The sequence below is a fragment of the Frigoribacterium sp. CFBP 13707 genome (assembly GCF_014842245.1).
In the GTDB taxonomy this organism is placed as follows: domain Bacteria; phylum Actinomycetota; class Actinomycetes; order Actinomycetales; family Microbacteriaceae; genus Frigoribacterium; species Frigoribacterium endophyticum.
The window spans coordinates 1-55,110 of record NZ_JACYVL010000011.1 but is presented as its reverse complement, the minus strand read 5'-3'; the positions used below and the strand labels follow the sequence as shown (position 1 = coordinate 55,110).

Sequence of the window (55,110 nt, the reverse complement as noted above, 5' to 3'; positions counted from 1 at the left end):
TCGCGCGCGACGCCGTCCGCCTCCTCGACGAGGTGGGGTTCGGCGGCGGTGACGACTCGCGCCTCCGGCGCTGCTCGAACCCCGAGTGCGGCCTCGTCTACCGCGACGAGTCGCGGGGGCGCAGCCGGCGGTGGTGCTCGATGCAGCGCTGCGGCAACCGCGCCAAGGTCCGGGCGCACCGGGCCCGCCTCGCCGCGGGCTGACGCCGCCGGGAGACAGCAGTGCGGCGGGTCACCGTCCTCCCGGGCGGGCCGTCGCCGACCCGCCGAGGAGGGCGGCGACCCGCCGCACCGTCAGACCGTCTACTCGACGACCTGCACGTCCTTCCAGAACGCGACGTAGCCCGAGTAGTCCTGTCCCACGCGCTCGAACGACGTGGGGATCGGGGTCGGATAGCTCCACGCGCGGTCCTGCAGCAGGGTGTCGCCCGACTTCACGCTGAAGTACTGGGTGTCGCCCTTCCACGGGCAGTGGTACTGCGTCGGGCTCTCGGTGAGCAGCTCGGCGTCCACGCTCGCGGGCGGGAAGTACCAGTTGCCCTCGATCGAGATCAGGTCGTCCTTCGGGGCCTCGGCCACCACGGTGCCGTCGCTCAGCACTGCCTTCATCGTTCCTCCTCTGGGGTCCGTCCGGGCCCGGCCGGCTCGGCCCGGCCCGTCGAGGTGAACGCTACGCCCGCGCGCGCTCTTCCCCGACGACGCGCAGCGGCTGCTCAGGGGCCCGGGCGGCCGCGACGGCCTCGGCCCGGCCGGCGCCGGCCAGCTCGGCCGCGGAGACGGAGGCACTGAGCAGGTGGGCGGACGCCCGCCGCAGCGAGACGGCCGCGGCGCAGACGAGCGCGGCCTCGGGCGACGAGAAGTCGACCCCGGCCGCGGCGAGCGCGTCGACGACGGCCCCGGCGGCCAGCTGGTCCTCCCCGGCGGGGCGGAACCCGTCGTCGTCGACCGACCCAGCCGCCACCACGGCGACGACCGCGCGGTCGCCCCGGCGGGACTGCCGGTCGAGCACGTGCCGGGCGACGTCGTCGGCGGCGGAGGCGGCGGTCACCGACAGCAGGTCGGCCCCGTCGTCGACGAGCTCCGCCACGCGGTCGAGCACCTCAGCCCGCGCGAGGAGGCCGTGCCCGTCGAGCACGTCGACGACGACCACGACGTGGGCGCCCGCCACGACGCGGGCCGCGCCCGGGACGCCGTGGTCGAACCGGACCTGGTACTTCTGCTGCTGGGGCTCGCTCACCCGTCGAGGCTACGTCGGGGGCGCGAGCGGGTCGCGGGTGTTGCGGCGCGTTACGCGAGCGGCGGCGGGGCGACGGGGGCGGGGCGGCTGCGGTCGCGGGGGTGGAGCGGCTGCGGGGCGGCGGGGGTGGAGCGGCTGCGGTCGCGGGGCGGGGCTCGCCCAGCACCGGGGGTGCACACTCGACCCATGCACGTGCAGCTCAAGATCCGCCTCGCCTGCCCCGTCGACGCCGCCGCCGACGCGCTGCGCGACCCCGCCGTCATGGTCGCGGTCACGAAGCCCCTCGTCGTCTACCGCTCGGAGGAGCCGGGCGGGTTCCCGCACCGCTGGGACGAGGAGGCGCACCCGGTCTCCGCGCGCATCCTCGGCCTGGTCTCGCTGGGGCACACGCACGTCGACCTCGACTGGCACGAGCGCGACGGGGCCTGGATCCAGCGCGACACCGGGCGCGGCACCTCGGGCCAGTTCGCCTCGATGCGCATCGACCACCGCATGGCGGTCTCCCCGCTCGGCGACGGCGAGACTCTGCTGCGCGACCGCCTCGTCTTCCACGCCGGGCCGGTCGGCGTGCTGCTCTGGCCCGGGCTGTGGGCCGTGTGGCAGTGGCGGGCGCTGCGCATGAAGCAGCTGGCGCCGACCTGGCGCACGCCGAGCGCGCACCCGCGCCACGCGGGCTGAGCGCCGGGCGCGCCGAGCTGAGGGCCGGGCGCGCGCCGGGCGCGCTCATCGCCGCGCGGGCGCCGTCCGGGCCGAGCGTCAGCCCTTCGGCTCGTCGTCGACGACGACCGACACCGTGTACTCGCCGTCGTCCTGCCCCTCGGTCGAGATGGTCGAGACCGAGTCGTAGAGCACGTCGTAGCCAGGAGTGTTGACGTCGCAGTGCACCTCGTCGCCGTCGACCACGGGCACGGCCTCGTCGCCGCAGTCGACGTCGGGGCGCGTGCCGACCTCCTGCTCGAGGGCGTCGGCGACCGCCGTGGCGAACGCGTCCGCCGACACCGTGGGCGACACGGAGGCCGAGGCGCTGCAGCCGACGACCCCCAGGGCGAGGGCGGCCGCGACGAGGGCGGTGCTGGTGACGGTGCGGACTGTGCTCATGGTTCCCCCTGTGCGGGGGCACGCCGGTGGTCCCCCCGGTGTCGAGCTTGCCACGGACGGTGGGAGGCGCGTTCCCGGTCGACGAGGAGGGCCCGGGTCTAGCGTCGAGCCGGTGACCGACCCGACCCGCGACTCCTCCGTGCCCTCCGCCTCCTCCGTGCCCTCCGCCTCCCCGGAGCTCGCCTCCCCCGTCTCGACCGTCGACTCGGGGCTCGACCTCGCGGCCTGGCGGCGGACCATCCACGGGCTCTACCGGCAGGTGCGCGAGGCCACCGACCTCGCGGCGGCCCACGACCTGTGGCGACGCACCCGCGACGAGCTGTTCGCGACGAACCCGGTGACCCCCCTGCTGCCCGAGGACCGCCCCGTCTTCACCGGGCTGCCGACGGCGCCGTACGACCCGGCCTGGCGGTTCGAGGTGCCGATCACGCCCGCCGAGCCGCACCGCATGACCGTGACGACCGGCACCGACGGCGACGTGCCCTTCGACCGCGTGGGCCTGGTCGACGTGCCCGGGGTCGGCAGCCTCGACGTCTGGCGACTGCGCTCGTACGGCGGCGGCCTCTTCGTGCCCGTCGGCGACGCCCTGGCCGGGAAGCCCGGCGGCACCTACGGCGGCGGCCGCTACCTCGTCGACACCGTCAAGGGCGCCGACCTCGGCCCCGGCTCGGAGCCGGGCTCGATCGTGCTCGACTTCAACTTCGCCTACAACCCGAGCTGCGCCTACGACCCGGCCTGGGCCTGCCCGCTCGCGCAGCCGGGCAACCGCGTCGCCGTCGAGATCCCGGTGGGCGAGCGGTACCACGGGGCGCACTGACGTCGGCGCGGAGGGCTGGGGTCACGCCCGCACGCCCGCACGCCCAGCCGGCTGGACGTGATCCGTCCAGCCGCCCCGGTCGGCCCACCGACCTGTCGGCTAGCGTGGCCGCCGTGACCTCGACGACGCCGCCCGCCTCCTCCGGCCCCGCTGGCCCCTCCTCGCCGGAGGCCGTGACCCAGGCCCTGCTCGACCTGGGCCGCGACCCGCAGCACCCGTTCACCGTCGCCGTCGAGGGAGAGCGCATCGTCGCCCGGTGGGTCTGGAAGGACGCGCACGACGCCGTCGGCAGCGCACGCAGCAGCTACGCGCTCCGCATCACGCTCCTGGCCGAGACGCACGAGTACAAGCGCTCAGAGATCAACACCGAGCGCAGCACCGGCACCGCCACCGGGACTGCCACCTTCACCTCGGCGAAGGTCGTCGGGCCGGTCAAGCGGACCCTCGAAGCCCACGGCTGGCAGCGCCGGAAGACGGCGCTCGGCAAGGCCATCCGCAGCCTGTTCTCCTGAGCCCCTCGGTGCCCCTGCCGTCCACCGGCGCTCGGGGCGGAACGACGACCGTCGCGCTTTGCCGACACAGCCGCTAGACTGGGGGCACTTGTGGATCGATCCGTTCGGTCCCCTGCGTCGTAGCACGCCCCTCCCCGCCTCCCGACCTGGCACACACCCAGGCATCCAGCAGGCGCGCGAAGCTCACTCTGCGGCGAAACGATCGTGCACACCTGCACCGTCGCCACACCTCGAGCCCGGCTACGACAGCCGCTCTCCGGCTCTGCACCGCCCTGCCGTCCGCGCCCCGCGCAGACGTCGCGGCCGTCCGCAGCCCGGCCCGGCTCGACACCCTGCCCCTGAAAGGCACGCATGTCCACCACGCTCCCCGTCACCGACGCCACCGACGTCGCCGACGCCCCCACCGCCTCCTTCGCCTCGCTCGGCGTCCCGGCCCCGATCGTCGCCGCCCTCGCGAAGGACGGCAAGGAGAACGCCTTCCCGATCCAGATCGACACGCTGCCCGACACCCTCGGCGGCCGTGACGTGCTCGGCCGCGGCAAGACCGGCTCGGGCAAGACCCTCGCCTTCTCCATCCCGATGGCGGCGCGCCTCGGCGGCGCGCTGGCCGGCGGCGCCCGTCGCGCCGGTCGCCCCCTGGGCCTCGTGCTCGCCCCGACCCGTGAGCTCGCCACCCAGATCGACGCCGTGCTGGCGCCGCTCGCCGCGGCCTACGGCATGCGCACCACCACGATCTTCGGCGGCGTCTCGCAGAACCGACAGGTGCAGGCCCTCAAGGCCGGTGTCGACATCGTCATCGCCTGCCCCGGCCGCCTCGAGGACCTCATGAAGCAGGGCTTCATCAAGCTCGACGCCGTCGAGGTCACTGTGCTCGACGAGGCCGACCACATGGCCGACCTCGGCTTCCTGCCCGGCGTCACCCGCATCATGAAGGCCACCCCGAACGACGGCCAGCGCCTGCTCTTCAGCGCGACCCTCGACAACGGCGTCGACAAGCTGGTCAAGCAGTTCCTGCACAACGAGGTGCTGCACTCGGTCGACGAGGCGAACTCGCCCGTCGCCAAGATGACCCACCACGTCTTCGAGACCGAGTCGCTCGACACCAAGAAGGCGCTCGTCGAGAAGCTCGCCTCGGGCAAGGGCCGCCGCATCCTCTTCATGCGCACCAAGCACCACGCGAAGAAGCTCGCCAAGCAGCTCACCGACTCGGGCATCCCCGCCGTCGACCTGCACGGCAACCTCTCGCAGCCGCAGCGCGACCGCAACCTCGCCGCCTTCCAGGACGGCTCGGCCCGCGTGCTCGTCGCCACCGACGTCGCCGCCCGCGGCGTGCACGTCGACGACATCGAGCTCGTGATCCACGTCGACCCGCCGACCGAGCACAAGGCGTACCTGCACCGCTCGGGCCGCACCGCCCGCGCCGGCGCCGAGGGCGACGTCGTCACCCTCGTCATCCCCAGCCAGAAGCGCGACGTCGCCCAGCTGATGAAGAAGGCCGACATCCGCCCGACCATCACGTCGGTCACCCCGTCGTCGCCCGAGGTCGCCGCGCTCGTCGGCGAGGTCGCCGCGTACGTGAAGCCGGCTCCCCGTGCCGCCGTGCAGCAGCAGGGCGGCGGTGGCGGCGGTCGCTCGCAGGGCGCCAACGCCCAGCGCAAGCGCGCCGCCCGTCAGGACAGCCAGGGCAACCCGATCGCCCGCGCCGACCGCTCGGGTCGCCCCGCGGCGGCCGGTGCCGGTGCCGGCGGCGGACGGTCCGGAGGCGCGGGTCGCGGCTCCGAGGCCGGTCGCGGCGGTGCCGGTGCGGGTCGCTCCGGCGGCTCGCGTCAGGGCTCCGGCCAGGGCTCGCGCGACGGCGGCTCGCGCCGCGACGCCGCGCCCCGGGGCGGCGCCTCGACCTTCTACTCGACCGAGTCGGGCCGCGGCGCCGTGACGCCCGTGCGCGAGGACTCGCGCGACGAGGCTCGCGGCACCCGCCAGACCGGGCGCCGTGCGCAGAGCGACGGCGGCCAGAGCCGCACCAACGCGGTGCGCAACGACCAGGCCGACTTCGCCGCCTCGCAGGGCCAGCGCTCCGGCGGCGGCGCCGGCGGCGGCTCGCGCCGTGCGTCCTCCGACGGCGGTCGCCCCGGCGGCCTCAAGGTCGGCGGCCTCGTCGGCGGCAAGCCGCGCAGCGGCGGCGGCCAGCGCGGCGGTCGCTGAGCCAGCAGCTCTCCCCGCTGACCCCGAGACACCCCGTTCTCGCATCGGAACCCTGCCGCGGCAGGGTTCCGGTGCGAGGGCGGGGTGTTTCATCGTCCACCGCGAGCGACACCGGCGTCAGCCAGCACCGCTGCCAGCCGGCTCGGGTCGTTCGCCGTGGCCCAGTCCCACCGAGCGAAGCCGCGCACCTCGGGCAGGGCGCGGATGCGGTCTTCCCGCTTCTTCTCGTCGATCTTCACCTGATCGAAACTGCGCCCGGACCGCCGGGCGAGCTCGAGGTACTTCGTCAGGCCGTCGAACTCGCCGACGACGCCGAGCTCCGGCCACCAGAAGTCCACGCGGCCGATGAGACCCCACCTGTCCCAGAACTCCCGCTGCAGCTCCGGCAGCGGGACACCGATCTCGACCATGACGACCCGGCTGAGCGACTCGCCGGGCGACTCGGCCAGGGCGTCGGCGAGGTCGAGGGCGATGAGCGCGCGTCGCCGACCGACGCGAGGCGCGCGCTCGACCGCGGCGCGGAGCGCGCCGCGGTCGAACGCCCCGAGTCGTAGACCGTGGTCGAGCGCCATCACGGAGGAGCGGAGGCTCTCGAGGCGGCTGACGTCCGACGCGGCCCGCACCGGGCTCACGACCCTCAGCCCGCCCAGCTCCGTGATCTCATGGTCGGCCAGTGCGGCACTGTGCCTGACCATCAGCCCCGTGGTCTTCGTCGCGCTCCTGGCCCTGTCGACGACGTGCACCCGGGACGGCATCGGGGACGCGAGGGGGAAGCCGTGCACCGCGAGGGCCGACCGGTGCGACACCACGATGTCGGACGTCGTCCGGGCGACGGTGGCGCGCACGACGACGGCGTGCCGCTCCTCGGGGGACGCCGCGACCCACGCGGGAGCGGAGACGTACGTGCCGGGGGCGACCCGCACCAGCTCGCCCCGCCCGGCTGCCCGCCGCAGCGCCCGGTCGTCGCGACCCGACCGCACGAGCGACGACCGGTGGATCATCGAGCCGACGAGCGGCTCAGGAGGAGGTCGGTGGGGCGGCTGAGGGGGTGGCGAGAGCAGGGGCATGACGACGATCCTGCGACCGTGATGCCGACGCGACGGGGCCACCCGTCTTGCCCTGTGCAGTCGCGACCCGCGCCTCCCCCTGTGGAGGAATCGGGTCGCACCATCGAGACGAACCCCGTCCTCGCTCACGAACCCTGCCGCGGCAGGGTTCCCGTGCGAGAACGGGGTTCCTCAGCGAGGAGGGCGCGCGGCGGGCGCTAGTGCAGGGCGCCGACGGAGGCGAGCGCCGAGCGGAGCAGCGCGCCGCGGCCGCCCTCCATCTCGTCGGCGACCTCGGGGCTCGCGGCCTGGTGCGGCGTCAGCCAGGTGAGCTCGAGCGCGTCCTGGCGCGGCTCGCAGGTGCCCGTGACGGGCACGACGTAGGCGAGCGACACCGCGTGCTGGCGGGCGTCGGTGTACACCGACGAACCCGGCAGCGGGAAGTACTCGGCGACCTGGAACGGCACCGGCGACGGCGGCAGCTGCGGGAACGCCATCGGCCCGAGGTCCTTCTCGAGGTGGCGGAACAGCGCGGTGCGCAGGCTCTCGCCGTACATCACGCGGCCCGACACGAGCATGCGCGACATCTCGCCCTCGGGCGACGCACGCAGCAGCACGCCGACCTCGGTGACGATGCCCATGCCGTCGACCCGCACCGGCACGGCCTCGACGTAGAGGATGGGCAGCCGCTGGCGGATCGAGTGCAGCTCCTCCTCGGACAGCCAGCCGGGATTGGGGTCGGGGGTCTGCACGGAGCTCATGGCCCATGTCTACAGGCAGCGCGCGGCGCCCGGGCGACGAAACGCTAGGGGCGAACACGCCGACGACCGCCGGTGGCCGGGCGGGCACGCCCCGACGTGGGCGCGCCCGCTCGGCGCGGAGCGAGCCCACGAGGCGGGGCGAGACAGGGCGAGGCACGACGAGCGGAGCACGAGGAGGCGCGCCCCGCGACGCCCCGCTGGCTAGGCTCGGCCCATGGTCACCATCGATGCCGCCCTCGTCCGCTGGTCCACCGACGAGGCCGAGCGTGCCGGCCGCCCGTTGCTCGTGCTGCTGCACGGCGTCGGGTCGCACGAGGGCGACCTGATCGGGCTGGCTCCGTACCTGCCCCGTGACCTGGCGATCGCCTCCCTCCGGGCTCCGCTGCCGCACGGCGACGGGCACTCCTGGTACCCGCTCGCGCTGCCCGGCTCGCCCGAGCCCGGCCCGGTCGACGAGGCCGCGGAGGCGGTGCTCGCGTGGGTCGACTCGCTCGGCGACGCGCACCCGTCGGTGGCCCTGCTCGGCTTCTCGCAGGGCGGTTCGCTGACGCTGCAGCTGCTGCGCCACGCCCCCGAGCGCTTCGCCTGGGCGGCGGTGCTCGCGGGCTTCGTCGTGCCCGACGACTCGGAGGCCACGTCGCGTCGCGACGCCGAGCTCGCGCGGGTCCGCCCCGACGTCTTCTGGGGCCGCGGCGACGTCGACGCGGTCATCCCGCTCGACGCCGTGCAGCGCACCGCCGACTGGCTCGCCGCGCACGCCGACGTCGAGGAGACCGTCTACCCCGGCCTCGCCCACGGCATCAGCCAGGAGGAGCTCGACGACCTCAACGCCTTCATCTCGCGCGTGACCAACCCGCTGGCCGGGCTCGACCCCGACACTCTCGACAGCGACAGCGACAGCGACAGCTACAGCTACAACGACAGCGACAGCGACGTCTCGGCGGCCGACCGCGACGCACCCGACCGTGCGGCCGCACCCGACGCACCCGTGACCACCGACGCCGACGCCCTCGCGGTCGACGCCGGCCAGCGCATCGGCACCGTCGACGACCCCGCCGTCCGCTAGGCGGGAGCGCCCCGTGGTCACGATCTCCGTCACCGGCACAGCGACGCACCGGCACCGGGCCGAGCGCGGCACCGTGCGCCTCGGCCTGGCCAAGGAGGGCACCGACCGCGAGCAGGTGCTCCGCGACAGCGTCGCCCTGCACGACCGGGTGACCGCCGAGGCCACCGTGCACCGCCGTCAGGGCGCCGCGACCTGGTGGAGCGCCGACGACGTGACCGTGGGCCCCGTGCCCGGTGCCTGGCAGGAAGACGGCACCCGCGCCTCCACCGGGCTGGTCCGCTCGCGGTCGACGGTCGCCGTGCGGTTCTCCGACGTCGCCGTGCTCGCCCGCTGGGTCGCGGGGATCGCCGCCCTCGAGGGGGTCGCCGTCGAGGGCGTCGAGTGGTCGCTGAGCCACGACCGGCGGCCCGAGGTCGACCGGGCGGCACGGGTCGCCGCGGTCGCGGACGCCGTCGTGCGCGCGGTCGACTACGCCGACGCCCTCGGGCTCGGCACGCCGACCCTGCGGTCGCTCTGGGAGCCGGGGCTGCGCCCGGGTGCCGGAGGCGCGGGCGCGGCGGGCGGACCGGCCCTGTTCGCGCGCGCCGCGTCCCCGTCCTCGGCCGACGACGGCTCGCTGGCGTTCGCGCTCGTGCCCGCCGACGTCGAGGTGCACGCCGAGGTCAGCGCGGACTTCGTCGCGGAGGGCTGAGGCCCCCGCCCGCTAGACGCTCCGCCAGCTGTCGTCCTGCAGGTGCGACCCCGCCTGCGGGCCCATCTGCAGCATGCCGCCGTCGATGGCCCAGGAGGCGCCCGTCACGTACCCGGCGGCGGGCGGCGCCAGGAAGGTGATCACCGACGCGAGCTCCCACGCGTCGCCGGGGCGCCCGAGCGGGATGCCCGGCCGGTCGACCCCCGTCGGGTCGACGTCGGTCTGGCCGGTCATCGGCGTCACGATCTCGCCCGGGGCGACGGCGTTGACCGTGATCCCCTCCCGACCGAGCTCGAGCGCCATCGTCTTGAGCAGCCCGCCGAGGCCGTGCTCGGCGGCGTCGTAGGCCGCCGACCCGACCCGCGGCTGGTGCTCGTGCACGCTCGTCACGCCGATCAGGCGGCCGCCCCGGCCCGCGGCGACCATGCGGCGCGCGGCCCGCTGCAGGCAGACGAAGGCGCCGTCGAGGTCGGCGGAGACGACCCGTCGCCACTCGGCCAGGGACATGTCGACGACGAGCTCGGAGGCGCCGGTGCCGGCGTTGGACACGAAGACGTCGAGGCCGCCGAGCCGGTCGGCCAGCTCGTCGACCACGTCGCCGCAGCGCTCGAGGTCGGTCGTGTCGAGCTGTGCGACGTGGGCGGTGCGCCCGCGCGAGCGGACCTCCTCGGCCGTGGCCTCGGCCCCGGCCTCGTCGTCGAGCCAGGTGACGCCGACGTCGAGCCCGGCGACGGCGAGGGCGACGGCGGTCGCCCGGCCGATGCCCGAGTCGGATCCGGTGACGATGGCGTGCTGAGGGGTGAAGGGGGGCACGGCGGTCCTCTCGACGTCGGTGGCGGTGAGGTGCCGGCGGGAGGCTGCCCCTCCCGCCGGCTCCTGCGACGCTAGGCCGGAGTCGCGGGTCGGGTCGGGCCTTGACAGCCGCCTCCCCGAGGTGGCAGCGCGGGCACCGAGCGGCTGGCGTGGCCCCGGGGCCCCACCGCGCCTCCCCGGGGCCCGCGGCGGTGCGCGCCGCCCGCACCGCGCCTCCTACCGGGCCGGCAGCTGCTTGCTCCAGACTCCCTCGTGCTCGAGCGGGACGAAGCCGACGGCCTCGTTCACGTCGAGCATCGGGCGGTTCTCCTCCGCGTTGAAGGTGATGACGGCGGGGTGCCCCGGGCGCTCGGCGGTGAGCAGGTCGGTGGTCGCGACCTTGAGCAGCCAGCCGAGCCGGTGCCCGCGGTGCTCGCGCAGCACCAGGGTGTCCTGCTGGAAGGCGGGCGACGCGAGGTCGGCCGGGGCCGCCAGCTGGCTGAAGCCGACCAGGTGCCCCGACGGCACGTGCTCGACGACGGCCGTGAAGCGGGTGCGGGGGCCGGCGAGCGCGAGCTCCTCCTCGTCGCGGAAGCGCTCGGCCGTCCAGACGTCCTCGGGCTCGGGCACGCCGCCCGCGGGGGCGTCGGTGCTCATGCGCGTCTCGAGCAGGGCCAGGTCGGCGAGCCAGCGCTCGGGCGAGCGCCCGACCCACGAGTGCAGCCGGTAGTCGTCACCGGCGGAGGCGCGGGCCCGGTCTCGGATCTCGCCCAGCGCCTCCTCGTCCGGCGGCAGCGCGAGGCGGCTGCAGCGCATCACCTGGCCGAGCTGCCACCCGCGGCCGCGCAGGAACCGCACCTCGACGTTCGTCGCGGGCACCGAGCCGGCGCCGGTCGGCGGGGTCAGCCGGGGCTCGCCGTCGCCCCGCGACCGCACGTAGGCGATCAGCTGGGTGCGCCCCTCGGCAGCGGCGAGCGCCTCGAGGTGGTCGGCGAGCACGGTGCCGAAGCCGCGACGGCCGACCTCAGGCAGCACGCAGACGTCCAGCCACGCGGTGCCGGCGGCGTCGCCGGAGCGCCGCGTCTCGTAGTCGCCGACCGCGACGACGACGCCGTTCTCGCGGAGGACGAACCGGCGGCGGTCGGACCACGTCGTGTCGAGGTAGCCGGTGAGCAGCTCGGCGGGGCTCCACGACAGCTCGTCGCTGCCGACGGCGGCGCGCCGGACGGCGTTCTCGACCTCGACCGACTCGACGAAGTCGGCGGCGTCGGGCGCGTCGATGCTCGCCGGGACGACGACCTGCTCGACGACGGCGCCGGTGTGGGGGTGCGTGGTTCGGACGGTCGCCGCGGCGGTGTCGGCGGTGCCGGCGGGGATGCTGGCGGGGGTGCCGCCGGGGCGGGGCCCGGTCGGCTCGGGGGTGCTGGTGCTGGGGGTCATGTCGGCCCTCGGCCGCAGGGGCGTGCGGCGGTGCGCGCCGCCCGGTGGGCAGCCGACCAGACTAACGCGTCCGGTGCGCGGAGTCGAGGGGGTGGTCGTGACCGTGGCCGGCGGGTCCGCGTCCTCCTGGGCCACCGCCTCCCCGAGGCCGGCGGGTCCGCGTCCTCCTGGGCCACCGCCTCCCCGTGGCCGGCGGGTCCGCGTCCTCCTGGGCGGGCCCGCGCCCACCCGCCGGGGAGGACAGCGACCCGCCGCAGGGGTAGACCGGAGCGATGACCGACCACTCCGAGCTCCTCGCCCGCCACGACCTCGAGCGCTTCGTCGAGGCCCAGGAGGCGGACGGCACCTTCGACCGCGCCCTCCGCGAGCTGCGGAACGGGAACAAGCGCACCCACTGGATGTGGTTCGTCTTCCCGCAGGCGGCCGGCCTGGGCACGAGCGAGACGTCGCGTCGCTACGCGATCGGCTCGATCGGGGAGGCCCGTGCCTACCTGGCGCACCCGCTGCTCGGCCCGCGCCTGCTCGACAGCGTCGACGCCCTGCTCGACCTGCCCGGCGACGACGCGGTGGCGGTGCTCGGCGACGTCGACGCGACGAAGCTCCGCTCGTCGCTCACCCTCTTCGCCCAGGCGGACCCGTCCGAGCGACGCTTCTCCGACGCGCTCGCGAAGTTCTTCGACGGGCAGCTCGACCCGGCCACGCTCGAGCACCTCTGAGCGCGGGCGCTCCGCCCGCCGCTGCCGCACGCGCGGCACGCGGCACGCCCAGCCGGCGCCGCTAGCCTCGCAGCATGAGCGTCTACATCGCCGGCTGCGGAGACCTGGGCACCGAGGCAGGGCTGCGGTTCGCCGCCGCCGGGCACCGGGTGGTGGGCCTGCGGCGCCGCGCCGAGCTCGTGCCCGCGCCCCTCGAGGGCCGTGCCGTCGACCTCCGCACGGAGACCCCCGTCATCGACGACGACGCCACGGTGGTCGTCGTCGCCCTGGCCGCGGGCAGCCGCGACCCGGACGAGTACCGGGCGACCTACGTCGACGGGCTGCGCCGGGTGCTCGACGCGATCGAGGCCTCGGCGGCCGACCCGCGACTCCTCGTGGTGTCGTCGACCGCCGTCTACGACGTCGACGACGGCAGCGTCGTGACCGAGGAGACCCCCGCGACGGGCGCGAGCCCGACGGCGGCGGTGCTGGTGGAGGCGGAGGCGCTGCTCCGGGAGCGCGCACCGCACGCGACCCTGCTGCGGCTCTCGGGCATCTACGGCCCCGGCCGGGAGCGCCTGATCGAGCAGGTGCGCGGGGGCGAGGCGACCCTCGCCGAGCAGCCGGGAACGTCGCCGCACACGAACCGCGTGCACCGTGACGACGCCGCGGCCGCCATCGTCCACCTGGCCGGGCTCGCCATGATCGGGCCGGTCTACCTCGTCACCGACGACGAGCCGGTGCGGCTCGACGACGTGCTGACCTTCCTCGCCGCGGAGCTGGCCGTCGAGGCCCCCGCACCCGCGCCTCCCCGGGGTCGTCAGGCCGGCGGCGACAAGCGCCTGTCGAACGCGCTGCTGCGCGCGACCGGGTTCTCGTTCACCTACCCGACCTACCGCGACGGCTACCGCGCTGTGCTGGCGGGCGCGGGCACCCGGCACGACTGACGGGCGGGCCGCCGGGCGGTCACGAGACGCGGCCGGCGGACCCGCCGACGAGGGCGCGGTGACCGCTCGGCAGCGCGGTCACCAGCGGGGGTGCACCTGATCGCGGAAGTACTGGTCGTAGATGCGGACGACCTCGGAGTCGAGGCCCTCCTCCAGCTCGACGTCGCCGGCGGCCGCGTTGGCCCGGGCCTGCTCGACGTTGCGGGCGCCGGGGATGACCGTGCTGACGCCGGGCTGGTCGACGATCCAGGCGAGGGCCGCCTGCGGCACCGTGACGCCCTCGGGCACCGACTCGGCGAACTCGCGCGCCGCGGCGACGCCCTGTTCGAAGTCGACGCCGCTGAAGGTCTCGCCCTGGTCGAAGGCCTCGCCGTGGCGGTTAAAGCTGCGGTGGTCGTTCGCGGCGAAGGTCGTCTCGGTCGTGTACTTGCCCGAGAGCAGGCCGCTGGCCAGGGGCACGCGGGCGATGATGCCGACCCCGGCGCGCTGGGCGGCGGGCAGCACCTCGTCGAGGGGCTTGAGCCGGAAGGCGTTGAGGATGATCTGGACGGTCGAGACTCCGGGGCGGGCGATGGCGGTCAGGGCCTGCGCGGTCTCTTCGACGCTGACGCCGTAGGCCGCGATCGCGCCGTTCGCCACGAGCTCGTCGAGGGCGTCGTAGACGGCGTCGTCGGAGTAGACGGCCGTCGGCGGGCAGTGCAGCTGGACGAGGTCGAGCGTGTCGACGCCGAGGTTGCGCCGCGAGCGGTCCGTCCACGCGATGAAGTTCTCGCGCACGTAGTTCGAGGGCACCTGGTCGGCGCGGCGGCCCATCTTCGTGGCCACGGTCAGCGGCACGTCGGGGTTCGCGGCGTGGAACGTGCCGATGATCTGCTCGCTGCGGCCGTCGCCGTAGACGTCGGCGGTGTCGAAGAAGGTGACGCCGGACTCGACGGAGGCGTCGAGCACCTCGAGAGCGTCGCTCTCGGAGACGTCGCCCCAGTCGGCGCCGAGCTGCCAGGTGCCGAGGCCGATGACGGAGACTTCGCGGCCGGTGCGGCCCAGGGTGCGACTGTGCATGGGGACGAGCGTAGGCGTCGCCGCCGACATCGGTCCGCCCGGCCGGTCGGGAGGGGCCGCCGAGGCCCTCCGGCCGGCCCTGCTCAGCGCCTCGTCGTCGCGCGCCCGTCCGCCGCCCGCCGCACGGCCGCCCGCACGATCGCCCAGGCGACGGCGACCAGCACGAAGGCGGCGAAGAGCAGCACGACCCCCACGCCGACGCTGCCCTTGGCGAGCGAGACGAGGCCGACCACCGCGGCGATCGCCGACAGGAAGCCGAGCACCCGGGCCGTCGCCGCCTGGGCGCGACGCGCGAGGCGCGACCGCGTGGGGCCCGCCACCTCAGCCGAGACGACGCGCGGCGTCGCCCGCTGCCGTGAGGGCGGAGGCGAGCTCCCGCTCCGACTTCTCGCGCGCCTCCGCCGGCATCGCGAGCAGCTCGCTGAGCGTGAGGTCGGTCGTGATGACCTCGACCGCCATGCCGAGCGCCCCGCCGAGCACCTGCTGAAGCACGGGCACGGCGTGGTCCCAGCCGGCGGTCGGCGTGCCCGCGTCGTAGGCGCCGCCGCGGCTCGTGACGACGACGGCCGGGCGGCCCGCCATCGGCTGCTGGTCGTCGCCGTCGAGCGGCGCCGTGACCGAGGGCAGGTGGACGTTGTCGATCCAGGCCTTGAGCGTCGACGGCACCGTGTAGTTGTAGAGGGGAGCGCCGACGAGCACCACGTCGCTGGCCACCAGCTCGGCGATGAGCTCCTGCTGCAGGGCCTCCGCGGCCGAGTCGGGCGACGCGCCCGCCGGGCGCAGGCGCGGCGGCCAGTGCAGCGCGGCGTCGGCGAGGTGCGGCAGCGGGTCGGCGTGCAGGTCGCGGCGGGTGACGGTGTGGTCGTCGCCGAGCGACCGCCACGCGGCGGCGAACGCCGCCGTGATCGCCCGCGAGCGCGAGGCCCCCAGGTCGGCGGACGAGTCGAGGTGCAGCAGGTTCGGCATGCGACCACCGTAGCCGCGGCCGCCCGGCCGGTTGTCGGGGGTGCAGGGCAGGATGGCCTGCACGATGACCGACGTGCTCGAGAAGTTCTCCCCCGCGACCCGCGAGTGGTTCCGCGGCGCCTTCCCGGCGCCCACGCTCGCCCAGGTCGGGGCCTGGGAGGCCATCAGCGCGGGCGACGACGCCCTCGTGATCGCGCCGACCGGGTCGGGCAAGACCCTCGCGTCGTTCCTCTGGTCGATCGACACGCTCGCCAGCGGGCCCGCCCCCGAGGCGCGCGAGCACCGCACGCGGGTGCTCTACATCTCGCCCCTCAAGGCCCTCGGCGTCGACGTCGAGCGCAACCTCCGCTCGCCCCTCGTCGGCATCACGCAGACCGCGCGACGCCTCGGCATCGAGGCGCCCGAGCTGACCGTGGGCGTGCGGTCGGGCGACACCTCGTCGGGCGACCGCCGCCTCCTGCAGCGCACCCCGCCCGACATCCTCATCACGACCCCCGAGTCGCTGTACCTGATGCTCACCTCCGCGGCCCGCGAGAACCTCAAGGGCGTGCACACCGTCATCGTCGACGAGGTGCACGCGGTCGCCGCCACCAAGCGCGGCGCCCACCTCGCGCTCTCGCTCGAGCGCCTCGACGGGCTGCTCGACAGGCCCGCCCAGCGCATCGGGCTCTCGGCGACGGTCCGCCCGCCGGAGGAGGTGGCGCGCTTCCTCTCCGGCCGCAAGCCCGTGACGATCGTGAACCCCCGGTCGGAGAAGAACTTCGACCTCAAGGTGGTCGTGCCGGTCGACGACATGACCGAGCTCGGCACGGCCGCGCCGCTCGAGGGCTCCGCCGCCGGGTCGGCCCCGCAGGGCTCGATCTGGCCGCACGTCGAGGAGGGCATCGTCGACCTGATCCTCGACCACCGGTCGACGATCGTCTTCTCGAACTCCCGCCGGTTGGCCGAGCGCCTCACGGCCCGCCTCAACGACATCTACCTCGAACGTACGGGCGGTGACGAGGCCGTCGCCGAGTCGAGGTCGACCACGGTCGGTCGCGAGCTGGTCGCCGTGGGCGCGGTCGCCGGGGCGGTCGGCGACGAGGCCGACGTGGCCGTCGACCCCTTCGCGCCGGCCGCACCGGCTGTCCTTAAGCGGAACCCCGCGGTCGGAGGCGGCGCTCCCGCCCAGCTGATCGGCGGCAGCGGGCAGACCCAGGGCTCCGAGCCGCTGCTCGCCCGCGCGCACCACGGCAGCGTGTCGAAAGACCAGCGCGCCATCATCGAGGACGACCTGAAGAGCGGGCGCCTGCGCTGCGTCGTCGCCACCAGCTCGCTCGAGCTCGGCATCGACATGGGCGCCGTCGACCTCGTCATCCAGGTCGAGTCGCCGCCGTCGGTCGCCAGCGGCCTGCAGCGCATCGGCCGGGCCGGGCACCAGGTCGGCGAGACCTCGCGGGGCGTGATGTTCCCGAAGCACCGCGCCGACCTCATCCACTCCGCGGTCGCGGCCGAGCGCATGGTCGCCGGCCTGATCGAGGAGCTCCGGGTGCCGACGAACCCGCTCGACGTGCTCGCCCAGCAGACCGTCGCCGCGGTCGCGCTCGACGAGATCGACGCCGACGAGTGGTTCGACACGGTGCGCCGCAGCGCCCCCTTCGCGACCCTGCCCCGGTCGGCCTACGACGCGACCCTCGACCTGCTCAGCGGCAAGTACCCCTCCGACGAGTTCGCCGAGCTGCGGCCCCGCATCGTCTGGGACCGCGTGCACGGCACGCTGACCGGCCGACCCGGTGCTCAGCGGCTCGCCGTGACGAGCGGCGGCACCATCCCCGACCGCGGCCTCTTCGGGGTCTTCATGGTCGGCGAGAAGGCCGCCCGCGTCGGCGAGCTCGACGAGGAGATGGTCTACGAGTCGCGCGTCGGCGACGTCTTCGCGCTCGGCGCGACGAGCTGGCGCATCGAGGACATCACGCACGACCGCGTGCTCGTCTCCCCCGCCTACGGCCAGCCCGGCCGCGTCCCGTTCTGGAAGGGCGACGGCATCGGCCGCCCCGCCGAGCTCGGCCGCGCGATCGGCGGGTACCTCCGCGAGCTCGCGGGCTCGTCGGCCGACGACGCCGCGGCGCGGGTCGCGGCCGGCGGCCTCGACGAGCGGGCCGCCAAGAACCTCATCGCCTTCATCGCCGAGCAGCGCGAGGTCGCGGGCCACGTGCCCACCGACACGACCCTCGTCGTCGAGCGCTTCCGCGACGAGCTCGGCGACTGGCGCCTCATCCTCCACTCCCCCTACGGCATGCAGGTCCACGCGCCCTGGGCCCTCGCGGTGTCGGCCCGCATCCGCGACCAGCTCGGCGTCGACGGCGGCGCCATGGCTGCCGACGACGGGATCGTCGTGCGCATCCCCGACACCGACGCCGAGCCTCCCGGGGCCGAGCTCTTCCGCTTCGAGCCCGACGAGCTCGACGACATCGTCACCGAGGAGGTCGGCGGCTCGGCGCTCTTCTCCTCGCGCTTCCGCGAGTGCGCGGCCCGTGCCCTGCTCCTGCCCCGGTACAACCCCGGCCGTCGGTCGCCGCTCTGGCAGCAGCGCCAGCGGGCCTCGCAGCTGCTCGACGTCGCGCGCAAGTACCCGCAGTTCCCGATCGTGCTGGAGGCGGTGCGCGAGGTCCTGCAAGACGTCTACGACCTGCCCGCCCTGATGAGCCTCACCCGCGAGCTCGAGACCCGCGCCGTGCGCGTCGTCGAGACCGAGACCGAGGTGCCGTCGCCCTTCGCGCGCTCGCTCCTCTTCGGCTACGTCGCGGCGTTCATGTACGAGGGCGACTCGCCCCTCGCCGAGCGCCGGGCGGCCGCGCTCTCGCTCGACTCCACCCTCCTGCAGGAGCTCCTCGGCCGCGCCGAGCTCCGCGAGCTGCTCGACGCCGACGTCATCGACCAGCACGAGCTCGAGCTGCAGCGGCTCGCGCCCGACCGTCGCGCCCGCGACGTCGAGGGCGTCGTCGACCTGCTCCGCCTGCTCGGGCCCCTCACCACCGCCGAGATCGTCGAGCGCAGCTGGCTGGCCGAGACCGCGGGGTCGGCGGCGGCGGAGCCCGACGACGAGGCTCGCGGCAAGCTCGAGGCCGCGCTGACCGACCTCGCGCGGTCGAACCGCGTGCTGCGGTTCACGCACGCCGGCGTCGAGCGCTGGGCCGGCATCGAGGACGCCTCGCGCCTCCGCGACGCCCTGGGGGTGGCCCTGCCCATCGGCGTGCCGACCGCGTTCGTCGAGCCCGTCGACGACCCGCTCGGCGACCTCGTCGGCCGGTTCGCCCGCACCCACGCTCCGTTCACGCCGCTCGCCGTCGCCGAGCGGCTCGGCCTCGGCACCGCCGTCGTGCTCGAGACCCTGCGCCGGCTCGGCGTGCAGCGACGCGTCGTCGAGGGCGAGTTCCGGCCGAAGCACCAGGGCAGCGAGTGGTGCGACGCCGAGGTGCTGCGCCGCCTGCGCAGCCGCTCGCTCGCGGCGCTCCGCCACGAGGTCGAGCCCGTCGCTCCCGACACGCTCGGGCGCTTCCTGCCCGCCTGGCAGCACGTCGCCACGGGCACCAAGGGCAGCGGCCTGCGGGGGCTCGACGGCGTCGTCCAGGTCATCGACCAGCTCAGCGGGGTGGCGTTGCCGGCCTCCGCGTGGGAGTCGCTCATCCTGCCCGCCCGCGTCACGGACTACTCCAGCGGCATGCTCGACGAGCTGACCGCGACGGGCGAGGTCATCTGGTCGGGCTCCGGCAGCCTGGCCGGCAACGACGGCTGGGTCAGCCTGCACCTCGCCGACGGCGCCCAGGTCACCCTGCCCGAGCCGCTCGGCACCGACACCGACGAGCTGCAGCGCGAGGTGCTCGCCGCGCTGGCGGGCGGCGGCGCCTACTTCTTCCGCCAGCTCTCCGACGCGGTGGGCAGCACCGACGACGACGCCCTGGTCACCGCCATCTGGGATCTCGTCTGGGCCGGGCAGATCACGAACGACACCTTCGCCCCGCTCCGCACCCAGGTCGGCGGCAAGGCGCCCCGGCCGCGCACGCCGACCCGCTCGCGCTCGTCGTACCGGAGCCGCGGGCGCGTCACGATGCCCCGGCAGGCGGGGCCGCCGACGGTCGGCGGGCGCTGGTCGCTGCTGCCGCTCGCCGAGCCCGACGCGACGGTGCGCGCCGCCGCGATGGCCGAGATCCTGCTCGAGCGGCACGGCGTGGTCACGCGCGGCGCGGTCGCCAACGAGGGCGTGCGCGGCGGGTTCTCGACGGTCTACAAGGTGCTGAGCGGCTTCGAGGAGTCAGGCCGGGCACGGCGCGGCTACTTCGTCGAGGGGCTCGGCGCGGCGCAGTTCGCCACCGGCCCGACCGTCGACCGGCTGCGCTCGTTCGTGCGCGACGAGACCGACCGCCGCGACGACGACGCCCTCGCCGCCGCGGGGCGCGGGCGCGAGATCCCCGTCGTGACGCTCGCGGCGACCGACCCCGCGAACCCGTACGGCGCCGCGCTGCCCTGGCCGGGGCAGGCGCCCGAGGGCGTGCTCGACCCGACCCCCGGCGGGAGGCCGTCGTCGACCGGTGGTGCGACCGCGGCCGGTGGCGGCACGGCCGACGCCACGGCGAGCTCGGCGACCGCGACGGGCGGTGCCGGTGCCGGCGCCGGCGCCGGCGCCGGTGCCGGCGGCGCGACCACCGCCTCCGCAGCGTCGGCCCCCGCCGGCAAGAAGAAGGCCGGCCACCGGCCCGGGCGCAAGGCCGGGTCGCTCGTCGTGCTGGTCGACGGCCGTCTCACGATCTACGTCGAGCGCGGGGGCAAGACGATCCTCACCTTCGGCGAGCCCGACGACCGAGAGCTGGCCCTCGCAGCGGGCTCGCTCGCCTCGGTCGTGCGCTCCAGGCTCGGCAAGCTCGCGGTCGAGCGCGTCGACGGCGAGTTCGTGCTCGGCACCCCGTTCGGCGACGCCCTGCGCGACGCGGGGTTCGCCCCGACGCCCAGCGGCGTCCGGCTCAGGTCGTAGGGAGCACCGATGCCCGAGGGAGACACCGTCTACCGCGCCGCGAAGAACCTCGACGCGGTGCTGCACGGCCAGACGCTCACGGCGAGCGACTTCCGGGTGCCCGCGTTCGCCACGGTCGACCTCAGCGGCGAGGTCGTCGACGACGTGATCAGCCGCGGCAAGCACCTGCTGCACCACATCGGCGGCCTGACCCTGCACACGCACCTCAAGATGGAGGGCTCCTGGCACATCTACCGCCGGGGCACCCGCTGGCGTCGCCCCGCGCACCAGGCGCGCGTCGTGCTCGAGACCGACGAGTGGGTGACCGTCGGGTTCGACCTCGGCGTCGTCGAGCTCGTCGAGCGCGACCCGGAGGACAGCGTCACGGCGTACCTCGGCCCCGACCTGCTCGGCCCCGACTGGGACGCCGGGCGGGCCCTGGCGAACCTCGAGGCCGACCCGGCCCGCGAGGTGGGTCTCGCGCTGCTCGACCAGCGGGTGCTCGCCGGCGTCGGCAACGTGTACCGGGCCGAGATCTGCTTCCTCCGCGGGGTGCTGCCCACCCGGCCCGTGGGCGAGGTGGCGAACTGCGCGAAGATGATCGACCTGGCCCACCGCCTCATCGTCGCCAACAAGGACAGGGTCGAGCGCACCACGACCGGGACGCTCCGCGGCACGACCGACTGGGTCTACGGCCGGGCCGGCAAGCCCTGCCTCCGCTGCGGCACGAAGATCCTCCGCGGCGAGCTCGGCGAGTCCGAGCTCGAGCTGCGCGACACCTACTGGTGCCCGCGCTGCCAGACCTGAGCTGACGTGATCTGACCCGACCGGCCTGACCTGACCGGACGGGACCTGACCGGACCTGAACCGGCTCGATCCGGGCTGACTGCCCGACCGGGCCCGACCCGACCGGGCCGACCCGCGACTCCCCCCGCCTTCGTGACGAACCGTGACGCTCACGCGGGTCACGCCGAGGAGGCGACCGTACAGTCGGCAGCACCCGGTCCGCACCCGACGCGGACCCGCCAGGAGGTCGTCATGACGTCATCGTCCATCGCCGAGCAGGTCAGCACCTTCAACGAGGGCTTCACCGCGCAGATCGGCCCCGAGCTCTCGGCCGTCTTCGACGCCGAGCAGCAGGCCCTCACCGCCGCCGGCCGCCCGGACGACGCCGTCGGCGTCGGCGACCAGCTGGTCGACGCGACGCTGCTCACGCCCGAGGGCGCCGAGGTGTCGCTCGCGACCGTCGTCGGCGAGGGCCCCGCGGTGCTCGTCTTCTACCGCGGCGCCTGGTGCCCGTACTGCAACCTCACGCTCAAGACCTACCAGGAGCAGCTGCTGCCGACCCTCCGTGACCGCGGCGTCGGCCTCGTCGCGATCAGCCCGCAGACGCCCGAGGGCTCCGAGCTCGCGACGAGCAACGGCAGCCTCGACTTCCCCGTGCTCTCCGACCCGGGCAACGTTCTCAGCCGCGCCCTGGGCATCGTCACCGAGCCGACCGCCGAGGCCCGTGCCGCCCACACGCAGCTGGGCTTCGACGTCGCCGACAGCAACGCCGACGCGACGGGCGACATCCCCTTCCCCACGGTGCTCGTGGTCGACGGCGACGGCCGCGTCGTGTTCGCCGACGTGCACGTCGACTACACGACCCGCACCGAGGTCGACGAGGTCGTCGCCGCGCTCGACCTGCTGCCGTAGCGCGGGGGCGCCCCCGTCATCGCGGTGCCCCGTCCTGGGTCCTGCCTCCGCTCGGGGGCCCAGGACGGGGCACCTCCATGCCGAGTAGAGCTCAGGAGGCGCGCTGCGGCTCCCGGCGGAGCACCAGCTCCAGCCCGTCCACCTCGTCGACCTGCTCGCCCACCAGCACGAAGCCGTGCGACCGCGCCAGGGCCAGCGACGGCGCGTTGTCGGGGCTGACGCTCGCGCGCACCGACCGCACGGCGGGAGCGGCGTCGCAGAACGCGAGCACCGCCTCCAGCACCTGTGCCCCGACGCCCCGGCCGCGCAGCTCGGGCAGCACCGTGTACGACACCCCGACCTCCCCGTCGGCGTCGGGTCGGCCGTGGAAGCCGGTGTGGCCGACGACCTGCCCGTCACGGGTGGCGACCCAGGCGACCCAGGGCTCGTCGCGCTCGTCGGCGAGGATCTGCTCGAGGCGGATCGCCCAGAGCCACCCGTCGTCGAGGAAGGCCGTCGGCAGCTCGACGCCGATCGCCACCGACGCGAGGGCCAGGTCGCCCGCGACGAGCGCGTCGACCGCACGCAGGCCGAGGGGCCCCACGGCGACGGCGTGCCGCCGTGCTGCCGGGGGCCCCTCGGGTGTCGTCATGCGGTCAGCCTAGGGCGGGCCCGCTACTGCTCTCCGCGCCCCACCCGAGAGTGGCGACGGCCGTAGGCGAAGTACACGACCACGCCGATCACGAGCCACACCGCGAAGCGCGCCCAGGTGAGCGTCGTGAGGTTGAGCATGAGCCACACGCAGAGCGCGGCCGAGAGGATCGGCAGCACCGGCGACCACGGCACGCGGAAGGCGCGCGGCAGGTCGGGGCGCTGGCGGCGCAGCACGATCACGCCGATGCTCACCAGCACGAAGGCCGAGAGGGTGCCGATGTTGATCATCTCCTCGAGCACGCCGACGTCGGTGAGACCGGCGATCAGCGCGACGACGACGCCGGCCAGCACCTGCACGCGCACGGGCGTGCCGCGCTTGGCCGAGGTCTTGGCCAGGCCGCGGGGCAGCAGGCCGTCGCGGCTCATCGAGAAGACGATGCGGGCGAGGCCGAGCAGCAGCACCATGATGACGGTGGTGAGGCCGATCAGGGCGCCGACCGCGATGACCTTGGCGGCCCAGTCGACACCGACCAGCTCGAACGCCGTCGCGAGGTTCGGGGTCTCGCTGGCGGCGAGGTCGCGGTACGACACCATTCCGGTCAGCACGATCGCGACGAGCACGTAGAGCAGCGTCACGATGCCGAGGCCGAGGAAGATGCCGCGGGGCAGGGTCTTCTGCGGGTCCTTGACCTCCTCGGCGCTCGTCGCGACGATGTCGAACCCGATGAAGGCGAAGAAGACGAGCGAGGCGCCGGCCAGCAGGCCGAAGACGCCGTACTGCGCGGGGGCCGCGCCGCTGAGGAAGGAGAACAGCGACTGCGTCCACGCGTCGGTGCTGCCCTCGCCCGTGCGGGGCTGCGAGGCGGGCACGAACGGCGTGTAGTTCGAGGCCTTGACGAAGAAGAACCCGACGACGATCACGAACAGCACGATGCCGACCTTGATCACCGTGAAGACGCCGCCGACGCGCGAGCTGAGCTGCGTGCCGAGCACGAGCAGCACCGTGAAGACGGCGACGATGAGGAAGGGGCCCCAGCTGAGGTCGACCGGCCCGAGGGCGATCGTGTCGGGCAGCGGCACGCCGAACTGCTCGAACACCGTGCTGAGGTAGATGCCCCAGTACTTGGCGAGCACGGCGGCGCCGGTGAGCGTCTCGAGGATGAGGTCCCACCCGATGATCCAGGCGAGGAACTCGCCCATGGTCGCGTAGGTGAAGGTGTACGCGCTGCCCGCGACGGGGATGGTGGAGGCGAACTCGGCGTAGCACATGATCGCCAGGCCGCAGGTGACGGCGGCGAGGATGAACGAGATGATGACGCCCGGCCCGGCGAAGTTCGCGGCGGCGTTCGCGCCGACCGAGAAGATGCCGGCGCCGACGGCGACGGCGATGCCCATCAGGGTCAGGTCGGTGACGCCGAGCGAGCGCTTGAGCTTGCTCTCGCCCTCGAGCGAGTCCTGGATCGAGGCCTCGACCGACTTCGTGCGCCAGAGGCTGCGCGACCCGGGGCCGTGGGTGGGTGCGGTCATGTCGTCTCCTCGCTCGACCTGCGCCGCCCCGGCCGGAGCGACCCGCCATGCTACCCAGCAGACGGGCCTCGTGACGACGGGGCGGCCGGGCTGGGTCGGCTCCGTGGTGCGGGCTGCACCGCGACTCCTACGATGGCCGGGTGGACGACGACGAACGCGGGGCCTGGCAGCCGACCCCACCGCCGCGCCCCGACGTCGCGTGGGAGTCGCGGGTCGGCCAGGGCGGCGGGCCCGGCCCCGCAGACGCCCGCGCCCGCACCGTCGGCCCCGAGCCGCACGCCGGCGCCGACGCCGCCGGCGATGCCGCCGCCGCCGCCACCGCGGACGGCACGTCCCCTCCGCCGCCCCCGTCGCGCCTCGCCGCCTCCGCGGCGTCCGTCGCCGCCGCCGCCCGCGCCGGCTGGGCCCGCCAGGGACGCGGCCGCCGCCTCGCCCTGGCCGGCGTCGCCCTCGTCGCCGCGACCGTGCTCGTGACGACGGGCGGCGTGCTCGCCCGCCCGAGCTGGGCGCCCCTCGCCGCCCCCGGGGCCGCCGTCGACGAGCTGCGCGGCCCGCCCGTCGCCAGCCTCTGGCGCACCGACCTCGGCGCGGCCTTCGACCTCGACCTCTCCGACCAGTGCACCTCGCTCGAGGTGGTCGCCGACGTCGGCACCGACGACGTCGTGGTCGGCACGCGCTCCCAGGGCTACGGCGACGGCTCGCCCTGCGGCGGCACCGGCGGCCGCCTGCTGCGGCTCGACACCCTCACCGGCGAGCTGCGCTGGGGGCTCGACCTCGGCGCCGAGCTCGGGCTGGCCGTCACGGGTGCCCGCGTCGCGGTCGCCGCCGGCGGCGACACGGCCCTCGTCTCGGCCGACGGCGTCTGGGGGCGCACCTCCGGCACCGTCGCCCGGGTCGACACGACCGACGGCCGCGTCGTCGAGCGGCTCGACGACGCGGCCGCCGGGCTCGCCCCCGGCACCCTGCTCGAGGCGCTCCAGGTCGAGGGCGACGCCGTGCTCACGTCGGCCACCGACCTCGACCGCTACGACCCGGGCGGGGGCCTCGAGCTCGGCCCGGGCGACGCCGACCGGCTCACCCTCTTCGCCGCCGACGACCTGTCGCGACCGGTCTGGTCGGGGCTCGGCGTGAGCGCCACGCAGGCCTGGCTGCTGGGCGGCACGCTGGTGGCGCAGCTCGTCGACCCCGCGGCCTTCGCCGTCGACGCGGAGGACGCGGTGGCCGACGCCGTCTGGTCGACCGTCGACGTGGGCACGGGCCAGGCGCAGCCGCTGCCCGGCGAGGCGCGCGACCTCGGCAGCGTCGAGGCCTGGGGCGACCGGCTCGTGCTCGGGCGGCAGGTCTCGTCGGCGGGCGACTCGGTCGTCTCGCTGGTCGACCCCGTCGAGGGCCCGGTCTGGTCGCGCGACCTGCCGCCCGGCACCTGGACCCGGCTCAGCGCCGGCTGCCTCGTCGTCTCGGACGACTCGGGCACCGTGACCTGCGTCGACCCCGACACCGGCCGCGCGCGGTGGAGCCGCGAGCTCGGGACGGACGACGCGGGCTCGCCCGGCAGCTCCGGCCTGACGGTGAACGGCTGGGTGCTGCCCGGGTCGGGCACGCCCGAGGAGTCGGTGGTCGTCTCGACGGCACCCGGCCAGATCGAGGAGTCGTCGGAGGGCGAGACCGACCCCGTGTGGATCGTCGACCCGGCCACGGGCGAGACCCGCCTCGACCTGACGCTGCCCTCGGCGTCGGTGGTGGTCGCGGCCTCGCGGACGACCGGCTACGCCCTGCGCAGCTGGTGGAGCTCCGACTCCCCGCCCGCGGTCACGGCCTTCGACCTCGCCGACGGCCGGACCCTCTGGACGCACGAGATCGGCACGACCGGCTCGCTGTCGCCGTTCTGGCGCCGCACCCTCGTGACCGTCGACGACGGCGTCGCCCGGGGCCTGGCCGACGACGTGCGCCTGCCCGGCTGACACCGCCGGCGGGAGCGCTCAGCGCACCAGCATCGGGAAGACGAACACCGCGAACAGGAAGAACGCGGCCATCACGGCGAAGAGCACGTACGTGCCGCGGCCCACGGCGGCCTGCCCCTGGGCCTCGCGGCGGCGCATCACGCGGCGGCGGTAGACGACCTGGAGCACGATCAGGACGACCGCGGCGACGGTCAGGATCGTGACGACGAGGGCTTCGATGGGACTGCTCCGTTCGGGGGCGGCGGGCTGCCAGCCTACCGGCCGCGGCCCGGGCGACCGGTGGGCTCGTACGATGGCGCTGCACGAGGAGGCGCGGTGCGCGACCCCGAGGACGGAGGGCCAGGTGACCGAGGCTCCGTGGCGCCCGCCCCGCCCGCCCCGCGGCGACGACCCCTGGTCGGCCGGCGCCGACGACGCCCGCCGGGCCGAGCCGACCGCCTCCGCCGCCCCGGCCCCCGACGACGCCCGCCCGACCGGTGCCGCCCGCCCCGCCGACCGCGACGCGACCCGACGGCCGTGGCCGCGCCTCCTGCGGGGCCCGCACCGCGCCTCCCGGGGCCGTCGCCTGCTGCTCGCGGCCGGCGCGACCCTCCTCGCGACGACGCTCGTCGTCACGGCCGGGGTCGTCACGCAGCCGCGCTACCCCGTCGGGCGGCCGCTCGGCGGCGTCGTCGTCGACGAGCTGCGCCGGCTGCCGTCGCCCGAGGGCTGGGTGCTGACGCCCGACCGGCTGGGCGTCGAGGGGGTCGACACGGCCTGCCTCGACTACACCGTCATCGGCCGGGTCGGCGGCGGGTCGCCCGACCTGCTCGTCGCCACGAGCACGCAGCTGACCACCGTGCTCGGCGTCTGCGACGACCGCGACGGCCTCGGGGAGCGCGTCGCACGGCTCGACCCCGGCACGGGCACCGTGCGCTGGTCGCTCGACTCGGACGCGGTGGGAGGCGGCGGCGGGGCCCTGCAGGTCTGGCCCAGCACCCGGCGCGGCGACCTGCTGCTCAGCACCGGCGCGTTCGGGGGCTTCGGCGTCTCGGAGTCCGGCTTCGCCCGCGTCGACCTCGACACCGGGGAGCTGCTCGAGGTGCAGGCGACCGACGCCGGGCTGCGCCGCGTCGTCGACGCGAACGACGACTGGGTGCTCGTCCGCACCGACCCCGACCGGAGGGGCGACCGGGGCACGTCGTTCGTCGACGGCGACTCGCGCAGCCGGCTCGAGCTCTTCGCGCGCGACGACCTCGACGCGCCGACCTGGTCGGGGTCGACCTCCGACCAGGAGGACGTCGTGCTGCTCGACGACGCCGTGCTCGTCTTCGCCCGCGGAGCGGCCGTGCGGGTGGACGCCGCGAGCGGCGAGACGAGCGCGTGGGGCGACCGCTGGCGCACCCCCGTGACGCCCGTGCGGCGGGGCGAGCTGCTCACCGTCGACTCCCCCGGCTCGGACGGGCGCGTCGACACGGCCGAGCTCGTGGTCTACGACCTCGACGGCACCGAGCTCTGGCGCCGCCGGCACGACGCCGACCGCACGCCCGTGCTCTCGGGCGGGTGCGTCGTCTTCTCGGGGCGGGACGCGCTGTCGTGCGTCGACCGGCTGACCGGCGACGAGCGCTGGAGCGTGCCGCGCGACGACGACGACCGGGGCGTGCCGATCGTGCTCGAGCCCCCGGTCGGCCAGAGCGGGCGCGACGCCTTCGTGCGGACGTTCGTCCGGGCGCCGTCCGGCGACGACGACGGAGACCGGGTCGTGGCGATGATCGACGACGCCACGGGCGAGCAGCTGCTCGAGGCGGCCGTGCCGAACGAGTCGACCATGGAGCGCGCGTCGGAGTCGGTCGGCTACGCCTTCTCGCTGCTGCGCTACGCGAACACCGGCGACCTCGTGGGCCGCTCGGTGACCGCGTTCGACCTCAGCGACGGCCGGCGGCTCTGGCGCGCGGAGCCCGACGAGCTCGGCGTCGACGACCTGCAGTTCTGGGGCGGGGTGCTGGTGGGCATCGGCCGCGACGGCACCGTCCGCCGCTTCGGCGACCCCGTCCGCCTGGTCGGCTGACCGGGCGGACGGGGGGAGGCGCGGGTCAGCCCGCCGAGGCCGCCCCGGCAGCCAGGATGTACGCCATGGCGTACGACCGCGAGTTGCCGTTGTCGATCGCCGTGTCGGGCAGGGCCTCGAGGGTGGTGAGCGCCGAGGCGGCCGCGTCGGGCCCGGCCAGTGCCGAGTACATCAGGACGTAGTCGCCGAGGGCGCCGGCGAAGCCGTCGGGGGCCGCCTCCGCGACCAGCGCGTCGACCTTCTCCGCGCCTCCCGCGGGCTCCGACCCCAGGTAGCCGATCGAGGTCGGCGACAGGGGGATCAGCTGGATGCCGGCGATGGCCGAGGGCTCGGCCGAGAACCAGGTGGCGTAGTCGCGCTTGCCGCCCCAGTTGAGCGAGACGACCTCGTGGTCGAAGCCCTCGAAGACCGGGTCGGAGAGGTCGGGCGCGACGTAGTAGGCCAGGGCCGACTGCGTCTCGGCGCTGAGCATCCACGACGCCTCGTCGCCCAGGGCGGCGTCGCCGCTCGCGGCGGCCCAGAGGGCGAGGCCCGAGTAGGCCGTGACGGCCTCGGACGACGACTCCTGGTTGTTGCCGTCGGCGAAGGGCGAGTAGCCGCTCGCCCAGCTGTGCGACCAGTAGGGGTCGAACGCGCGGCGGTCGGGGAACGAGCCGTTCTGCGCGCCGGAGGCGATGTCGGCGGCGAGCAGGTCCATCACGGGCTGCCAGCGCTCGGCGAGCTCGGGGTCGTCGGCGGCCATGACGCCGGCCGCGTAGAGGAAGTAGCCGTAGTGGAAGTAGTGGTCGTTGAACTCCTCGGAGCCGAACGACACGGCCTTGCCGACGACGCCCTGCACCGCGGGGTCGTAGACGAAGCACTCCTGGTCGCGGGTCTCGCAGCCGGCCGGGTCCGTCCACAGGTCGAGCTCGTCGACGATGGCCTTCTTCAGGGTGGCCGCCGACTCGTCGTCGCCGAGCTGCACGGCGAGCTGCCAGAGCATCGAGGCCCGGTAGAGCGACTTGCCGCCGAAGTAGGTGTCGGCCGCGAAGGTGGGCAGGGCCGCGACGTCCTTCGTCAGCTGCTCGCCGAGGGCGGTCTTCTGCTCGTCGGTCAGGCTGCCGAGGTCGAGGCTCGTGGCGGGCGCCGTGGTCGGCGCGTCGAAGGTCAGCGAGCTGCCGACCGCCAGGGGCACGGTGCCGTAGACGGTCTCGTAGCGGAGGCCGGTGTCGGTGCCGCCGGAGACCTTCGCGGTCTGCCCCTGGTGGGGTGCCGCGACGACGAGCGTGTCGCCGCCCGCGGCCGTGGCGTAGGCGAGCTCGGTGGTCGTGACCGCGTCGTCGCCCTCGCCGGAGGACGACCACGACGTCGCGACGCCGGTCAGCGGCGAGGCGGCCGCGTCGAGCACGGTCGAGACCTGCTCGGACGACGCGCCGGCGGGGATGGCGACGAGCACGACGCTGCCGCCCTCGTCGAGGTCGACGCTGGTGCCGTCGAGCGTGCCGCCGTCGACGACGACGCCCCAGGTGGAGTCGCCGACCTCGATCGTGCCGCGACCGTCGCCGGCGGCCGTCACCGCGGCGCCGAGGGTGTCGGTCTGGGCCGAGGCCGCCGTGTACGACACGGTCGGCGAGCCCTGTGCGACCACGGTGTGGCCGAGCACGGCGTCGCCGTCGCGGTGCTCGACCGTGACGGAGACCTCGTCGTACGCGCTGACGACGGACTCGGTCGCGCCGAGGTCGAGCGTCACGTCCGGCAGGGCCGGCCCGACGATCGCCGTGGGCGAGGTGACCGGCTGCGGCATGCCGGCGGCGACGCCGTCGTCGGTCAGCTGGAACGAGATCGGGTACGGGAAGACCGGCATGGGGGCGTCGCCGAAGACGAGGCCGGAGAACCACTTGTTCGTCGGGGGCACGAGGCCGTCGGCGAGGCGCATCGTGGGCACGTCGCCGACCGACTCCTGCGGCAGGGCCTCGACCAGCGGGTCGACCTGCGACGCGGGGAACACGCCGCCCGTCGGGGGCGTGGAGTCGTCGGGCGTGGCCGTGCCGCCGTCGGGCGACGCGCTGCCGCTGGTGCAGCCGGCGAGCACGAGGGCTCCGGCGGCGGCGAGGGCGACGCCCGAGAGGAGGCGGGAGGCGGCGGGGCGGGGAGTGCGTGCGCTGATGGTCAGATGCCGATCTGTCGGAGGAAGCCCTGCACGGCGTCGGTCGGGCCCGCGAGGACGCCGTCGTCGCGGAGGTGGAGCTTGGCGGTGACGGGCGTGCCGGGGCTGACGAGCCCGCCGAAGGAGCCCTGGACGAGCTCGTCGCTGGCGACCTGGAGGGTCGTCTCGGCGCTGCCGTCCTGGGTCTCGACGGTCACCTCGGAGACGGTGCCGACCACCGAGGTCTGGTTCGGCAGCTGGAGGTCGACGACGGCACCGGGCACGATGCGCTCGTAGTCCCGGGGCGTCAGCACGAAGTCGGCGCGGACGAACAGGGTGTCGGACTTGTCGATGGTGGCGAGCGAGGCGCCGGCCTGCACGAAGCTGCCCTCCTTGAGGGTGACGTCGGCGACCGTGCCGTCGACGGCGGCCTTGAGGGTGAGCAGGCCGTCGGCCGCGACCGAGTAGGTGGCCGTGTCGTACGTGACGAGGCCCTTGTCGATGTCCTGCAGCAGCGAGAGGCTCTGCACCTCGAAGAGGGTGTCGCCCTCCTTCACGGTGTCGCCGTTCTCGACGTACGACTGCGTGATGGTGCCGCTGTAGTCGGAGCCCACGGAGTACTCCTGGGCCGCGATCTCGGCGCTGGTGCTGATGGCCTGCTGCTGGCGCTGCGTGAAGATCATCGTCGAGCCGGCGACGAGCACCAGCACGACCAGGATCCCGGCGGTGAGCTTGAGTCGGTTCATCCAGGTCATGAGGTGACCTCCTGCTTCTGCTTCTCGGCGGTCGAGCCGTCGGTGCGGCGGGCGGCCTCGCGGCGGCCGCGTCGGGTGGCGAGCGCCTGGGCGCCGACGAGCATCGCGTGGCGCTCGTCGTCGCGGGCGGCCTGCTCGGGGTCGTCGCTGGGGGTCATGTCGGCGAGGTGGCGCAGCTCGCGCAGCTCCTGCAGCTCCTCCGCGGAGCGGGGGGCGGGCCGCGACACCTGGGTGCGGGTCGGGGCGGCGGAGGGCGTCTCGTCGTGGAGCACGAGGGCCTCGGGCTCGGGCAGCTCGCCGCGCTTCGCCGCACGGGCGTAGCGCTTGATGGCCCGGGCCTCGCGGCTGGCGGCCACCATGAAGGCGGTGAGGATGCCGGTGTTGAGCAGGTTCCACACCGTGGCCAGGGTCAGCACGCCGTTGTCGACGTCGCGCACGATGGCGACGAGGCTCGTCAGCGACAGGAAGACCCAGAACAGCACCTGCGGGATGATGAAGTTGAAGGGCGACGAGACCTTGCCGGCCCGCCCCGTCACGCTCCACGCCTCGTCCTTGCCGCTCAGCACGTTCCAGAGGGCCTTGACGTAGATCGGGAACGACACCGACGCGAGCATCAGCACCTCCCAGCGGAACGACCCGAGCGTGTAGAACGCGAGCACGATCTGCATGAGGTAGAAGCCGGCGTAGAAGAGGAACCACTGCAGCACCGAGATGTGCAGGTTCATCGGGCGGAGGTCGAAGAAGATCTCCATCGGCGGCACGAGGAGCAGCAGCAGGGGCGCGATGCCGGTGAGGTAGTTCGTCGCGGTGACGAAGTACTGGAGGCGCTGGTCCATCGTGAGGCGGCGGCGCGGGCTGAGCGGGAAGTGGCGGAAGAGGATCTCGAAGCCGCCGGTCGCCCAGCGGAGCTGCTGCTTGCTGTAGGCCTCGATGGTCTCGGGGGCGTCGCCCACGGCGAGCGTCAGCGGGATGTAGATCGAGCGCCAGCCGGCCTCGTGCAGGTGCAGGCTCGTCCAGACGTCCTCCGACTTGGAGTCGGTGTCGATGCCGCCGACCTCGTCGATGGCCTCGCGGCGGAAGATGACGTTCGTGCCGACGCAGAACGCGGCGTTGAAGCGGTTGCGGCCCGGCTGGATGAACTTGTAGAAGACCGTCTGCATGTAGCCCGCGCCGCGGCTGACGAGGCTCGTCAGGTTGCCGTAGGTCTGCGGGGTCTGGACGAAGGCGACCTTCTCGTCGACGAAGAACGGCACCGTCTCGAGCAGGAACCCCTCCTTCGGCACGAAGTCGGCGTCGAAGATGGCGAAGTAGTCGCCCTTGGCGATGGCCAGCGCGTGGTTGACGTTGCCGGCCTTGGCGCCGTTGCTGCTCAGGCGGCGGATGTAGCGGGCGCCGAGGGCGGCGGCGAGGTCGCGGACCTCGTCGCTGCGGCCGTCGTCGAGGACCCACGTGCGGTGGGCGCCCCGGAGCGCCAGCGCGGCCTTGACCGTCGTGGCGATCTTGGAGAGCTCCTCGCCGTAGACGGTGATGAAGACGTCGACCGTGACCTCGCGGCCGTCGACGACCATCGGCCAGAGGTGCGGGGTGCCCTCGAGGCCGCGTCGCTCGATCTCGGCCTCGTCGAACAGCGTGTCCTGCGTGGCGTGGAAGTCGAAGTCGCGGGGGTCCTGACCGCCCGAGAGGATCGTCCACATGGCCAGCAGCGCCTGCACGACGAGGATCGCCTCGGCGACGATGATCATCGAGTAGGGCAGCAGGTCGCCGCGGTTGCTCGGGTTCAGCAGGAACTGCGCGTAGAGCAAGATGCCCAGGGTCGCGACCAGCACCAGCAGCACCATGACGGGGCTGTGGCTGCGCGTGCCCTCCGCCCGGGAGCGGACGGCCTCACGCTGCGCCGACACGGGTCGGCGGGTGCGGGCGGCGGGCTCGACGACGTCGGGTGTCAGGTGCCGCACGACGGCTCGGGAGGCTGTGTCGTGCGTGTCGTCGGGCCCGCCGCCGCGGCGGGGGCTCTCGTCGGTCGTGCCGGGGGTGCGCGGGACGTCGCGCATGGTTCGGGACATGCGTGTGCTTCTCCAGGTTCGGGCTGGGGAGACCGGGCGACTGGAGCGGGGTGAGCGCGCCGGACGTCCGGTGAGGGGCGTCGGCGACTCCGGCGACGAGAGGCGACGGCCCCGGGGCGGGGGCACGTCGGACGGCCGGTCGTGCTGGTCGTCCGTGGGGGCACCAGGGGGTGTCGGCCGGAGGGGTGGTCCGGCTGCAGGGTGGCCCGGTCGTCGTGTGGGCCTTTCGGGGGACCGCACGTCGACTTCGATGAACAGTACAGGGGCGTTCGGAGCACACTAGCCCCCCGGACGGGGGGCATGTCCCCCGTCCGGGTGCCGACTGCCCCGGGTTGCCGGGCCTGACGCCCGCTCCGCTCGCCCGGATTGTCACCCGTCCGGGTGACGACGTCACCCCCTGCGGTGTCCCCCGGGCGCACCGGCGCCTCGCCGCGTGGACGGGCGACGGCGCGACGGGTGCCTCAGGCGCCCGGGCCGGCGAGGCCGAACAGGGCCACCACCTCGTCGAGGTCGCGGCCCAGGACGAGGTCGAGCGGCCCGACGTCGCCGGCGTCCGCCAGCTGCGCGACGGCCGCGCCCGACGAGCCCTCGACGGCACGGGCCCTGCCCGCGACCATGAGATCGACCGGCTCGGCCCGGGCTCGCACGGGCGCGTCGGGCAGCGGGTCGAGGCCGTCGGCGACGCGCCGGTCGACGGCGAGGGCCGCCAGCACCCAGCGTTCCGCGAGGCCGACCGGGCGCAGCGACGCGAGGGGCGACCGGTGCCCCCGGCCGAAGACGACCGTCATGGTGTCGCGGAGCTCGACATGCCAGGCGACGCCGCCGACGTCGAACCGGCAGAGCTCGTCGGAGTGGAGGTCGATGACGGCCCCGAGGCGCTCCAGCGCCCGAACGGACGTCGGGCCCAGGAGGCGCACGGTCGTCGAGGCCTCGCGCTCGCGACGCTCGCGCTCGAGCACCGCCCGGGCGGTCGGGGCGTACTCGGCGTCGAGCGCATCCCGGTCGAGCGGCGCGCCCTCGGCGAGGCGCGCGTGCAGCCACGCCGGGTCGAGCTGGCCGAGGTAGCGGAAGCGCACCTGGACGACCCCGGAGGGGTCCGGCGCGGTGAGGGGCCCGTCGGGGACGAGCAGGGCGACGCCGTGGTCGACCGACCACACGGCGACGACGGTGCCGTCGACGACGGCCACCCACGACCAGCCCTGCGCGCGCACGTCGGGGCTGCTGCGCTCGACGACGTCGCTCACGAGCGACCCGGCCGGGACCCGCAGCTCGCGGCGGTGCGTCCGGGCGTCGTCGCCCATCGACACGCTCTCCCGGTCGACGACGACGACGAGCTCCGCGGGCACGTCGCTCGACGCCGCGCCGACGAGCCGAGACCAGATCCCCATGACCGTGACGCTACCGGCCCGTCAGTCCGGCCGCGCCCGGGGGGGGCCTCCTGCCCGCGGGGGACGAGGCCCGGCGTGCGGCCGCCGTGTCGACGAGCGTGACGGCTACAGCGCGCTCGCCCAGCCGGCGAGGAACTCCGCGCCCGCCTCGTCGTGGATGAGGCCGGAGGCGCTCGTCAGCACGGCGTACGGCTTCACGGGGACGCCGTCGGCCGGCCGCACGTCGACGTGGGCGACGGAGTGGCCGTGCTCGTGCAGCCAGTCGGCCATCGCGTAGTCGCTCCGCGAGTCGCCGACGGTGCGCCAGGCGAGCGGTGCGGGGCCGTCGAGGGCGAGCAGCTCGAGGGCTCGCTCCGCCCCCAGGTCCTTGCCGAGCCGCACGGACTCGATGTCGGTCGAGATGATCGTGGGGTCGACCCGCCACTGGACGGCGCCGGCGGCGTCGGGCCGCACGTCGTCGAGACGGCGCACCCCGGCGCCGCGGCGGGTCAGCGCCTCCATCGCCCTCTCGTCGAACTCGCGCTGGCGGGCCAGGTAGGTGGCCGACTCGACGGTCGTCAGCTGCTCGATCGAGACCATCGCGCGCTTCGTCCGGTCGAAGAAGACGAGGTCGGCGTAGTCGCTCGCGACGAGCGCCTCCATCTCGTCGGCGAAGTCCGCGGGCATCGCGAGGCTCGCGTCGACCTGCACCTCGCTCATGCCCGTCGGGCCGTGCTCGGGCCCGATCGAGAACCACGACGCGCCCTTCTCGCAGACCGCGTGCACGCGGGCCCCTGCGGGCAGGCCGGCGGCGATCAGCTCGCCGACGACCTCGTCGCGGATGAAGGCGTCGGAGCGGCCCGTGTTGAACACGACCGGCGTGCCCGCCGCGGCGAGCACGACGAGGTCGCGCGTGATCTCGGGCAGCGCGATGCTGCGGGTGACGGGGCTGGCGATCGGCCCGTCGACGTCGAGGAGGAGACCGAGGGCGGGCTGCGGGGCGGCGTTCACCCGGTCATCTTCGCAGGCGCGGAGACCCGAGGAGTCGCGGGTCGGGTGACCGGGGTCAGGGAGCCGGGGTCATCTCCGCCACCTGGGGCAGGAACTCGGCGAGCGCCGCACCCACGATGATGACCGACACGACGACGCTCACGACGCTCAGGACGAGGTAGACGACCATCGGCGCCACGCCCCGCCCGGTGCGGCGCTTCACCACGACGGCACGGCCGATGACGTAGACGACGCCGAGGAACGCCCACGGCCACGCGAAGGGACGGTCGACGCCGCGGCGCTTCAGCGCGCGCCAGTCGAAGAAGGCCAGCACGACGGTCAGGGCGTAGAGGCCCCAGCTGACGAGCTGGGCCAGGAGCATGCCGGGCGACGAGGGGGCCGCGGTGCTGCCGGCCTCGGCGAGGCGGAGGCTCTCGTCGAGGTACGACGAGATGTCGACGAAGGCGAGGGTCAGCAGGCTGAGCAGCGGCGTGACGGCGATCGCCCACATGTACGGCGTCGACGGGTCGGCGTCGGTGCGCTGCGGGGCCGGCGGCCCGTACGAGTTCGGCTGGCCCGCCCACGGCTGCTGGCCGTACGCGGGCTGCTGGCCGAGGCCCTGGCGGGGGTCGTCGCTGCCGGGCTGGCCCGGGTAGGAGGGGAAGGTCATCGTCGGTCCGTCCGGTCGGGGCGCAGGGTCGTTCCACTGTAGCGACGAGGCGACCACCGCCTCCTCGGCCACGCGACGGAGACGAGACCCCTCCCGGAGTGGGAGGATGGTCGCTCCGGACCTGAGGAGGACTCCCGTGGCGTTGCTCCCCGAGCCTGTCATCGCGGCGCTCGACGCGTTCGCGACCCCCGACCGCCGCGACGACCTGCGGTCGCTCGCCGCCGGCGACACCGACCCGTCGCCCGACCGCCTCGCCGCGCTCACCGAGTCGACCGACTGGGTCGACATGGCCGCCGCCCACAGCGTCGCGCCCTCCCTCGGCGACCCCGAGGGCCTCCGTCGCCTGCTGACCGCCATGGGGGCGGAGGGCCGCTGCGCCGTCCTCTCCTCCGCCGGCTCGGAGGACGACCGCGACCTCGGCGGCGCCCTCGACAGCGTGCTGCACCAGTCCGGCGGCGCCCTGGTGGTCTGCCGACCGGGGCCCCTCGCCTTCCTGATCACCGCCTCCGGCGAGCACTGGCTGCTCAGCGACCGCGAGGTGCCCCAGCTCACCGGCCCGATCCCCGTCGTCAAGCCGTAGCCCTCACCCGCCCGGCGCGTCGACACGACGCCCGGGGCGGACAGGCCGCCGCCACGGGTGCAGTGTCGGAGCATGGCTGATGACGACGACCGGCAGACGACCTGGGATGACTTCCGCGACGACGTGACGATGACCGCGTCGGAGCTGGAGGCGTGGCTCGAGACCGACGAGTCGAAGGAGGTCGGGCAGCACTCCGAGCCCGGCGGCGAGTCGGTCGGGCACGAGAGCGGCCGGCACATCGTGCGCATCCTGCACACGAAGAAGGCCGACCTCACCGACGACGACTGGGCCCACATGGCCAAGGTGCACGGCTACGTCGCGCGGCACTCGAAGCAGCGCCCGGACGGCGACGTGACCGACACGAAGTGGCGCTGGTCGCTGATGAACTGGGGCAACGACCCGCTCAAGTGAGGCTGTCGGCGCGGGACCGGCGTTCCTCCTGAGCTGAGATACCTTGCGATACCCTGCCTCAGGTATCCACACGTATCAGGGGAACTGGCGCGGATCAGGTCGCGGCGGGCCCGCCGTCGGGGGCCCGCGGCAGACTGGCCGCATGAAGACCGCCCTCGTCACCGGATCCACCCGCGGCATCGGCCTCGCCGTCGCCCGCGACCTCTCCCGCGACCACCACGTCGTCGTGCACGGCCGTGACGAGGAGGCGGTGCGCGCGGTCGTCGCGACGCTCCCGTCGGCCTCGGCCTGGGTCGCCGACCTCTCGGGGCCGGCCTTCGCCGCCCCCGAGCTCGACCGCCTCGACGTCGTGGTGCACGCCGCCGGCGTGATCGGCGGCGACACCGTCGAGTCGACGACGCGCGACGACTGGCGCCGCGTCTTCGAGGTCAACGTCTTCGCCGTCGCCGAGCTGACCCGCCAGCTGCTCCCCGCGCTCCGGGCCGCCGAGGGCACGGTCGTCGCGATCAACAGCGGCTCCGGCTTCACGGCCGGCACCGGCGGCGGCACCTACGCCGCGAGCAAGTTCGCCCTGCGCGCCCTCACCGACGCCCTCCGCGAGGAGGAGCGCCCCCACGGGGTGCGCGTCAGCTCGGTGCACCCGGGCCGCGTCGACACCGACATGCAGCGCGAGCTCGTCGAGAAGGAGGGCGGGCGCTACGACACCGCGCTCTACCTCGAGCCGGGGTCGGTCGCCGACGCGGTGCGGCTCGTCGTCGACCTGCCGCACGGCGCCACCGCCGAGGTGGTGTCGGTGCGGCCGACGCGCCGCGCCTGACCCGGCGGTCTAGCGTGCACGACATGACGACTGCGAACACCGAGACGGCCGCCAAGGCCGGCTCGTCGGCCCACGGCCCCGCGACCCTGCTGATCCTGGGGGCGAGCGGAGACCTCGCCTCGCGCCTCCTCATGCCCGGCCTCGGCGGGCTGCTCGCCCACGAGCCCCAGCGTCGCGTGCAGCTGATCGGCGCCGGCGTCGAGGAGTACACCGCCGAGGAGTGGACCCAGCGCGTGCGCGACTCGTTCGCGTCGGTCGACGCCTCGGGCCCCGCCGTCGACGCCCTGCTCGAGTCGACGCGGTACGTCACGGCCGACGTGACCGGCGCCGAGGGGCTGCGCACGCTCCTCGAGGCCTGCGACTCGCCGCCCTCGATCTACTTCGCCCTGCCGCCGGCGATCACCGAGAAGGCCTGCGCGGCGCTGCGGGAGGTCGACCTGCCCGACGGCACGGCCCTCGCCCTCGAGAAGCCCTTCGGCACCGATCTGGCGTCGGCGAAGGCGCTCAACCGCTCGGTGCTGAAGCTCGTGCCCGAGGACCAGGTGCACCGCGTCGACCACTTCCTCGGCCGGTCGACCGTGCTGAACCTGCTCGGGCTCCGCTTCGCGAACCGCCTCATCGAGCCGATGCTCAACAACCAGCACGTCGAGAGCGTCGAGATCGTCTACGACGAGGAGCTCGCGCTCGAGAACCGCGCCCGCTACTACGACCACGCCGGCGCGATGGTCGACATGATCCAGAGCCACCTGCTGCAGGTGATGGCCGTGCTGACGATGAACGCGCCCGCGACCCTCACCGCCGCCGACCTCCGCGACGAGAAGGAGCTCGTGCTGCGCGCCACCCGCATCTGGCAGGACGACGCGACGCGCCACACCCGCCGGGCCCGCTACGGCGCCGGCTCGGTCGACGGCCGCGAGCTGCCGGCGTACGCCGACGAGCAGGGCGTCGACCCGTCGCTCGAGACCGAGACGCTCGCCGAGGTCGTCGTCGAGGTGCAGAACTGGCGCTGGGCCGGCGTGCCGATCCTGCTCCGCTCGGGCAAGGCGCTTGCCTCGCGCCGCCGCGAGATCGTCATCACCTTCCGCCCGCCGGCCCACGTGCCGCGCGAGTTCGTCGGCGGCGGCGAGCCCGACCGCCTGCGCATCGCGATCAGCCCCGACGAGATGTCGCTCGAGCTGAACGTGAACGGGCCGGGCGACGCGTACGACCTCTCCCGCGCCTCCTTGAAGGCCGTCTTCGGCGCGTCGGACCTGACGGCCTACGGCGAGGTGCTCGAGGGCATCCTCGACGACGACCCGACGCTGTCGGTGCGCGGCGACTCCGCCGAGGAGGGCTGGCGCATCCTGACGCCGGTCGTGCAGGCCTGGTCGAGCGGGGTCGTGGCCCTCGACGAGTACCCGGCCGGCTCGGCCGGGCCGTCGTCGTGGCCCGCGGGGCCCCTGCAGGGCGAGCCCGCCGAGCGCTCCGAGGAGGGCGCCGAGCTCGCCCACGACGCCGACGACCCGCAGGCCGGGCGCGACTGAGCCGGCGTCGCGGGCGATCGCCGGCTCCGGGCCGCCGACGGTCCGGGGCGCGCGCGCTGCCGCGTACGCTGCCGCTGCCGCTGACGACCTGAGGGAGTCGCGGGTCGGCCCTGCGCTCAGCCGAGCGTCACGAAGGCGGTGACGTCGTCGCGCGGCAGCTCGTCCGCGACCGCGGTGACCGTCATCGACCGCAGCCCCACGTACGCGCCGTAGCTCGAGAGGAACGCGGTGTCGCTCGCGTCGCGCCCGGTCGCGATGCGCACGAGCGTCTGCCGCGGGGCGAGGGCCGTCGCGTCGACGACGTGCCACGCCCCGTCGACCCAGGCCTCGGCGACGGCGTGGAAGTCCATCGGCGCGAGTCCCGGAGCGTAGACCGACACGAGTCGGGCGGGAACGTCGAGCGCCCGCAGCAGGGCGACGACGAGGTGCGCGTAGTCGCGGCAGACGCCCCGCCGGTCGAGCAGCGTCTGGACGGCGCCGTCGGTCGGGGCGCTCGCGCCCGGGACGTACGCCAGCTGGGCGCCCACCCACGAGCTCACCGCGGCGAGGAGCCCACGCCCCTCGAGTCCCCGGAACTCGGCACGGGCGGTGGGGGCGAGGGTGTCCGACTCGCAGTAGCGGCTCGGCCGCCGGTAGCGCACGAGGTCGATCTCGTCGCGCTCGGGGGCGTCGGCGTGGCCGGTCACGGTGGCCCGGTAGTCGACGACGACCGTGCCGGGGCCCACCTCGCAGAGGTGCAGCCGCGTGCCGTGGCGGTCGTCGACCTCGCGCACGTCGACGGGCTCGCCGTCGAGCGTGACGACGAGCTGCTCGTCGAGCTCCGTGCCCGGCAGGCGCGCGGCGGCGATCGAGAGGACGAGCTCGGCGGGGCCCGCCACGTCGAGGTCGAGGTGGGCGGTGGCGGTTCGGCGCATGCGCCGATGATGCCAGGCCCCGGGGTCGGGCACGTGTCGGCCCCGTCACGGGCTCGTGACACGCCGTCCGAGGCACTAGCGCGGGGGTCTCGGCGGTGTCAAGGGGTCGGGACCGGAGCCGTCCATGCCCGGGCGGGCATCTACCGTAGTGAGCTGAGGAGGAGCACGTTGGGGACACTGTTCTACGGGTCGGACCGGACGGCCGTCGACATCGACGACCGGACGCTCGCGCACCTCCAGCTCGCCGTCGTCGCGAAGCTGCGTCGGCACGAGAGCTTCTCCCTCACCTGGCGCGACACCGACGGCTCGGGCCAGGGGCGCCACGTGCTCTGGGTGCACGAGTCCATCCCGCTCCGTTTCGTCTACGCCGGCAGCCGCATGGCCGCGATCAACCGCGCGTGGGTCGACGCGATGCTCGCGACGGCGACCACGACCACGGGCATGCGCGTCGTCCCCGAGCCTCCGCTCGGCAGCGCGGCCGTCACCGCCGGGGACGCGGCCTCCGCGCTGGGCTGACCCGCGCCTCCGCGGGGGGCCGTGCGTCCGTGCTGGGGACGGCGCCGGTGACCGACATCCTCGCGGCACGGCTGTCAGGGGTCGGCGGTTGGATCGGGGCATGCCCTCGTACCGCGTCGCCCTCTCCGTGGGCACCCTGCGCCCCGGTTCCCGCCCCGACGAGCTGCTGCCCCGCGCCGCCGACGCCGCGGCCGAGCTGACGACGGTGGAGGCGCGCGACATCCTGCTGAGCCGCGGCGAGCCCCAGCTCGTCGTGCGCTACACCTCGCCCGACGACGACGTGGCGGTGGCCGTCGGTGCCGTGGTCGAGGCGACGGTCGGCGAGCTCGCCGACGTCCTCAGCGGCCGGGTGCTGCGCCGCGACGGCGGGGCCTGGACGCTGGTCGCGGCCGTCTGACGCGGGCCGGTCGGTGCGAGCCTCCCTGCGGGCCGGGCCGGGCCGTGCCGTGACCACGTGCTGGAGAGGTTCCCCACACGGAATCGCTATCAGACACCCGCGCTGCCGTGGATCTCCCCCTGCCGATGGAGGTGTCAGCGCCCTCACGTGCGTAATGGTTACGTGTAACACTCACGTATCACCGACCAGGGAGACTGCATGTCCGTGTCAAAGAAGAAGGTCAGCGCCTACCTGGCCGCCATGGTCGTCATGGCTTCCCTGATGACCTCGACGACACCGACCATGGCGGTGGCAGCGGAGTCTGACGTCTGCCCCTCCCTCCCGAAGACGACGACAGAGTTCGACGGCGTTCCCGGTCCCATCTTCTGGAAGCGCCTGCAGTGCATGGCGAGCCTGCCCTCGGAGAGGCCCTACACCTACGAGATCGACGGGGTCATGGGCCCCAACTCTTGGCTCGGGGTCTCCGCGCGACTCAAGCTCGGCAAGTACCACGCGGGGCCGCTCGACAACGGGAACAACCCCGCCAACATCCTCGCCCTGCAGAAATGGGCCCTGGACCACAACCGCCCGATCTGGCACACGGGCGGCTGGAATGTCCCGACCTACCAGGCAGTCGCCTGGTGCCTGAATCGATCGTTCTGAGTACTGAACCGGAAGGGCCCCTGCATCCGCAGGGGCCCTTCCGGCGTTGGGCAGTCGTACCCGGACTGGATGTACTCCATCCACAGGATCGGCTGACGATCAAGACTTCCGCCATCATGCTGGCAAGGTCGGGCTCAGCCCACGCCGGGCGCGGGGCGGGGCGGGCGGACGAGTCGCCGCTCCCACGCTCCGGTCGGCACGTCGAGCTTGCGCGTGCCGTCGGCGACGAAACCGTGCCGGGCGTAGAACGCAAGGGCCCGGGCGTTTCGCTCGAAGGCCCAGAGGTAGGCGGCACCATCGCCCAGCGCCTTCCGCAGGAGGGCGTCGGCGAGGCCGCCGCCGCGGTGGGCGGCGCCGACGTAGAGGGTCGTCAGCTCGACGAGGTCGAGGTCGAACGGGTCGTGGCGGAGGTCGCCGTGCGCCCAGCTGACGACGCCGGCCACCTCGCCGCGCGCGTCGTCGGCCGAGGGGCCCCGTGCATCGTCGCCCGGGGTGTCGTCAGCGTCGTCGCCCGAGGTGTCCGGCGCGGCGTCGCGCACCCGGGCGACCACTACGTGCCGCGCCGGCGAGGCGACGCGCAGGCCCCACGAGGCGACCCTCTCGGGCACGCCCACGGCCGCGAGGTAGGCCGGGTCGACGACGTCGCGGTAGGCCTCCCGCCACGTCTCGGTCTGGAACACGGCGATGTCGTGCACGTCGGCGGCGCTGGCGGTCCGCAGCGTCCAGGGCAGCGCCTCGGGTCGCGCCGCGCGACGCGCCTCGGCGTCGTCGCGGGGCTCCGGCGGGGTCATGCGCCCATCCTGCCCAGGGCGACCGGACCGTGTCCGGGCGACCCGCGCCTCCTCGACCTCTCCCCCGGCGGGTGCGTAGGCTCGGCGCATGAGGGGACAGGCGAAGGTCGCGACCGTGCTGCTGACGGCGGCGCTCGGGGCCGTCGTGCTCGCCGGCTGCGGCGACGACGAGCCGGTCGTCGAGGTGACGCCGAGCCCCGTCAGCCCCACCACGACTCCCGAGCCCGCGACGCCGGAGCCCACGCCCGCGCCGACCGTGACCGTGCCCGCCTCCCCCGGCGACGGCGCGTCGGAGCCCGGCCCGGCCCCGACCTCGCTCGTGCCCGTGCCGCGCGAGGAGGACGAGTTCAAGACCATCCCGCCGCAGGACTGAGGGTCGACGCCGGGCGGGCGGGTGCGACCGGGGCGGGCCGTCACGGTCGCCCGGCGGGGTCGCACTCGCCCGCCGACTCCCGAGCCCCGCACGCCGAGCCGGCGCCGGACGGGACGACGACGGCGGGGCGCCTCCCGAGGGAGGCGCCCCGCCGTGAGCGGGTCAGGCCGGACCGATCAGTACCAGTTGACCGACTGGCTGTGGCCCCAGGCGCTGCACGGGGTGCCGTACGCGCGCTTGATGTAGTCGAGGCCCCAGGCGACCTGCGTCGAGGCGTTGGTCGCCCAGTCGCTGCCGGCCGTGGCCATCTTGCTGCCCGGCAGGGCCTGCGGGATCCCGGTCGCGCCGCTCGGGTTGTAGGCCTGGTAGTTCCAGCCGGACTCCTTGGTCCAGAGGTTCACGAGGCAGCCGTACTGGTCGCTGCCCCAGCCGTACTTCGACGAGGCGAGGGCCTGCGCGGTGGCCTTGGCGCCGGCGGGCGTGTTCTGCGCGGCGAGGGCCGCGGCGGCGTCGGCGGCGGCCTGCGCGGCGGCGGCGGCCTGCCGGTCGGCCTCCGCCTGGGCGGCGGCCGCTGCGGCGGCGGCGGCTGCGGCGTCGGCCTGGCGGTCGGCCTCGGCGGCGGCGGACTGCACCGTGCGGGCGCTGTCGACGGTCGCGGCGACCCGGTCGGCGAGCGTGTCGGCGTCGAGCGACTCGTAGTCGGCGAGCGAGGCGACGCTGGTCTGCAGGGCCGAGGCGTCGACCTTGCCCTGCGACGACGCGACGACCTGCGACGCGGCGTCCAGAGTGGCCTTCGCCTGGGCGTCGGCGAGGGCCGACGCGATGGCGTCCTCCTGCCTCTCGGTCTCGGCGGCGTGAGCGGCGGCGACGGCCTCGGCCGACGGAGCTCGGTTCACGAGGGCGAAGCCGGAGCCGGTCACGAGGGCGACCGCGGCGATCGAGCCGATCGCGATCGTGCGGCGACGAGCGGTGCGGCGACGGGCGGAGGCGAGCTCGCGGCGGGTGGGGGCGGCCGCGGCGGGGGCCGTCGGCCTCGTGCCCTCGGCGGGCACGGTGGCGCTGGTGTTCTCGGGGGTCATGTCGTCCAATGCTCGGCCGACCCGCGCCTCCGGAGGGGGTCCGGGTGCTCCTCGAGGGAGCGGGCACGCGTCACGCGGGGGCGATCACCGCGCTGGCGGTGTCGGACGGTCCCTCCGGATCTCGGGGCACGGCGTCTCCGGCCTGCGGGGGCAGGCTCCCGAGGTTCGGGCGAGACGGCGCGAGGACGCGTCGGCGTGACGGGGTCGGTGTCGGTGGTGCGGCAGGGCTCAGGGCCCGTTCCTTCGTCCGCGCTCCCGCGGGGGACAGGGCGTACGCGCAGACGAAGCGGCAAGCATGCACGCCCGGCCTGAACGGGACCGACCGGCTTCCTGGCAAACCCCTGTGCGGTCTCGACCCCGCGGCACATGCCCAGGCCGGAATGTGTCCGGGGCAGCTCAGTGCAGGCGGGTGAACCGGGGCCCGTCGTGCTCGCCCCGCGTCACGTGCGCGACGAAGTCGGCGAGGGGGCGCACCCAGAACGAGTAGTCGTCGTAGAGCTTGCGGTAGAAGACCAGCGGCTCCTCGGTCTCGCTGTGCCGCCCGGTGCCGACGACCTCATAGAGGGCGCCCTTGAAGTGGCGGTAGATGCCGGGCTCGGGAGGCGCGGGCGGGGTCGCGGGGGCGGGCGTCGGCTCGGTCATCGCCCCAGGCTAGGACGCCGTCGGCCCACGACGAACCCCGTCCTCGCACGGGAACCACGCCGCGGCGCGGTTCCTCGGCGAAGACGGGGTTCGTCAGCGAGGAGGCGGTGGTGCCGTTACTTGATCGCGGCGCGGATCTCGGCGGCGGCACCGGCGACGTCGTCGGCCGAGTAGATCGCGGCACCGGCGACGGCGACCTGCGCGCCGGCGTCCTGCACGGAGCCGACCGTGGCGGCCTTGACGCCGCCGGCGACCGAGAACGGCACGCCCGAGGCGCGGCCGGCCTCGAGCAGCTTCTCGAAGGTGAAGCCCTCCTCGGCCTGCTCGTCGAGGCCGGCGTGCATCTCGACGAACTCGGCGCCGAGCGCGACGACCTCCTTGGCGCGGGCGGCCTTGTCGCTGACGCCGATCAGGTCGACGACGATGCCCTTGCCGTGCGCCTTCGCGGCCTTGACGGCACCGGCGATGGTGCTGTCACCAGCGACGCCGAGCACGGTGACCAGGTCGGCACCGGCCTTGAAGGCCTCGTCGGCCTCCAGCTCGCCGGCGTCCATCGTCTTGAGGTCGGCGAACACGATCTTGTCGGGGTGCGCCTCCTTGATCGCGGTGATGGCGCGGAAGCCCTCCGCCTTGATCAGCGGGGTGCCGAGCTCGATGATGTCGACGCTCGGGGCGGCGGCGGCCGCCAGCTCGAGGGCGGCGTCGGTGGTCAGGGTGTCCATGGCGAACTGCAGCTTCATGTGGTGCTCCTTCTGTGGTGGGGTGAGGGGGTGTCGAGGAGGCGCGGTGCGGCTACTCGAGGTTGGCGTGGCGGGGCCACATGTCGTCGGCGCTCTGGCCCGACCGCTGCCAGAGGGCGTGGAACAGCGCGTCGCCGACCAGCACGACGACCTGCTCGAAGAGGCCGCCGGCGTACTGCGCCGAGGCGGCCCCCGAGCGGTCGAGCTTGTCGGCGGCGGGCACGATCAGCACGGCCGTGGCGACCTCGGCGAGGGGCGACGAGTCGTCGGTGGTGACCGCGGCGACGCGGGCCCCGGCGTCGACGGCCGACTGGGCCGCGCCGACGATGCCGCCGGTGGTGCCCGAGCCGCTCGCCGTGAGCAGCACGTCGCCCTCGCCGATCGCCGGCGCGGTCACCTCGCCCACGACGTGGACGGTGAGGCCCAGGTGCATGAGGCGCATGGCCGTCATGCGGAGCGCCAGGCCCGAGCGGCCGGCTCCGTGCACGAAGACGCGGCGCGCCCCCGAGAGCAGGTCGGCCACGGCCGCGAGCCCGTCGGGGTCGGTGTCGACGACGGCACGGACGGCCCGGTCGACCTCGGCGCGCACGAGGTCGAGCGCGACGGAGGGGACGGCGGCGTCGGGGCGGTCGGCGGTGTCTGCGGGAGGCATGGCTCCTGGTCTACGCGCACCGCGCCTCCCCGGGGCCGTCCGTCCGGTGGGGGCGACCTGCCCGAACGGGTAGGTCGAGGAGGCGCGGGTAGGGTCGGGCGGGTGACCGACGACGACCTGCCGCTGCCCTCGCCCGCCAGCCGGGCCCTCGTCGTCGAGCACGCCCGGGCCGTGTCGGACCTCGTCGACCGGCAGGCCCTCACGCTCGAGTCGCTGCTCGCGACGCTCCGCTCGACCCGGCTCGACGACCGCGCCGCCCGGACGCTCGCGACCGAGATCGCGGCCTCGGCCATGGTCGAGATCCGCACCGAGACCGACCAGCAGCGCTCGCTGCTGCTCGAGCCGGTGGTCGGGGCCTTCGCGCGCCTCCGGAACGACCTGCGGCCCCTCGTGCGGTTCGGCGACCTCGACGTGCAGTTCGTCGAGCCGCCCGCGACCGGCCGGGCCCTGCCCGGCGAGGTGGCCCACGCCGCGCGCGCCATCGTGCGGAGCGCCGTGCTCGCCCTCGTCGACTCCGGGCGGTCGAGCCGGGTGCGGATCCAGTGGGACTGCGACGGGCTCAACCTGCTGATCGGCATCCGCGACGACGGGGCCGGCGAGCTGACGGTGCACGACGACTCGCTGCGGCCGATCGCCGAGCGGGTCGCGGCGCTCGACGGCTCGCTCGACGTGGCGTCGACGCCGGGGTGGGGCAGCGACGTCGCCGTGACGCTGCCGCTCGACCCGCCCGCGGAGCCGGGCAGCCTCGACGAGTCGGTCGTCCTCAGCCCGCGCGAGCGCGAGGTGCTGCGGCTCGTCGCGTCGGGGGCGCGCAACCGGTCGATCGCCCAGGCGCTCGGCATCAGCGAGAACACGGTGAAGTTCCACGTCTCGAACCTGCTGCGGAAGGCCGGGGCCGCGACCCGCGCCGAGCTGACCGCGCTCGCCCGGTAGGGGCCCTCTCAAATTCGAGAGGGATCCGCGGCGGAGGAGCGCAGGGACGCGGGAGTCGCGGGTCGAGATCACAGATCACTCTCGTTCTGCCCGGACCGGCCCCTCGCCGGGCAGACTGGACGCACTGTGGACGAGACACCGGACGCGACGCCCCCCGCCCCGCACGGCCCCGACCGGCCGGCCGACGCCGGCACGCCCGCGGCCGCCTCCACTCCCGCCGCCGCACCCCGCCGCCTCCCGGGCCGCGCCGCCCTCCTCGCGGGCGCCGCCGCGCTGGCCCTCGTCGTCGCCGGCGCCGTCGCCGTCGCGGTGACCCGCGGCGAGCCCGCCGCCGCGCCGACCTCCGCGCCCGCCGCCGCGCCGACGCCCAGCCCGAGCCCCACCGCCGCGCCGGCCCCGGCGGCCGTGCCCGCGCCTCCCTCGCCCGAGGCCCTGGCCGCGCTCCCGCTCGCGTTCTTCGACGCGGTCGTGCCCGAGCTGCTCGACGGCGGCGACCTCACGCCGACCAACCAGTGGACGATCGCGACCCCGCGAGCCGCGCTCGTCGCCCTCTACGCGAGCCCCTCGGCCGACGCGGCCCCGGTCGCGACGTTCGGCGCCACCGTCCCGACGCTGAACCGCCCCGCCGCCACCGCGGTCTGGGGCACGAGCCCGGGCCTCGACGGCGGCATGGTGCTCGTGGCGACGCCCGCCCGCAACGCCACGCCCGGCGACGGCGGGGTCGCCGCCGCCCCGAGCGCGACGTTCGCGTGGGCACGGGCGGCCGACTTCACGCTCAGCCCCGCGACGCAGTCGGTGCTCGTCGACAACGCCAGCTCGGTGATCTCGGTGCTCGGCCAGGACGGGGCGGTCTCAGCCCAGGAGGTCGCTCGCCTCGGCTCCCCCGACGACCCCACGCCGGCCGGGACGGCCACCTACATGGAGGCCAACTACGTCGACCCGAGCATCGGCTACACGCAGGGCCAGCCGATCGCGCTGACCGGCGCGCACTCGCCGCTGCTGGCGGGGTACGGCGGCAACTCCGCGCTGACGGCGATCCACTACTACCCCGACCCCACCGGCTCCTCGCACGGGTGCGTCCGGGTGTCGGCGGCGATGACGCAGGCGCTGGCGACGCTGCCCGTCGGCACGCCGATCCAGTTCACCTGACCGCGGGAGGCGCGGGCGGGGCCGGGCGCGCACCGCGCCTCTCCCAGGGCCTGCGGAAGAGATCTGCACGAGTTCGTCAGGATCCGTCCTCCGGCGACATTCCTAGGTGAGGGGGGTGGACATGGACCTGACGACGGAGAGCGACTCCGATCTCGTACGACGCACGGCGACGGGCGACCGGCACGCGCTGTCGACGATCTTCGACCGCTACGCGCCGGCCGTGACCCGGTACGCGTGGGCACTGGTCGACAGCCGCATGGACGTCGAGGAGGTCGTGCAGGACACGCTCGTGACGATGTGGCGGCGGTCGGCCGAGATCGTGCTGCACGACGGGTCGCTGCTGCCCTGGCTGCTCGTCGCGTGCCGCAACCACGCGATGAACCTCCGTCGCAAGCGGGTCCGTGACTCCGCCGACGAGCTGCCGCTCGACCTCGCCGACCTCGACCAGGAGGACGCGGCCGAGGCGCGGGAGCGGCTCCGCTGGGTGCGCTCCGAGATCGACGCCCTCAGCCCCCTCGACCAGCAGGTCATCGAGCTGTGCCTCATCGAGGGACGCTCCTACGCCGAGGCCGCGAAGGCGCTCGGCATCAGCGTCGGCTCCCTCACCCAACGGGTGAGCCGGAGCCGCGCCCGACTCAGGAAGGCGGTGACGAACGATGGACGTTGAGCCCCCCGTCGGTGACGACCTGAACCGCATGCTCGTCTCGATGAAGCAGCAGGTGCTGCAGCGAGCGGCGGCCGAGCCCCCCGCGAAGCCCCGCCCGTGGGCCCGCCGGCACCTCGGCCTCACCCTCGGCCTCGTGGCGCTGCTCGGCATCGGCGGCGCCTCGGGCGCCCTCGCGCTCGTGCTGCCCTCGCCGTTCGAGGCGGCCGCGCCGGCCTCGCCGACGAGCACCCCGGAGCCCTCGGCGACGCCGCGCGCGACGGCGACCCCGACCTTCACTCCGGCCGCGCCCGAGCAGGACCCGGTGCCGCGGCCCGCGTACGACGTGGACTGCGCGACGCTCGGCGACCAGATCGGGGTCACGGGCGTGATCGCGACCGCGACGCCGATCGACCTCGGGCCCGGGCAGTTCCGGCCGGCCACCGCTGCCTACCGGCAGGCCGGCGCCCTCGCCTGCACGTGGACCCCGACGGGCGATCCCTACGAGCAGTCCCGGGTCTCGGTCACCGTCGTCCCGGCGGGCGATCGGGGCCTCGAGTGGATCTCCGGGCTGAGGCAGTCGGGGCTGCCGAGCCTGGGCCTCGGCGACGCCTCCGCCGCGGCCTGCGACCCCGGGGCGTCGTCGTGCAACACCTCGGTCGTCGTCGGCCCGTGGTGGTTCCAGACGTCGAGCAACGTGGTCGACCCCGTGACGTACGCGTCGACCGCCTCGGTCGACGCCGTGCGGCCGGTGGTCGCGGCGCTGGTGGAGCAGCTGGCGGCGGCGACCCCTCCGCCCGCCTGGGAGGTGCCGGCGGGGGCCTGGCAGCTCGCGGGCTGCGAGGCGGCGCCGAGCTCTGAGGAGCTCAGCCGCGCCGTCGGCGAGGTGGACTACGAGCCGGTCGTCGATCACGCGTCCCTGACCACGGAGACGGGCATCGAGACGACGCTGCTGACGGACGGGCACTGCTCGTGGTCCGTCCTGCCCGACGCGTCGGTGAGCTACTCCTTCAGCAGTCTCGACGTCCGGTGGGTGACCGGTGGCGGATGGGCTCCCGGCACCGCGACTCTCCCGGGCAGGCCGGTCGAGGTGGCCGGTGCCGACCGCGCCACGGCGGGCTGCATCTCCGACGAGGGAACGGGTTGCTGGATCGACGTGGTCGTGGCGGACAGCTGGGTCCACGTCTCCACCGGGGTCACGGAGTTCACCGACGACACCCCGCTGCGGCTCATCCCCGCCGTGGAGGCGATCATCGCCGCGGGCACGCGCGGCTGACGAGACCCGGCTCGGCGCGGGGGCGCCGGGCCGTGGTCGGCCGCCGGGGGGCGGTCGGCCCGGGGTCGGGGGCCGGTGCGGGGGCACCGGCCCACGACCTCGTCACGCGCGAGGCGCAGAAGACGCGCGAGGCGCAGAAGGCACAGGAGGCGCGGGAGGCCGCTGCAGGTCAGCTCCGGAAGAGGCGGATCGTCCCCTGCAGCCCCGCCCCCGCGTCCGCCGCGACCGTGCCGGTGCGGGCGAAGTCGGCCCAGATCTGGCGCACCCGCCGCCCGCGGCGGTCGACGTCGGCCCAGTCGGCGTCGCCGACGAGCATCGTGTGCCCCCAGCTGTCGACGCCGCCGAGCAGCAGCGGCACGTCGGTCACGTGCGCCGCGCCGAAGACGGCCCCCTCCGGGGCCCAGGTGAGCTCGTAGCGGACGGCCCGGCCGCCGGCCGCCCGGTGCCGCGCCGCGAACGCGCGGGCGTCGCGCCCGTAGATCGCGTAGGTGGTCGCGCCGACGAGCAGCCGCCGGAAGACCCGCCCGATGACGGGCAGCGCAGCCAGGCGCTCCAGCGCCGGCACGAACGCGAAGAACAGGCCCGTCTCTTCGCTGGTCGAGCCGATGAGGAGGTCGACCTCGGGCGCGACCTCGCGCCACGCGGCCTCCCGGTCCGCCTCGGCGGGCAGGGGCGCCTGGCCGTACTGCAGCCCGAACGCCATGCCCCCGCGGAGGCCGAACCGGCGGGCGGCCTTCTCGGCCGCGGCCTGGAGGGCGAGCACCTGCGCGACGGGGGCGTTCCGGGGCGGGGTGCCCACCGCCTCCACCATGGCTCGGTTCATGCGCGAGCGGCCGCGGGTGATGCCGAGCGGCGCGCTCTGCACGATCGCGCGGCGGAAGAGGCCCCGGGCGCCCTCGCTGATCATCAGGTGGGCGACCGAGTCGCCGCCCGCCGACTGGCCGAAGAGCGTCACGCGGTCGGGGTCGCCGCCGAGCGCCGCGACGTTCTCGTGCACCCAGCGCACGGCGGCCACCTGGTCGAGCAGCCCGAGGTTGGCGGGCACCGAGGCGCCGTCGCCGTAGAAGCCCAGCATGCCGAGGCGGTAGGTCACCGTCACGACGACGACGCGCTGCTCGGCCACGAGCGCCCGCGGGTCGTAGACGCCGAGGTCGCCGGCGCCCGTGACGTACGAGCCGCCGTGGATCCACACCATCACCGGCAGCGACTCCCCCGGCTCGAGGTCGGCGGGCAGCGTGATCGACAGCGCCTGGCACCGCTCGGAGTCGACCATGCCGTCGCTCGCGCCCTCGATCAGGGCGCTGAGGGTGCGCGACGAGAGCTGCGGCGAGGCGGGCGCGCGCGAGAAGGCCTCGTAGGGCACGGCCCGGCCGTCGGCGTCGACCGCAGGAGTCGCGGGTCGGGGAGCCTCGAAGCGCTCGGCCTCCGCGTACGGCACGCCGAGCACCCGCACCACGTCGCCGTCGACGAGGCCGACGACGGGCCCGCTCGGCGGGGCGAAGGAGCGGGTCTCACGAGGGGCTCGGGGCTGGGTCGGCGCGGTCACCGCCCCACGCTAGTCGCGCCTCCCCGGGGCCGGGCTCCGCGCTCGGTAGCGTGCGAGCATGATCGACTTCTCGTCCAGCTCCGTGTTCAAGCTCAGCCACATCGACCCCTCGGAGGTGCGCCCGCAGATCGAGGGACTGCTCCTCGAGGGCGAGGTGCTCCTCGTCGCCGCCAAGACGATCCGCGACTTCGTCGTCTTCACCGACAAGCGCGTCATCGCGGTCGACGTGCAGGGCATCTCGGGCAAGAAGCGCGACTTCACCTCGCTGCCGTACTCGAAGATCCAGGCGTTCTCCGTCGAGACGGCCGGCACCTTCGACCTCGACGCCGAGCTGACGCTGTGGTTCAGCGGGCTGGGCATGGTCCACTTCGAGTTCCGCGGGGCCTTCGACGTGACCTACCTCGCCAAGCTCATCGGCTCGAAGGTGCTCTGACCCGCTCGTGTCGCCCCGGCCCCGGGGACTCGCGTCGCCCCCCGTGCGCCCACGAGGCGGGCGTGGGTTCCTGGGGTCTCGCTGTGCAGTTCGGTCGTTGTCTTGAATGATTCAAAACTAGGGCTAGGGTAGAGGCAACGCCGACGGTGACGAGGAACGCCACCCGACCCGACGGTGCCGCCTCGCCGCCCAGCACGCCGAGGAGGCCCCCATGAGCACGAACCACACCCGCACCGCCGCCCCCGCCCAGCCCTTCCCGCTGGGCGGCCAGTACACCAGCACCGCTCGCCGCGACGAGCCGGTCGGCAGCTACGTGTCGTCGACCCGCGGCGCCGAGCGCCTCGTCGGGTCGTACGTCTCGCCGTCGGTGCCGCGCACCTCGCTCGGCCGCTACGTCCGCGCGCAGTTCGGTCGCCTGGCCACCCACACCTCGACGATCCGCACCCAGACCGGGTCGATCGTCCTCGGCCGCTAGCCGAGCCCCTGACCGGCACCGCTCCCCCGGCGGTGCCCCGGCGGCGTCGTCCCCCCGACGCTGCCCGACGCCCTGCCTCGCGACGTGCACACGCTTCCCGCGAGGCAGGGCGTCGCTGCGTCCGCCTGCCGCCATCGAGGTGACTCGTTCCGGGCCCCGCGCCCCGGCGAGAGCCCAGGACGAGTCACCTCGTGCGTCGTTGCGCCGGGCGACGTGCTCGCGGACTGCGCGACCGCCATCGAGGTGACCCGTGCNCCGTGGTGGGGAGGGCGGGGCGGGCCACCTCGTCGGCGGAGCCGGGTCGCTACGCGCCCTGGACCGTGTCCTTCGACTGCTGCGCGCTGTCCTTCACGTCGCCCGCGGCCGTTTGGGCCTCGTCCTTGACGGTGCCCGCCGCCTCCTGGGCGGTGTCCTTGACGCTGGCGAACGCCTCCTGCGCGGGCTCCTTGAGGTTCTGCGCGACGTCCTGCGCGGCGCCCTTGACGGCGTCGACGGCGGGGCCGGCCTGCTCCTTCGCCTGGGCGACGAGCTCCTGCTCCTTGTCCGAGGCGGGGATCAGCGACGACACGAGCCAGCCGGCGCCGAAGGCGATCAGGCCGACGGCGAGCGGGTTGCCCTTCGCCTTCTGGACGCCCTGGTGCACGGTGTCCTTCGTGGAGTCGACGGCGCCCGACGCGGCGCCGGAGACGCTGCTCGTGCCGTGGTGCGCGGTGCCCATGACGGACTCCTTGACGCTGCTGAACTTGCCCTTGACCTTGTCGGTCTGGCGGTGGGCGATGCTCGTCGGGTTCACCTTGTCGGCGAGGGCGTCGACGTCGTAGCCGAGGCCCGCCCGGGTGCGCTCGATCTCGGCCCGGATCTGCTCCGGGGTCTTGTTCTCGTCAGTGGTGCTCATCAGTGGCCTCCAGGCTTCACGGTCTCGGGGATCTTCTTGAGGGAGTCGGCCGTCTTCGGCGCCCCCGTGATGTCCTTGACTTCCTTGCGTCCGCGCGTGAACAGCACGAGCGCGACGACGGCGTAGACGACGGCGATGATCAGCGACGACCAGCCCAGGCCGATCAGCTCGCCGAGGCCCCACATCGCGGCCAGCGACAGGAAGAGCAGGGCGAACAGGCCGGTGAGGCCCGCTCCGCCGAACATGCCGGCGCCCTTGCCCGCCTTCTTGGCCGACTCGGTCAGCTCCGCCTTGGCGAGGTCGACCTCCTGGCGGAAGAGGGTGGAGATGTCGCTCGTGACGCTGCCGAGGAGGTCGCCCAGCGACGTCGTCGCCGCGCGGTCCTCCGGGTCCGGCACGCCGGGGGTGGGCCCGCCGGCGGGCACGCCGCCGCCGGGGAAGGTGGCGTCGGTCACGGGCGCGTCGCCCCCTCGCCCGGGAAGGTGCCCGGGGTGCTGGAGCTCGTGGTCGTGCCGAAGCCGGGCACGTCGCCCTCGGTGACGACGTCGTACTCGCCCGCGACGGGGCCGGTGATGGTCGCGTCGCCGGCCGGAGGCGCGGTGCGGCTCGTCACGCCCGCGGGCGTCGTCGAGGCGGTGCCGGTGCCCGTCGAGCCCGCGTCGCTCGCGTGCTCGCTCTTGGCCTCGGCCGTCAGCGCCTTGACGACGCGTCCGGCGAAGAGGCCGGAGACGGCGGCGATCGCGATGAAGGTGCCGGGCTTGCGCGCGGCGTAGTGCTTGACGTCGTCGAGCAGGGTGCCGGGGTCGCGGCCCTCGAGCCAGCTGGCGACGCCGTGGGCGCGGCCGCTGAGGTTCCGGACGAGGTCCTGCGCGAGCCCGGTGTCGCTCGAGTCGGCCATGGAGGTCAGCTGCTGGCTGACGGCGTGGAGGCCCTCGGCCGCCTTCTGCTGCTGCGCGCCGGCCTGGTCCTTCAGCTCGGAGGTGGCCTGGCCGAAGAGCTGCTTCGCCTGGCCGGACGCCTCGGAGGCGACCTTGCCGGCCTGATCCTTCGTGGTGCCCGCGACCTGCTGCGCGGAGTCCGCCGCGTCGCCGGCGACGGCCTTCACCTCGCCCTTGGCCGCGTCGGCCCCGCCGGTCCCCGACGAGTCGCCGGAGCCGGAGCCCGTGCCGGTCGTGGTGGCGCCCGGGGCGGACGTGCCCGCGACGACGGAGTCGAACGGGTCGCCCTGACCGGTGACGTCGCCCAGGGACGACGTCGAACCGGCCGCCTGGTCGTACAGGGGGGTCGACGGAGTGCCGTCGGTGTGGTCAGTGTCGCTCATGTCGAGACCTCTCGGGATGGTCGGTCGGCCGCCGGGGGAGCGGCCGCTCTGTGGTTGCGGCCACTCTCGACCGGGCGCTCCCGCACGGCGCCCGGGTTGGGCCGGAGGGGTACATCCCGTCCCAAACGTGCTTGACAGCCCGACTCGACACCGTTCGTCGACCCCGCCCGCACACGCGGAAGAGCCCCGCTGCGCGGTGCGCAGCGGGGCT

At 74.8% G+C, this 55,110-nt stretch carries 57 protein-coding genes (1 of these 57 only partly in view); 28 read left to right on the top strand and 29 right to left on the bottom strand.

Annotated elements, in window-relative coordinates; translation table 11 throughout:
* Positions 1-203 carry the final stretch of a CGNR zinc finger domain-containing protein gene (locus tag IFT45_RS14320; protein WP_235491283.1) on the top strand. The gene continues 439 nt to the left of window position 1, outside the view, so 203 of the gene's 642 nt are visible here — the last part of the coding sequence; the start codon falls outside the window, past its left edge; its stop codon occupies positions 201-203.
* 99 nt (positions 204-302) lie between these two features.
* Here the strand turns inward: IFT45_RS14320 and IFT45_RS14315 are convergent, their stop codons facing one another.
* Together IFT45_RS14315 and IFT45_RS14310 are read right to left on the bottom strand one after the other, a co-directional pair.
* The gene (locus IFT45_RS14315; protein ID WP_056057558.1) at positions 303-608 is read right to left on the bottom strand and encodes a DUF427 domain-containing protein; all 306 of its coding nucleotides are present in this window, start codon (positions 606-608) and stop codon (positions 303-305) included.
* Between the two features lie 61 nt (positions 609-669).
* The gene (locus IFT45_RS14310) at positions 670-1,236 is read right to left on the bottom strand and encodes a hypothetical protein (protein ID WP_192128974.1); all 567 of its coding nucleotides are present in this window, start codon (positions 1,234-1,236) and stop codon (positions 670-672) included.
* Positions 1,237-1,422: 186 nt separating this feature from the next.
* On the opposite strand from IFT45_RS14310, the gene IFT45_RS14305 reads away from it, so the two are divergent.
* A complete protein-coding gene (locus IFT45_RS14305) occupies positions 1,423-1,914 on the top strand; it encodes a hypothetical protein (protein ID WP_185230443.1) in 492 nt (163 codons plus the stop codon).
* Positions 1,915-1,992: 78 nt separating this feature from the next.
* Here the strand turns inward: IFT45_RS14305 and IFT45_RS14300 are convergent, their stop codons facing one another.
* Positions 1,993-2,334, bottom strand: a complete 342-nt coding sequence (locus IFT45_RS14300) for a DUF4333 domain-containing protein (protein WP_056057570.1) — start codon at positions 2,332-2,334, stop codon at positions 1,993-1,995.
* Between the two features lie 157 nt (positions 2,335-2,491).
* Here IFT45_RS14300 and IFT45_RS17320 point away from each other — a divergent pair, with 157 nt between their 5' ends.
* The 3 genes from IFT45_RS17320 to IFT45_RS14285 all read left to right on the top strand — a co-directional run bounded on the left by IFT45_RS17320 (position 2,492) and on the right by IFT45_RS14285 (position 5,865).
* A complete protein-coding gene (locus tag IFT45_RS17320) occupies positions 2,492-3,151 on the top strand; it encodes a DUF1684 domain-containing protein (protein ID WP_056059140.1) in 660 nt (219 codons plus the stop codon).
* Between the two features lie 113 nt (positions 3,152-3,264).
* Entirely contained in the window at positions 3,265-3,663 is a 399-nt protein-coding gene (locus IFT45_RS14290; protein WP_192128970.1) for a hypothetical protein, read from the top strand.
* A gap of 351 nt (positions 3,664-4,014) precedes the next feature.
* Entirely contained in the window at positions 4,015-5,865 is a 1,851-nt protein-coding gene (locus IFT45_RS14285) for a DEAD/DEAH box helicase (RefSeq protein WP_192128968.1), read from the top strand.
* 89 nt (positions 5,866-5,954) lie between these two features.
* Here IFT45_RS14285 and IFT45_RS14280 read toward each other — a convergent pair whose 3' ends face one another.
* A complete protein-coding gene (locus tag IFT45_RS14280; RefSeq protein WP_192128966.1) occupies positions 5,955-6,866 on the bottom strand; it encodes a type IV toxin-antitoxin system AbiEi family antitoxin domain-containing protein in 912 nt (303 codons plus the stop codon).
* Between the two features lie 263 nt (positions 6,867-7,129).
* Complete coding sequence (locus tag IFT45_RS14275) at positions 7,130-7,672, bottom strand: NUDIX hydrolase family protein (RefSeq protein ID WP_056057579.1); 543 nt, start codon at positions 7,670-7,672, stop codon at positions 7,130-7,132.
* A 214-nt stretch (positions 7,673-7,886) separates the two neighbouring features.
* On the opposite strand from IFT45_RS14275, the gene IFT45_RS14270 reads away from it, so the two are divergent.
* Positions 7,887-8,738: an alpha/beta hydrolase gene (locus tag IFT45_RS14270; RefSeq protein WP_192128964.1), complete on the top strand. Its 852-nt coding sequence runs from the start codon at positions 7,887-7,889 to the stop codon at positions 8,736-8,738.
* 13 nt (positions 8,739-8,751) lie between these two features.
* On the top strand, positions 8,752-9,429 hold the full coding sequence (locus IFT45_RS14265; RefSeq protein WP_192128962.1) for an SIMPL domain-containing protein: 678 nt from the start codon (positions 8,752-8,754) through the stop codon (positions 9,427-9,429).
* A gap of 12 nt (positions 9,430-9,441) precedes the next feature.
* On the opposite strand, the gene IFT45_RS14260 is transcribed toward IFT45_RS14265, so the two are convergent.
* Both IFT45_RS14260 and IFT45_RS14255 read right to left on the bottom strand, forming a co-directional pair.
* Complete coding sequence (locus IFT45_RS14260) at positions 9,442-10,242, bottom strand: SDR family oxidoreductase (protein ID WP_192128960.1); 801 nt, start codon at positions 10,240-10,242, stop codon at positions 9,442-9,444.
* A gap of 216 nt (positions 10,243-10,458) precedes the next feature.
* On the bottom strand, positions 10,459-11,661 hold the full coding sequence (locus tag IFT45_RS14255) for a GNAT family N-acetyltransferase (protein WP_192128958.1): 1,203 nt from the start codon (positions 11,659-11,661) through the stop codon (positions 10,459-10,461).
* 272 nt (positions 11,662-11,933) lie between these two features.
* Between IFT45_RS14255 and IFT45_RS14250 the strand changes: the two genes are divergently transcribed.
* Positions 11,934-12,377: a DUF1810 domain-containing protein gene (locus tag IFT45_RS14250; protein WP_192128956.1), complete on the top strand. Its 444-nt coding sequence runs from the start codon at positions 11,934-11,936 to the stop codon at positions 12,375-12,377.
* A gap of 74 nt (positions 12,378-12,451) precedes the next feature.
* Positions 12,452-13,303 carry an NAD-dependent epimerase/dehydratase family protein gene (locus tag IFT45_RS14245; protein ID WP_185230457.1) on the top strand — a complete coding sequence of 284 codons (852 nt, stop codon included), beginning with the start codon at positions 12,452-12,454 and terminating at the stop codon, positions 13,301-13,303.
* Between the two features lie 78 nt (positions 13,304-13,381).
* On the opposite strand, the gene IFT45_RS14240 is transcribed toward IFT45_RS14245, so the two are convergent.
* The 3 genes from IFT45_RS14240 to IFT45_RS14230 form a co-directional block, all read right to left on the bottom strand.
* Positions 13,382-14,362, bottom strand: a complete 981-nt coding sequence (locus tag IFT45_RS14240; protein WP_192128954.1) for an aldo/keto reductase — start codon at positions 14,360-14,362, stop codon at positions 13,382-13,384.
* A gap of 83 nt (positions 14,363-14,445) precedes the next feature.
* Entirely contained in the window at positions 14,446-14,682 is a 237-nt protein-coding gene (locus tag IFT45_RS14235) for a hypothetical protein (protein ID WP_056057598.1), read from the bottom strand.
* A 1-nt stretch (position 14,683) separates the two neighbouring features.
* Positions 14,684-15,328 carry an FMN-dependent NADH-azoreductase gene (locus IFT45_RS14230; RefSeq protein WP_192128952.1) on the bottom strand — a complete coding sequence of 215 codons (645 nt, stop codon included), beginning with the start codon at positions 15,326-15,328 and terminating at the stop codon, positions 14,684-14,686.
* A gap of 64 nt (positions 15,329-15,392) precedes the next feature.
* Between IFT45_RS14230 and IFT45_RS14225 the strand changes: the two genes are divergently transcribed.
* From IFT45_RS14225 to IFT45_RS14215, 3 genes are all read left to right on the top strand, one after another.
* Positions 15,393-20,336: a DEAD/DEAH box helicase gene (locus tag IFT45_RS14225; protein ID WP_192128950.1), complete on the top strand. Its 4,944-nt coding sequence runs from the start codon at positions 15,393-15,395 to the stop codon at positions 20,334-20,336.
* Positions 20,337-20,345: 9 nt separating this feature from the next.
* Positions 20,346-21,122: an Fpg/Nei family DNA glycosylase gene (locus tag IFT45_RS14220; RefSeq protein ID WP_192128948.1), complete on the top strand. Its 777-nt coding sequence runs from the start codon at positions 20,346-20,348 to the stop codon at positions 21,120-21,122.
* A 231-nt stretch (positions 21,123-21,353) separates the two neighbouring features.
* Positions 21,354-22,013, top strand: coding sequence for a peroxiredoxin-like family protein (locus tag IFT45_RS14215; protein ID WP_056057606.1), 660 nt, complete (start codon positions 21,354-21,356; stop codon positions 22,011-22,013).
* Positions 22,014-22,104: 91 nt separating this feature from the next.
* Here IFT45_RS14215 and IFT45_RS14210 read toward each other — a convergent pair whose 3' ends face one another.
* Together IFT45_RS14210 and IFT45_RS14205 are read right to left on the bottom strand one after the other, a co-directional pair.
* The gene (locus IFT45_RS14210) at positions 22,105-22,644 is read right to left on the bottom strand and encodes a GNAT family N-acetyltransferase (RefSeq protein WP_192128946.1); all 540 of its coding nucleotides are present in this window, start codon (positions 22,642-22,644) and stop codon (positions 22,105-22,107) included.
* 23 nt (positions 22,645-22,667) lie between these two features.
* Entirely contained in the window at positions 22,668-24,173 is a 1,506-nt protein-coding gene (locus IFT45_RS14205; protein ID WP_056057609.1) for an APC family permease, read from the bottom strand.
* A 140-nt stretch (positions 24,174-24,313) separates the two neighbouring features.
* Between IFT45_RS14205 and IFT45_RS17920 the strand changes: the two genes are divergently transcribed.
* Positions 24,314-26,134 (top strand): PQQ-binding-like beta-propeller repeat protein, encoded by a 1,821-nt coding sequence (locus tag IFT45_RS17920; RefSeq protein ID WP_192128945.1) that lies wholly within the window; start codon positions 24,314-24,316, stop codon positions 26,132-26,134.
* 18 nt (positions 26,135-26,152) lie between these two features.
* Here IFT45_RS17920 and IFT45_RS14195 read toward each other — a convergent pair whose 3' ends face one another.
* Positions 26,153-26,302, bottom strand: a complete 150-nt coding sequence (locus tag IFT45_RS14195; RefSeq protein ID WP_185230473.1) for a hypothetical protein — start codon at positions 26,300-26,302, stop codon at positions 26,153-26,155.
* 175 nt (positions 26,303-26,477) lie between these two features.
* Here IFT45_RS14195 and IFT45_RS14190 point away from each other — a divergent pair, with 175 nt between their 5' ends.
* Positions 26,478-28,181, top strand: a complete 1,704-nt coding sequence (locus IFT45_RS14190) for a PQQ-binding-like beta-propeller repeat protein (RefSeq protein WP_192128944.1) — start codon at positions 26,478-26,480, stop codon at positions 28,179-28,181.
* A gap of 25 nt (positions 28,182-28,206) precedes the next feature.
* Here IFT45_RS14190 and IFT45_RS14185 read toward each other — a convergent pair whose 3' ends face one another.
* The 6 genes from IFT45_RS14185 to IFT45_RS14160 all read right to left on the bottom strand — a co-directional run bounded on the left by IFT45_RS14185 (position 28,207) and on the right by IFT45_RS14160 (position 36,151).
* Positions 28,207-30,252 carry a glycosyl hydrolase gene (locus IFT45_RS14185; protein WP_192128943.1) on the bottom strand — a complete coding sequence of 682 codons (2,046 nt, stop codon included), beginning with the start codon at positions 30,250-30,252 and terminating at the stop codon, positions 28,207-28,209.
* A gap of 77 nt (positions 30,253-30,329) precedes the next feature.
* Positions 30,330-31,061 (bottom strand): HlyD family secretion protein, encoded by a 732-nt coding sequence (locus tag IFT45_RS14180; RefSeq protein ID WP_056057626.1) that lies wholly within the window; start codon positions 31,059-31,061, stop codon positions 30,330-30,332.
* A complete protein-coding gene (locus IFT45_RS14175; RefSeq protein WP_244638028.1) occupies positions 31,058-33,124 on the bottom strand; it encodes a glycosyltransferase family 2 protein in 2,067 nt (688 codons plus the stop codon). Before IFT45_RS14175 ends, IFT45_RS14180 begins: the two co-directional genes overlap by 4 nt.
* A gap of 461 nt (positions 33,125-33,585) precedes the next feature.
* Positions 33,586-34,512: a hypothetical protein gene (locus IFT45_RS14170; protein WP_192128942.1), complete on the bottom strand. Its 927-nt coding sequence runs from the start codon at positions 34,510-34,512 to the stop codon at positions 33,586-33,588.
* Between the two features lie 105 nt (positions 34,513-34,617).
* On the bottom strand, positions 34,618-35,502 hold the full coding sequence (locus IFT45_RS14165) for a hypothetical protein (RefSeq protein ID WP_192128941.1): 885 nt from the start codon (positions 35,500-35,502) through the stop codon (positions 34,618-34,620).
* Between the two features lie 55 nt (positions 35,503-35,557).
* Positions 35,558-36,151 (bottom strand): hypothetical protein, encoded by a 594-nt coding sequence (locus IFT45_RS14160; protein ID WP_192128940.1) that lies wholly within the window; start codon positions 36,149-36,151, stop codon positions 35,558-35,560.
* Between the two features lie 136 nt (positions 36,152-36,287).
* Here IFT45_RS14160 and IFT45_RS14155 point away from each other — a divergent pair, with 136 nt between their 5' ends.
* The 4 genes from IFT45_RS14155 (at position 36,288) to IFT45_RS14140 (ending at position 39,482) form a co-directional block, all read left to right on the top strand.
* A complete protein-coding gene (locus IFT45_RS14155; RefSeq protein ID WP_192128938.1) occupies positions 36,288-36,731 on the top strand; it encodes a hypothetical protein in 444 nt (147 codons plus the stop codon).
* Between the two features lie 72 nt (positions 36,732-36,803).
* Positions 36,804-37,142, top strand: coding sequence for a DUF3140 domain-containing protein (locus tag IFT45_RS14150; protein ID WP_192128936.1), 339 nt, complete (start codon positions 36,804-36,806; stop codon positions 37,140-37,142).
* Between the two features lie 142 nt (positions 37,143-37,284).
* The gene (locus IFT45_RS14145; RefSeq protein WP_192128935.1) at positions 37,285-37,959 is read left to right on the top strand and encodes an SDR family oxidoreductase; all 675 of its coding nucleotides are present in this window, start codon (positions 37,285-37,287) and stop codon (positions 37,957-37,959) included.
* 23 nt (positions 37,960-37,982) lie between these two features.
* Positions 37,983-39,482: a glucose-6-phosphate dehydrogenase gene (locus IFT45_RS14140; protein WP_192128934.1), complete on the top strand. Its 1,500-nt coding sequence runs from the start codon at positions 37,983-37,985 to the stop codon at positions 39,480-39,482.
* A gap of 116 nt (positions 39,483-39,598) precedes the next feature.
* Here the strand turns inward: IFT45_RS14140 and IFT45_RS14135 are convergent, their stop codons facing one another.
* Positions 39,599-40,396, bottom strand: coding sequence for a transglutaminase family protein (locus IFT45_RS14135; protein ID WP_185230491.1), 798 nt, complete (start codon positions 40,394-40,396; stop codon positions 39,599-39,601).
* Between the two features lie 168 nt (positions 40,397-40,564).
* Between IFT45_RS14135 and IFT45_RS14130 the strand changes: the two genes are divergently transcribed.
* The 3 genes from IFT45_RS14130 to IFT45_RS14120 all read left to right on the top strand — a co-directional run bounded on the left by IFT45_RS14130 (position 40,565) and on the right by IFT45_RS14120 (position 41,951).
* The gene (locus tag IFT45_RS14130; RefSeq protein ID WP_192128933.1) at positions 40,565-40,912 is read left to right on the top strand and encodes an ATP-dependent DNA ligase; all 348 of its coding nucleotides are present in this window, start codon (positions 40,565-40,567) and stop codon (positions 40,910-40,912) included.
* Between the two features lie 100 nt (positions 40,913-41,012).
* The gene (locus tag IFT45_RS14125; RefSeq protein WP_056057658.1) at positions 41,013-41,309 is read left to right on the top strand and encodes a hypothetical protein; all 297 of its coding nucleotides are present in this window, start codon (positions 41,013-41,015) and stop codon (positions 41,307-41,309) included.
* Positions 41,310-41,507: 198 nt separating this feature from the next.
* Positions 41,508-41,951 (top strand): hypothetical protein, encoded by a 444-nt coding sequence (locus tag IFT45_RS14120; protein ID WP_192128932.1) that lies wholly within the window; start codon positions 41,508-41,510, stop codon positions 41,949-41,951.
* Positions 41,952-42,085: 134 nt separating this feature from the next.
* Here IFT45_RS14120 and IFT45_RS14115 read toward each other — a convergent pair whose 3' ends face one another.
* Positions 42,086-42,742: a GNAT family N-acetyltransferase gene (locus IFT45_RS14115; protein ID WP_192128931.1), complete on the bottom strand. Its 657-nt coding sequence runs from the start codon at positions 42,740-42,742 to the stop codon at positions 42,086-42,088.
* Between the two features lie 88 nt (positions 42,743-42,830).
* On the opposite strand from IFT45_RS14115, the gene IFT45_RS14110 reads away from it, so the two are divergent.
* A complete protein-coding gene (locus IFT45_RS14110; RefSeq protein ID WP_192128929.1) occupies positions 42,831-43,115 on the top strand; it encodes a hypothetical protein in 285 nt (94 codons plus the stop codon).
* 176 nt (positions 43,116-43,291) lie between these two features.
* On the opposite strand, the gene IFT45_RS14105 is transcribed toward IFT45_RS14110, so the two are convergent.
* The 4 genes from IFT45_RS14105 to hxlB all read right to left on the bottom strand — a co-directional run bounded on the left by IFT45_RS14105 (position 43,292) and on the right by hxlB (position 46,228).
* The gene (locus IFT45_RS14105; RefSeq protein ID WP_197982469.1) at positions 43,292-44,194 is read right to left on the bottom strand and encodes a hypothetical protein; all 903 of its coding nucleotides are present in this window, start codon (positions 44,192-44,194) and stop codon (positions 43,292-43,294) included.
* A gap of 396 nt (positions 44,195-44,590) precedes the next feature.
* Complete coding sequence (locus IFT45_RS14100; RefSeq protein WP_056057669.1) at positions 44,591-44,836, bottom strand: DUF1653 domain-containing protein; 246 nt, start codon at positions 44,834-44,836, stop codon at positions 44,591-44,593.
* 116 nt (positions 44,837-44,952) lie between these two features.
* A complete protein-coding gene (gene hxlA / locus IFT45_RS14095) occupies positions 44,953-45,576 on the bottom strand; it encodes a 3-hexulose-6-phosphate synthase (protein ID WP_167260538.1) in 624 nt (207 codons plus the stop codon).
* 52 nt (positions 45,577-45,628) lie between these two features.
* Complete coding sequence (hxlB, locus tag IFT45_RS14090; protein WP_192128927.1) at positions 45,629-46,228, bottom strand: 6-phospho-3-hexuloisomerase; 600 nt, start codon at positions 46,226-46,228, stop codon at positions 45,629-45,631.
* A gap of 102 nt (positions 46,229-46,330) precedes the next feature.
* Here hxlB and IFT45_RS14085 point away from each other — a divergent pair, with 102 nt between their 5' ends.
* From IFT45_RS14085 to IFT45_RS14070, 4 genes are all read left to right on the top strand, one after another.
* The gene (locus IFT45_RS14085) at positions 46,331-47,161 is read left to right on the top strand and encodes a LuxR C-terminal-related transcriptional regulator (protein ID WP_192046759.1); all 831 of its coding nucleotides are present in this window, start codon (positions 46,331-46,333) and stop codon (positions 47,159-47,161) included.
* Positions 47,162-47,287: 126 nt separating this feature from the next.
* Positions 47,288-48,310: a L,D-transpeptidase gene (locus IFT45_RS17915; RefSeq protein WP_192128925.1), complete on the top strand. Its 1,023-nt coding sequence runs from the start codon at positions 47,288-47,290 to the stop codon at positions 48,308-48,310.
* A gap of 121 nt (positions 48,311-48,431) precedes the next feature.
* Positions 48,432-48,977 carry an RNA polymerase sigma factor gene (locus IFT45_RS14075; RefSeq protein ID WP_056057682.1) on the top strand — a complete coding sequence of 182 codons (546 nt, stop codon included), beginning with the start codon at positions 48,432-48,434 and terminating at the stop codon, positions 48,975-48,977.
* Entirely contained in the window at positions 48,967-50,229 is a 1,263-nt protein-coding gene (locus tag IFT45_RS14070; RefSeq protein WP_192128923.1) for a hypothetical protein, read from the top strand. Before IFT45_RS14075 ends, IFT45_RS14070 begins: the two co-directional genes overlap by 11 nt.
* Before the next feature lie 169 nt (positions 50,230-50,398).
* Here the strand turns inward: IFT45_RS14070 and IFT45_RS14065 are convergent, their stop codons facing one another.
* Entirely contained in the window at positions 50,399-51,775 is a 1,377-nt protein-coding gene (locus IFT45_RS14065; RefSeq protein WP_192128921.1) for a carboxylesterase family protein, read from the bottom strand.
* 58 nt (positions 51,776-51,833) lie between these two features.
* On the opposite strand from IFT45_RS14065, the gene IFT45_RS14060 reads away from it, so the two are divergent.
* Both IFT45_RS14060 and IFT45_RS14055 read left to right on the top strand, forming a co-directional pair.
* Positions 51,834-52,208 (top strand): PH domain-containing protein, encoded by a 375-nt coding sequence (locus IFT45_RS14060; RefSeq protein WP_192046762.1) that lies wholly within the window; start codon positions 51,834-51,836, stop codon positions 52,206-52,208.
* Between the two features lie 211 nt (positions 52,209-52,419).
* Positions 52,420-52,683, top strand: coding sequence for a hypothetical protein (locus IFT45_RS14055; RefSeq protein WP_185230509.1), 264 nt, complete (start codon positions 52,420-52,422; stop codon positions 52,681-52,683).
* A 304-nt stretch (positions 52,684-52,987) separates the two neighbouring features.
* Here the strand turns inward: IFT45_RS14055 and IFT45_RS14050 are convergent, their stop codons facing one another.
* The 3 genes from IFT45_RS14050 to IFT45_RS14040 are packed head-to-tail and all read right to left on the bottom strand — an operon-like array spanning position 52,988 to position 54,899.
* Positions 52,988-53,578 carry a DUF3618 domain-containing protein gene (locus tag IFT45_RS14050; RefSeq protein ID WP_192128919.1) on the bottom strand — a complete coding sequence of 197 codons (591 nt, stop codon included), beginning with the start codon at positions 53,576-53,578 and terminating at the stop codon, positions 52,988-52,990.
* Complete coding sequence (locus IFT45_RS14045) at positions 53,578-54,033, bottom strand: phage holin family protein (protein ID WP_369814278.1); 456 nt, start codon at positions 54,031-54,033, stop codon at positions 53,578-53,580. The genes IFT45_RS14050 and IFT45_RS14045 overlap by 1 nt, the downstream gene beginning before the upstream one ends.
* Positions 54,030-54,899 carry a hypothetical protein gene (locus IFT45_RS14040; RefSeq protein WP_192128917.1) on the bottom strand — a complete coding sequence of 290 codons (870 nt, stop codon included), beginning with the start codon at positions 54,897-54,899 and terminating at the stop codon, positions 54,030-54,032. Before IFT45_RS14040 ends, IFT45_RS14045 begins: the two co-directional genes overlap by 4 nt.
* Positions 54,900-55,110: the final 211 nt, after the last annotated feature.

Coding starts and splice junctions, on each gene's coding strand:
- IFT45_RS14315 (WP_056057558.1), bottom strand. CDS start 608: ATGAAGGCAGTGCTGAGCGACGGCACCGTGGTGGCCGAGGCCCCGAAG.
- IFT45_RS14305 (WP_185230443.1), top strand. CDS start 1,423: ATGCACGTGCAGCTCAAGATCCGCCTCGCCTGCCCCGTCGACGCCGCC.
- IFT45_RS14300 (WP_056057570.1), bottom strand. CDS start 2,334: ATGAGCACAGTCCGCACCGTCACCAGCACCGCCCTCGTCGCGGCCGCC.
- IFT45_RS14285 (WP_192128968.1), top strand. CDS start 4,015: ATGTCCACCACGCTCCCCGTCACCGACGCCACCGACGTCGCCGACGCC.
- IFT45_RS14280 (WP_192128966.1), bottom strand. CDS start 6,866: ATGATCCACCGGTCGTCGCTCGTGCGGTCGGGTCGCGACGACCGGGCG.
- IFT45_RS14275 (WP_056057579.1), bottom strand. CDS start 7,672: ATGAGCTCCGTGCAGACCCCCGACCCCAATCCCGGCTGGCTGTCCGAG.
- IFT45_RS14270 (WP_192128964.1), top strand. CDS start 7,887: ATGGTCACCATCGATGCCGCCCTCGTCCGCTGGTCCACCGACGAGGCC.
- IFT45_RS14255 (WP_192128958.1), bottom strand. CDS start 11,661: ATGACCCCCAGCACCAGCACCCCCGAGCCGACCGGGCCCCGCCCCGGC.
- IFT45_RS14250 (WP_192128956.1), top strand. CDS start 11,934: ATGACCGACCACTCCGAGCTCCTCGCCCGCCACGACCTCGAGCGCTTC.
- IFT45_RS14245 (WP_185230457.1), top strand. CDS start 12,452: ATGAGCGTCTACATCGCCGGCTGCGGAGACCTGGGCACCGAGGCAGGG.
- IFT45_RS14240 (WP_192128954.1), bottom strand. CDS start 14,362: ATGCACAGTCGCACCCTGGGCCGCACCGGCCGCGAAGTCTCCGTCATC.
- IFT45_RS14230 (WP_192128952.1), bottom strand. CDS start 15,328: ATGCCGAACCTGCTGCACCTCGACTCGTCCGCCGACCTGGGGGCCTCG.
- IFT45_RS14225 (WP_192128950.1), top strand. CDS start 15,393: ATGACCGACGTGCTCGAGAAGTTCTCCCCCGCGACCCGCGAGTGGTTC.
- IFT45_RS14220 (WP_192128948.1), top strand. CDS start 20,346: ATGCCCGAGGGAGACACCGTCTACCGCGCCGCGAAGAACCTCGACGCG.
- IFT45_RS14215 (WP_056057606.1), top strand. CDS start 21,354: ATGACGTCATCGTCCATCGCCGAGCAGGTCAGCACCTTCAACGAGGGC.
- IFT45_RS14210 (WP_192128946.1), bottom strand. CDS start 22,644: ATGACGACACCCGAGGGGCCCCCGGCAGCACGGCGGCACGCCGTCGCC.
- IFT45_RS14205 (WP_056057609.1), bottom strand. CDS start 24,173: ATGACCGCACCCACCCACGGCCCCGGGTCGCGCAGCCTCTGGCGCACG.
- IFT45_RS14180 (WP_056057626.1), bottom strand. CDS start 31,061: ATGACCTGGATGAACCGACTCAAGCTCACCGCCGGGATCCTGGTCGTG.
- IFT45_RS14175 (WP_244638028.1), bottom strand. CDS start 33,124: ATGTCCCGAACCATGCGCGACGTCCCGCGCACCCCCGGCACGACCGAC.
- IFT45_RS14170 (WP_192128942.1), bottom strand. CDS start 34,512: ATGGGGATCTGGTCTCGGCTCGTCGGCGCGGCGTCGAGCGACGTGCCC.
- IFT45_RS14160 (WP_192128940.1), bottom strand. CDS start 36,151: ATGACCTTCCCCTCCTACCCGGGCCAGCCCGGCAGCGACGACCCCCGC.
- IFT45_RS14150 (WP_192128936.1), top strand. CDS start 36,804: ATGGCTGATGACGACGACCGGCAGACGACCTGGGATGACTTCCGCGAC.
- IFT45_RS14145 (WP_192128935.1), top strand. CDS start 37,285: ATGAAGACCGCCCTCGTCACCGGATCCACCCGCGGCATCGGCCTCGCC.
- IFT45_RS14140 (WP_192128934.1), top strand. CDS start 37,983: ATGACGACTGCGAACACCGAGACGGCCGCCAAGGCCGGCTCGTCGGCC.
- IFT45_RS14135 (WP_185230491.1), bottom strand. CDS start 40,396: ATGCGCCGAACCGCCACCGCCCACCTCGACCTCGACGTGGCGGGCCCC.
- IFT45_RS14125 (WP_056057658.1), top strand. CDS start 41,013: ATGCCCTCGTACCGCGTCGCCCTCTCCGTGGGCACCCTGCGCCCCGGT.
- IFT45_RS14120 (WP_192128932.1), top strand. CDS start 41,508: ATGTCCGTGTCAAAGAAGAAGGTCAGCGCCTACCTGGCCGCCATGGTC.
- IFT45_RS14115 (WP_192128931.1), bottom strand. CDS start 42,742: ATGACCCCGCCGGAGCCCCGCGACGACGCCGAGGCGCGTCGCGCGGCG.
- IFT45_RS14110 (WP_192128929.1), top strand. CDS start 42,831: ATGAGGGGACAGGCGAAGGTCGCGACCGTGCTGCTGACGGCGGCGCTC.
- IFT45_RS14105 (WP_197982469.1), bottom strand. CDS start 44,194: ATGACCCCCGAGAACACCAGCGCCACCGTGCCCGCCGAGGGCACGAGG.
- IFT45_RS14100 (WP_056057669.1), bottom strand. CDS start 44,836: ATGACCGAGCCGACGCCCGCCCCCGCGACCCCGCCCGCGCCTCCCGAG.
- hxlA (WP_167260538.1), bottom strand. CDS start 45,576: ATGAAGCTGCAGTTCGCCATGGACACCCTGACCACCGACGCCGCCCTC.
- hxlB (WP_192128927.1), bottom strand. CDS start 46,228: ATGCCTCCCGCAGACACCGCCGACCGCCCCGACGCCGCCGTCCCCTCC.
- IFT45_RS14075 (WP_056057682.1), top strand. CDS start 48,432: ATGGACCTGACGACGGAGAGCGACTCCGATCTCGTACGACGCACGGCG.
- IFT45_RS14070 (WP_192128923.1), top strand. CDS start 48,967: ATGGACGTTGAGCCCCCCGTCGGTGACGACCTGAACCGCATGCTCGTC.
- IFT45_RS14060 (WP_192046762.1), top strand. CDS start 51,834: ATGATCGACTTCTCGTCCAGCTCCGTGTTCAAGCTCAGCCACATCGAC.
- IFT45_RS14055 (WP_185230509.1), top strand. CDS start 52,420: ATGAGCACGAACCACACCCGCACCGCCGCCCCCGCCCAGCCCTTCCCG.
- IFT45_RS14050 (WP_192128919.1), bottom strand. CDS start 53,578: ATGAGCACCACTGACGAGAACAAGACCCCGGAGCAGATCCGGGCCGAG.
- IFT45_RS14040 (WP_192128917.1), bottom strand. CDS start 54,899: ATGAGCGACACTGACCACACCGACGGCACTCCGTCGACCCCCCTGTAC.